The organism is Treponema primitia ZAS-1, assembly GCF_000297095.1.
Lineage (GTDB): Bacteria > Spirochaetota > Spirochaetia > Treponematales > Breznakiellaceae > Termitinema > Termitinema primitia_A.
In genome coordinates this window covers 57672-107709 of the sequence record NZ_AEEA01000025.1, presented here as the reverse complement: position 1 = coordinate 107709, position 50038 = coordinate 57672, and the positions used below count along the sequence as shown (strand labels likewise).

The following is a 50038-nucleotide window of genomic DNA, read 5'->3' as shown; positions in this document are numbered from 1 at the left end:
TCGTCGAAGGCCACCACGCCGTAAGCGGTGGGGTCCTTTACGTAGTACCCGAAGATGGCCCCGCCTTGGTGCGCTTCCACCTTCGATGCGGTATGTTCCAGGGTGGCGCTGAAACCCCGGCCGTAGAACACGTTGTCTCCCAGGACCAGGGCGCAGGCGTCATTGCCGATAAACGACGCGCCGACGATAAAGGCGTCCGCAAGGCCGCGGGGGCTTTCCTGGACTTGGTACTCGAAGCGCATCCCCAGCCAATCGCCGGCGCCGAACAGGTCCTTGAAGACCGGGAGGTCCCGGGGGGTGGAGATGATCAGTACCTCACGAATACCGGCAAGCATTAACACCGACAGGGGGTAGTAGATCATCGGCTTGTCGTAGAGGGGGAGGATCTGCTTGGATACCGCCCGGGTGATAGGATACAGCCGGGTTCCGGCGCCGCCGGCAAGGATTATGCCTTTCATGGGAGGTACTCTTTATGCATTTTTGGTATGGTATTGGTATCGTACTAAGGGAGTATAACTAGCGATAATATCTATTTCTGTCTACTCAAAAACCCGGGCTGCCGCTCGTATAAGACCTTGCCTACCCGCCGGATATGGTCCTTCAGGTTCTCGTTTTCCAGGGTACGGTAATTCGAAACATCCACCATATGGGGTAGGTCCGATTCATCAAAATCACCCTTAAGATCCAGCAGATCTTTATAGGTAAAGGCGTCATCCGTATGCAGGGTTATGTCGATATCGGAACCGTTTTTATAGTTGCCCTTGGCACGGCTTCCGTACAATACGGCAGACTGGATGCCCGGATATTTGGACAAGATATCTTTTACTGTTTTCAGGGCACGGTTGGATAGCCCATACTCAGCAGCCATCGGCGTTTCCGATATGCTGTTCGTAGTACCGGTCCATGGTTTTGGTCAGTTTTCTAAATTCGTCAATATAAGTGTTTAAAATTGCATTGACGACTTTATCTGCGGTTTCAACATTATAGGTATGGCTGGAATCATTCCGACTTTTTACCATGTCCATCCAGGCTTCGCCGTTCTCTATTAGTCCTTCCCGGAAAGCTATTCGAATAGTACTTATTGAGCCATGAAAGTCATTAAACCCCAGCGCTTCCAGATAATCTTTAAGCACATTCCAAGCGAGTTCAAAGGTGAATTCAAATCCTTGAACTAGCCCCTGTCGTTCAGCTTCGGATAAGGAACGTTCCACCGTAATGGAAGCGGTTCTCTCAAGTACCGCCAATGCTTTCTTATAATTATCAAACCGCTGTACCCAGCGGATATCCGGGTTCATACCGTACTACTCTGCTTCCTGAATATGTACCGGTCAGCTAGCAGCGCTGCGCCGGCTCCAAGAAAGGCGCCGATGGTGTCGGCTATCCAATCCCATACGTTGCAGTCACGGCCGGGTACAAAAAACTGGTGTACCTCGTCACTTACCCCGTAGAGGGAACTGATAAAAACAAGCAGGAACAGGGTCCGCAAACGGTGGAATTCACGCTGGGCGGGGGAAAACCAGAAAGACGCTGTTGCCGCAAGGACCAGATAGGCGATTAGATGCTGGAGTTTATCGAAACCCAGGATACCCTGTGGAGTGGGAAGGCTACTCTGGGAAGATAAGAACCAAATGCCCGCTACAACCAGCAGGGCGGGTATTTTAGGCAATATTTTCAGGATTGAAGTCATTCTTACCACCATCGGGCATCGTGTTGAAGGAATGGGCGTGCCAAAACTTCTGTCCAGGCATAATTTTGCCGACAGGCATACACACCACCACTTGGGAACCCAGCCGCCGCCGAAACAGGCTTGCCGGATTTGCAGCCGGTTTTCCCCAGCCACTGTCCTTTTCTAAGATATCATACTGTAAAAAAAAATACAATATTCTTTAAAAAAGTTGTTCAAAAAATGAACAAACTTTGCCCTGCCCAAAAGGGAATGTAACCTTGCATAGGGTTGATATTATCATTATGGTAAACTAATGAATATATTAGAAGCCATTGTTCTGGGCGCGATTCAGGGGCTTACGGAATTTCTTCCGGTAAGCAGCTCCGGACACCTGGTCCTTTTACAAAAAATTTTCGGCATTGCCGAGCCGATGTTGCTTTTTGATACCATGGTCCATGTGGGGACCTTAATTGCGGTTTTCATCGTATTGTGGAACGATATTTTGGCCATCCTGCGGCGGATTGTTCAGCCCCTTACGGGGTACCTCATCCTGGCAACCATACCTACGGTTATTGTGGCCCTCCTTTTTAAGGATCTTATTGAAGAAACTTTCCAGTCAGCAGCTTTTCTGGGATTTTCTTTCCTTTTTACTGCCCTGATCCTCCTGATATCGGAACAGATGTCCCGGTTTTCGGGGAGGATCAAGCCTCAGGCGGCTATGGACTGGTTTGATGCCCTGGTTATCGGTATTTGCCAGGCTGTCGCCATTATTCCCGGGGTTTCCCGGTCCGGACTGACCCTTTCGGGGGCCCTTTCCCGCAGGCTGAACCGGGATTTTGCCGCACGGTTCGCCTTCCTCCTCTCCATTCCGGCAATCCTGGGCGCCCTGGTTCTTCAGCTCAAGGATCTTGCGGAAAGCGGGTTTACCCTTACTATAGCTCCGGCGCCTTTGATAGCCGGAACGGCTGCCGCCGCGATAATCGGTTTTTTCTCAATAAAATTTATGCTGAAAATTGTCAAAACCCGGTCCCTTCGGGGCTTCGCCCTCTATGTGGCGATCCTGGGTCTCCTGGTCCTTGCGGATCAACATTTCTCCCATTTCTTCTTTTAACTACGGAGCAGCCCAGCCCTGGCTCCGGCCTATCGCCTTATGCCAGCCTGCAAGAAGGGTTTCCCGTTTTTCGCTGCCCATTGCCGGGGTAAAGCTCATGTCGCACTTCCACCGGGCGCTGAGCTCCTCCAGGTCTTTCCAGAAGCCCACGGCGATCCCCGCAAGATAGGCGGCTCCCAGGGCGGTGGTTTCCCGGATCTCCGGGCGGCGTATCAAGGCCCCGGAAATATCCGCCTGGAATTGCATGAGGAATTTATCCCGGCTTGCGCCGCCATCCACCCGGAGTTCCGTTATTTTTACCCCAATATCCTTTTCCATGGCCGAAAGCAGGTCGTAGCTTTGGTAGGCAATGGCTTCCTCCGCCGCCCGGATGATATGGTCCCGTTTGGTTCCCCGGGTAAGCCCGATAATGCAGCCCCGGGCGTACATATCCCAATAGGGAGCGCCCAAGCCGGTAAAGGCCGGTACCAGGTAGATCCCACCGGTATCCGGCACTTTGCTGGCATGATATTCACAGTCGCTGCTGTCGGTGATAAAACGCATTTCGTCCCGGAGCCACTGGATTAGGGCTCCCGCTACAAAAACACTGCCCTCCAGAACGTACTGGACTTTACCAGGAAGGGTTGCGGCAATGGTTGATAGCAGGCCGTTTTTGCTTTCACAGGGCTCGGCCCCGGTATTCATCAGGAGGAAGCACCCGGTACCGTAGGTATTTTTTGCGGCACCCTTTTCAAAACAACATTGGCCAAAGAGGGCAGCCTGCTGGTCCCCGGCGGAAGCGGCAATGGGAATCTCCGTTCCCTGGATGTTCACCTTTCCGTAAATTTCGCTGGAAGGACGAACCTTGGGCAGCATTTCCCGGGGTATATCCAACCACCGGAGGAGTTTTTCGTCCCAATCCAGGGTGTGGATATCGAAGATCATGGTACGACTGGCGTTGGTATAGTCGGTCACATGGGCTTCCCCGTTGGTCAGTTTCCAAATAAGCCAGGTATCTACGGTACCAAAGAGGATCTCCCCCTTCCGGGCACGTTCCCGGGCTCCCGGTACATGGTCCAAAATCCACTTGATCTTGGTACCCGAAAAATAAGCGTCCGGCACCAGACCGGTAGTTTTTCTGATATGATCCGACAGCCCGTCGGCCACCATGGCGTCCACAATCTCCGATGTCCGCCGGCACTGCCAGACTATGGCGTTGTAAATGGGCCGCCCGGTCTGCTTATCCCAAAGTATAGCGGTTTCCCGCTGGTTGGTGATGCCGATGGCGGCAATATCCTTGACGGATATATCGTTCTGAGTAATCAGCTCCATCATCACCGCATACTGGGAGGAATAAATTTCCAGGGGGTCATGTTCGACCCAACCGCCTTTGGGGTATATTTGGGCAAATTCCCTCTGGGCGGCGCCCACCATATTCTGCTCATGGTCAAAAAGAATAGCCCGGGAACTTGTGGTCCCCTGATCCAGTGCAAGAATATACTTTTCCATGGATGAAGTGTATTTTATCTTCATTTTTTTGTCCATAAAAGGATTTTTCTTGACCTTTATCTCCGGTATAAGTATTTTTATACAAAATGAAAGATATTGAAAAAACTCAATCAGAAGAAGTAGTTTTCGTTGAAGGCGAACCGGCAGCCCCGGCTCAGGGTGGATCCGAGCCGGATCTTTCTGCGGATGAGCTGTCATCTGACCCGGCGGCGGATGCTGGGGCAGATTCAGCAACAGCGGCAGCTGAACTTAGTCCGGAAGAGAAGATTGCCGACCTGGAAGAAAAGCTTAAGGAAGCCAACGATTTGTACCTGCGGAAGGCTGCAGATTTTGAAAATTTCCGCAAACGGATGAACCGAGAAAAGCAGGATGCCATAGACTTTGCTAACCAGAGCCTGCTTTTAGACCTTATCCTGATAATTGATGATTTTGATCGGGCTATCAAATCTGCGGAAAACATGGCTGCCGCTTCCAAAGAAGCGGCTTCGACATCAAAGGAATTTGACAGCTTTTACGAGGGTATCACCCTGATAGAAAAACGCCTTACCACCCAGCTGGAAAACAAATGGGGGCTTAAGCGTTTTGATTCCGCCGGGGAGGCCTTTGACCCGAACCGGCACGAGGCTATTATGATGGAAAAATCGCCGGAAATTACCGACCCGGTGGTTCAAGAGGACTTCCTTAAGGGCTATACTCTTAAAGACCGGGTTGTGAGAAGCGCTAAAGTAAAGGTTTTAATGCCCGAGGAAACCCCTCGGCAAGAAAATTAAGTATATTAAAGTAAAGGAGTCGATATATGGGCAAAATTATTGGTATTGACTTAGGGACCACCAACTCTTGCGTGGCTGTCCTTGAGGGCGGTGAACCGGTGGTTATCCAGAATTCAGAAGGGGGCCGAACGACCCCATCCATTGTTGGGTTTACCAGCAAGGGCGAACGGCCTGTGGGCCAGCCCGCGAAAAACCAGATAATCACCAACCCTGAAAACACGGTTTATTCTATAAAGAGGTTTATGGGACGCCGGTATTCCGAGGTTTCAAACGAGATGAGCCTGGTGTCTTATAAGGTAGTAGAACAGGGTGATGATGTCCGGGTGGACGTTGACGGGAAGAAATACTCTCCCCAGGAAATCTCCGCTTTCGTATTGCAGAAGATGAAGAAGACCGCCGAGGACTATCTGGGCGAGGCGGTTACCGAGGCGGTTATCACCGTTCCGGCCTACTTCAACGACGCCCAGCGTCAGGCCACCAAGGATGCGGGAAAAATCGCCGGCCTTGATGTTAAACGGATCATCAACGAACCAACCGCGGCCTCCCTGGCCTTCGGTTTCAATAAGGACCAGAAAAAAGAAAAGACCATCGCCGTCTACGACCTGGGGGGCGGTACCTTCGATGTTTCCATCCTGGAACTGGGGGAAGGGGTCTTTGAAGTAAAATCTACCAACGGCGATACCCACCTAGGGGGTGACGATTTTGACCGCCGCATCATGGAATGGCTTATCACCGAATTCAAACAGGATACGGGGATTGATCTTTCCAAGGATCGTATGGCCCTGCAGCGGCTTCGGGAATCTGCGGAAAAAGCTAAGATAGAGCTTTCCGCCATGCAGGGTACGGAAGTAAACCTTCCATTTATTACGGCGGATCAAACGGGACCCAAGCATCTCCAAAAGTCCCTCACCAGGGCAAAATTTGAACAGATGGTAGGGGACCTGCTGGAACGGTCCAAGGACCCTTGCAAAAAAGCCCTGAGCGATGCGGGACTCACTGCGGATCAGATTGACGAAGTAATTTTGGTTGGGGGCTCCACACGGATCCCCGCGGTACAGCAGATCGTAAAGGACCTGTTTAAAAAAGAACCGAATAAAGGGGTTAACCCCGACGAAGCGGTAGCTATTGGCGCCGCTATCCAGGGAGGTATCCTTGGTGGTGATGTGAAGGATGTACTCCTCCTGGACGTAACACCCCTTTCCCTGGGTATCGAAACCCTGGGCGGGGTTATGACCAAGCTCATCCCCCGGAATACCACCATCCCCACCCGGAAAAGTCAGATCTTCTCCACCGCTGCGGACGGTCAGAATGCGGTTTCCATCAACGTACTCCAGGGTGAACGGGAAATGGCCAACCAGAACCGTACCCTGGGCCGTTTCGACCTGGTGGGTATACCGCCGGCGCCTCGGGGAGTTCCCCAGGTTGAGGTCGCCTTCGATATCGACGCCAACGGCATAGTGCACGTATCCGCCAAGGACCTGGGTACCGGTAAGGAACAGAAGATCCGTATCGAAAGCTCCTCGGGCCTGAACGACCAGGACATTGAACGCATGGTTAAGGAAGCGGAACTCCACGCCGAAGAGGACAAGAGGGAACGGGAAAAGGCGGAGGTCCACAACGAAGCGGACACCATGATCTACAGTACCGAAAAGAACATCAAGGACCTGGGCGATAAAATAAGCGCCGAGGACAAGTCCAAGACCGAAGAAGCCATTGCGGATCTACGCCGGGCTCTTGAGGGTGGAGAGATCCAAACCATTAAGGACAAGACCGAAGCCCTGAAACAGGTTTCCTACAAAATCGCCGAAGAGCTCTACAAGCAGCAAGCTGCCCAACAGGGCCCTCAAGGCGGCGGCGCGGGACCGGATATGGGAATGGGCGGCATGGGCAGCGGCCCCTCTGCGGGTCCCGGCAGTGACGATTCCTCCGGCCCCGGTAACACCAAGAGTGCGGAAGATGCCGATTACGAAGTAGTAGACGACAAATAAATAGGGTGATGATGTGGCTAAGCGTGATTACTACGAAGTCTTAGGGGTCCAGAAAGACGCTTCCAAGGATGATATAAAGAAGGCTTATCGGAAGCTTGCCATACAATACCATCCGGATAAAAACCCGGGGAATAAAGAGGCGGAGGAGAAATTCAAGGAAGCCTGTGAGGCTTACGAAGTCCTCTCGGACGACCAGAAACGCCCGGCCTATGACCAATTCGGCCATGCCGGGGTTGAAGGTATGGGAGGCGGTCAGGATTTTTCCCAGGCCTTCCGGGGGTTCGAGGATATCTTTGGGGATTTTTCCGGGATCTTCGATTCCTTTTTCGGGAGCAGCGGGGGTACCCGCTTTCGCAGCGGCGGTTCCGGCGGCGGGCATAACGGCGTCAGACAGGGCGCCAATCTTCGTTACGATATTGAGATCCCCTTTAAGGATGCGGTTTTTGGCTCCAAGGTCGAGATTCAGTATTCCCGGAATGAAAGCTGCCCCTCCTGTAAGGGGTCCGGTGCTGCCAACGGGACCGGAAAAAAAGTCTGCCCTTCCTGCCAAGGCTCAGGCCAGATTCGTCATAGTCAGGGCTTTTTTTCGGTGGCCAGTACCTGTCCATCCTGCAACGGGGAAGGATATATTTTCGAACATCCCTGCAAGGATTGCGGTGGTACCGGAACCCAGAAAAAACGACAGAAGATTATGGTTACCATCCCACCGGGGGTGGAAAATGGCCGGCGGGTGGTAATCCCCCGGCAGGGAGACGCCGGCCCCGGAGGCGGTCCGCCCGGAGATCTCTACGTGTTTATCCGGGTCAAAGCCCACGAATATTTTGAACGACAGAACGAAGATCTTTACTGTGCGGTACCCATCTCCGTAACCCAGGCCAGTTTGGGGGCGGACATTCAAGTATCCACCCTGGATGGTAAAACCATAAAAGTTAAGATCCCCCCGGGAATCCAGAATGGCAAACTTCTGCGTATCCGGGATGAGGGCGTCCCCGCGGGCGGCCGACGGGGCAATCTCTACATCAAGGTCATAGTACAGATCCCCGCCAAGCTTTCTAAACGGGGTCGGGAACTCATGGAAGAGCTGGCCAAGGTCGAAGGCGAAGTGGATTCACCCAAACCTATCCCCCTTTCAGAACTCGCAGGACAGTAATAAAACCCAAGTATTAAACCAAATTCTCAAATAAAAAATATTTTATCTATAAAATTTTATTAATATATCTTGACGCCTGTTGAATTTGATAATATTATTCTGTATCCATAACATAGTTTGTAAGCGGTTTGTTTAGAGGAGAGGTCGCTAATGGCTGTAAGTACATTCAAGAGAGGTTTGCGCCTTCCAACCCGGAAGGACGCTACCGAGGGGAAGCCCGTAGAGCTTGCCCCCCTGCCCAAACAGGTAGTAATCCCCATTAATCAGCACTTCGGCGCACCAAATAAATGCCTGGTAAATGTGGGGGACCATGTTAAACGGGGACAGAAAATCGCCGATGCCGCAGCTCCGGGGCCTATGACCGTACCGGTCCACGCGTCTATTAACGGGGTGGTTAAGAAGATCGAGCCCCGGACCCAGTCCAACAATACCGAGGGAATCTGCGTACTCATCGAAGCGGAAGGCGCCGATTCCGGCGGGGAAGAATTCCTGCCGCCCCTGGACCCTTTTAGCTGTACCAAAGAGGAAGCCCTGGCCCGGATCCGGGAAGCGGGGATCATCGGCATGGGCGGTGCGGGGTTTCCCTGCCACATAAAGCTCAACCCGCCCCCGAATAAACCCATCGACACTATCATTGCCGACGGCGCCGAATGCGAACCCTACCTTACCACCGATGAGGCGGTACTCACCGAAAAACCCAACCTATTGATACTCGGCCTTACTATCGTGATGAAGATCACCGGGGTCAAAAAAGCCATCATCGGGATGGAGGATAACAAGGCTAAGCTTATCCCCATGATAGAGCGGGAAATCCGGCTGAATGAACAGGCCGCATCGGTAGGCGAAATTAGTATAGGGCTTTGCAGGACCCGCTACCCCCAGGGGGGGGAGAAGCTGCTCATCACCGCCCTGACCGGACGGGAAGTGCCTTCCGGCGGGCTGCCCATGGATGCGGGCTGCATAGTCCAAAACGTGGGTACCCTAGTGGCCATTGCCGAAGCCTTTAGTCTGGGTAAGCCCCTGGTTGACCGGGACCTTACGGTAAGCGGCGGGGCCTGCAAGACCCCAAAAAACATCCGGGCGCCCATCGGGACCTTGCTGCCGGATCTGCCGCCGGTGTTTATGGAGATTGCATACGACAAACTGAGTAAGATCCTCTACGGCGGCCCCATGATGGGGAACGCGGTTCCGAATCTGAACATACCGATACAGAAAAACACCTCGGGCATCATCCTTATGACCGCCGCAGAAACCGTGGCGGAGTTGGAAGGCCCCTGTATCCGCTGCGGCCGGTGTATCCGGAACTGTCCTATACGGCTTTCCCCGGTGATTATGAACATGGCCCTGGAAGCGGGAGACCTGGACGAAGCGGTTACCGCGGGGCTGATGGATTGTATAGAATGCGGCAGCTGCACCTTCATGTGCCCCGCCCGGATTAAACTGGTACAACGGTTCCGGGTTGGGAAAGGGCGCCTACGGATCCGGCAGCAGGCCCGGCAGGCGGCACAGGCGACGGCAAAGCCCGCTCCCGCAAAAACGTAAGGAGAATTTTAATGGCACAAACCGAATCTCTATCGCATGAGCTTTTCCTCTCCTCAAGCCCCCACATTGCGTCCAAGGTTCCCGCTACGGCGCTGATGCGTAATGTGCTGATTGCCCTGGCCCCGGTTACCATCTTTGGGGTCATTAGCTTCGGGCTTCCCGCCCTGCTGAATATCCTGGTTTCCATTGTATCGGCGGTGGCGGCGGAATCCTTGTTCCGGTATATAACTAAACAGGATATCCGGGCAAAGGACCAGTCCGCTATTGTAAGCGGGCTGCTCTTGGCGCTGGTACTTCCCCCTACTACCCCGCTCTGGATGACCGCCCTGGGGGCGATCTTCGCGGTTGTGGTGGCCAAGGAGTTCTTCGGTGGTCTGGGCGCCAATGTGTTTAACCCCGCTCTTATCGGCCGGGCTTTTCTCCTGATGAGCTTCCCTGCGGCGGTTACCACCTGGGCCCGGCCCCTGGGCTTTGGAACCGCCCTAAGCGATGCGGTAAGCGGCGCTACCCCGCTGGGGATCCTCAAGCTGGGCGACAGCGCGGCGGCGGGCATACAGGCGGTGGGCGCGGACTTTGCCGCAAATAAGCTGGCCTCTTCCGCCGACTACTGGGCCACCATGCGGACCCTCTTTATCGGTAACCATGGGGGCTGTACCGGGGAAACATCAATACTGCTTATCCTCGCCGGCGCAGTTTTCCTGCTGGTTAAAAAAACTATCGATTGGCGGGCGCCGGTAACCATGATCGGTTCGGCGTTTATCCTCTCCCTTGTATTGGGTATGGATCCCCTGTTCAGTGTCCTTTCGGGCGGGCTTATCTTCGGCGCGGTTTTCATGGCCACCGATTATGTATCCGCCCCCCTCACCGCCAAGGGGAAACTTATATTCGGCTGCGGCGCGGGGATCATCGCGGTGCTCATCAGAAAGTTCGGGAACTACCCCGAGGGGGTCTCCTACGCCATCCTGATAATGAACGCCGCCGCTCCATTTCTCAACCGTCTGCTGCCGAAAAAATACGGCACGGTTCCTAAAACTAAGGGGGCAGCGAAATGAAAGGAACAAATGTTCCCGGTATCTTAAAACTCGGCTTTACCCTGATGCTTTACGCCACCGTGGCTTGCGTGGGTCTTGCCTTTGTGTATTCCGCCACAAAAACGGTTATCGAACAGCGGTCACAGACGGATCTGGAAGCCGCCCTAAAGGAGCTGTTCCCCGAGGCGGACGGTTTCGGCAGCCTTGACGGCGCTATACAAAGCCCCGACCCGTCGGTGAGCTTCGGCGCCCAGTACGAAGTCCGCCAAGGGAGCAGCGTCATAGGCGCCGCCATCACCGCCACCGGGGCCAGCTACGGCGGGCCCGCAACGATCCTGATCGGTGTGGACACCGGTGGACGGATCAGCGGCATTAAAATCATGGACCTCTCCGATACCCCCGGGCTGGGGGCAAACGCCTCATCCCCCGGTTATTTTGTGGATAAAGCTAAGGGCGTAACTTTTTACGGACAGTTCTCCGGAAAATCCGTGAACGATCCCTTTGAGGTAAAGGGCGATGTGATCGCCATAACGGCCGCCACCATCAGCAGCCGCTCCATAACCCGGATCGTTAAGGCCGCCGGAACTGCGGGCAAAGCCTGGCTGGAGACTTCAAGAGGAGGCGTTAAATGAGCCGGTTCTTTAAAATATTCACCAACGGTCTGGTAAAGGAAAACCCCCTGCTGGTTTTGATGATAGGCCTCTGTTCGGCCCTGGCGGTTACCACCTCGGTGGTCAACGGCATTGGCATGGGCCTTTCCATGACCTTCGTACTCCTCATGTCAGAGGTAGTGATAAGCATCTTCCGGAAGCTCATCCCCGAATCCATCCGTATACCGATATTCATCATCGTTATCGCCGCCTTTACCACGGTGATAGATTATGTGCTCAAGGCCTACTTTCCGGATCTGTCCAAGGCCATGGGGGTATTCATCCCCCTTATCGTGGTGAACTGTATCATCATGGGCCGGGTGGAATCCTTTGCCTCCAAACAGCCCGTGGGGAACGTGATTTTTGACGCCCTGGGCATGGGCTTGGGCTACACTTGGGTGCTTGCGGGTATCTCCCTTGTGAGGGAACTTTTCGGGAACGGCAGTATCCTGGGTTTTCAGATCCTCCCCGACAGCTACACACCAATACTGTTCTTCATATTGCCTCCGGGAGGGTTCTTCATCTTCGCCCTGTTCATCAGCCTCAATAGTTTTCTTAAGTCCAAAAATAAGGAGGCCCGGATATGATCCTCTTTAAAATATTCATTTCCGCCTTTCTCATTGATAACATTGTTCTCATGCGGTTTATCGCCCTCTGCGCTTTCATTGGAATGAGTACCGATGAGGACAAATCCATCGGCATGGGCCTGGCGGTAACCTTTGTAACGGTCATGGCAACCTGCGTTACCTGGCCTATTTTCAGGTTTATCCTGGAACCCCTGGGGATGGTTTTCCTTAAGCTCCTGGTCTTCATCCTGGTTATCGCCGCCCTGGTACAGCTGGTGGAATTCTACCTGAAGAAATCCGCCCCGGCGCTCTACGCGTCCATGGGTATCTATCTGCCGTTGATCACCACGAACTGTGCCATCCTGGCGGTTACCCTGGATGTGATTGACAAATCCTGTGTCTTCACCGGACAACCCTACACCTTTGTGCAGTCCGTGATGTATGCCGTGGGGGTTGCCGCGGGTTTCCTCCTGGCAATGCTTCTCCTTTCCGGAGTCCGCAGGCGGATCAGAACCAGCCCGCTTCCTTCGTTCCTCAAGGGGACCCCCATACTCTTTGTAACGTCGGCTCTTCTGTCCATGGCCTTCATGGGTTTTTCCGGTTTAGTTAAGTAATAGGAGAGAGAGTGTATGAATATTGTTTTAATTACCGCCCTGTTTGCGGCGCTGTTGGCATTTGTGCTGGGTATTGCCTTGGGGGTTTTCAAAAATTTATTTGCCGTTGCCGAGGATCCGTTGATCGGCGAAGTGCGGGCCTGTCTTCCGGGGGCCAACTGCGGCGCCTGCGGTTTCCCCGGCTGCGACGGTTATGCCGCTGCGGTGGCCGCCAAATCCACCGAAACCAACCACTGTTCGGTCGGCGGGAAGGATGTGGCGGAAAAACTTGCCGCCATCATGGGGACCGATGCCGGCGCAGTAATACCGGTGGTAGCGGTACTTGCCTGTCAAGGTACGCTGGATAAGACGCCCAAAAAGGGAAATTATACGGGCCTGCAAACCTGCCGGGGAGCCAAGCTTTCCACCGGGGGAACCAAGCTCTGTATCTGGGGCTGCTTGGGTTACGGTGACTGTACCCTGGTCTGTCAGTTCGGCGCCATAAGCCTTGGCGAAAACGGCCTCCCAAAGATTGACCACACTAAATGTACCGGCTGTAAAATCTGTGTTGCCGAATGCCCCCAGGGTGTTCTGCGAGCCCTGCCCAAGGACAGCAAGGGTTCCCTGGTAATCTGTTCCAACAGAAACACGGTCAAGGCCAATGTAATGAAAAATTGTAAGGGCGGGTGCATCAAATGCGAACTCTGTGTCAAGAATTGTCCGGAAAACTGCATCACCCTGCAGAACGGTATCCCCGTGGTGGATTATGCCAAGTGTACTTCCTGTGGTACCTGTTCGGAAAAATGCCCTACAAAGGTATTTAAAAGCTTTGAACGAGATGTCCTTGCGGTTTAAATATTTCCTTTCCATTATGCTTTTCCTTGCCGCCGCCGTTACGGGCTCCTCCGCCAGCCTGGAGGAGCTTATCGGCGCCGGCCGGATAACTGAACTGTCCGCCGCTAACCCCATCACCGAGGTTCAGTTCCGGGACCCCCGGCCTCAGCTTATGCCTCGGGATGAGCGGCTTCGGCGTTTAATCAACGACGCCACGGAAGCCCTGGAGCCGACCCTGTTTGTGGAAAGCCTCTATCGGTATAAAAAACCTGCCGCCTCCCAGAAGACCTGGACCGAAGCAGAACGGAACGCCCTCTACAACGCAACCTTGGCCATCAGTTCCTTGCAGGGAATAGAGTATTTTTCCGTAAGCCGAAACCGTATGCATACTTTTTACGAAACTTCCACGGTAATTGACGGCCCGGACACCAAGCGTCCCCGCCCTGATCCTGTTTATACTACGCCCCCGAAAGAACTGCTTATCTATGCCCGTCAGAAGGACCTTACCTTTGGGGATAATATCTATCAGTATACCTACTATGCGTATCCGGATAGCCTGATCTTTATTCAGGAAAACCTCAGTTCCATGAGCGTGGGACCTATCGCAGTGGTGAGAAAGAACCGTTTACGTTCAGTGGTGGCAGTAATCGACGCCGGTGACTCCCTGTTGGTGTACGTGGCATCCATGGCCAAGGCCGCCTCTTTCCCGGGGATGAACGAGCGGGTAGGGAGATCCTTCTCCAACCGCGCGGAGGCGATTCTATCCTGGTTTTCCAAGCGGGCGGATAATGCCCTATCTATGTAAAAAATTATAATTGAATGTTCAAAAACGGGAAGAAATTTCACCAAATGGTATAGTATACTTTATTGGAAAAGAGGTGATATTTTGTTTTTTAAATATGGAAAAAAAGAGATCGACTATCTAAAAAGCAGGGATAAAATACTCGGCGATGCAATTGATAAAATAGGGCATATCAAAAGAACGGTAGATACGGATTTGTTTTCATCAATAATACATCATATTATAGGACAGCAGATTTCAACGGCCGCACAAAAAACAATATGGGAACGGATTAATAGTAAAATTGGAGAAATTACCGTAGATGCTATTACTGATCTAAGTATAGATGAAATACAAAAATTCGGGATGACCTTTAGGAAAGCTGAATATATTAAAGACTTTGCAAACAAAATTAAATCCGGGGAACTTATTTTAAACGATATAAACGATAAAAGTGACGATGAAATTATCACTTATTTGTCTGCACTTAAAGGAATCGGTGTGTGGACAGCTGAAATGTTAATGATATTTTGTCTGCAAAGACCGGATGTTCTTAGCTATACTGATCTGGCTATTCATAGGGGATTACGTATGCTGTATCACCATAGAAATATAGACAAAAAGAAATTTGAAAAATACAGGCGTAAGTTCAGCCCCTATGGCACGGTTGCAAGTCTCTATATCTGGACAGTCGCAGGGGGAACAATTGCCGGAATGAAAGATTACGCACCAAAGAAAAAAGCCGGCTCAAAATGACTGATGATCAAAAATGGAAAGCCGTATCGGAAAATGATAAAAACTATGACGGCATATTTTTTTATGGAGTAAATTCGACAAAAATATTCTGCCGCCCATCCTGTAAATCAAAATTGCCGCTTAAAAAAAATATAGTATATTTTGAATCCGGAGAAAAAGCAGAACAAGCTGACTACCGTCCCTGCAAACGCTGTCGCCCCGATCTTTTGGAATATCAGCCGATAAAGGACATTGCCGAAAAAGTAAAATTACTCCTTAATAAATACTTTACCGAACAACAAAAACTTATGAATGAATTTGGACAGCTTGGCATATCCCAACATCGCATGGTAACTATATTTAAGGAACGGTATGGCATGACTCCTAAGGAATATTATGACACCCTGAGGATTGAAGAAGCAAAAAAGAAATTAGCTGTTACGGATGATACAATTATGGATATTGCCTATGATGTTGGGTTTCAGAGCCTATCCGCATTTTATAAGTTGTTTAGGAAAAAAATGGATATATCACCATCAAAATACAGAAAGAAGGAGATAAAAAATGGAATACGTTTGTAAAATAAAATCGCCGGTTGGAATGCTTACGGTATCAAGCGACGGAGAGAATATTTTAGGGCTTTGGATTGAGGGGCAAAAATATTTTGCCCATACTTTGGACAAAGACTCTGTGGAAAAAAATATGCCGGTATTCGAAGGTGCTCGCAAGTGGCTTGATTGTTATTTTTCAGGTAAGGAACCTGATTTTATGCCGCCCCTTATGCCGAAGGGAAGCCCCTTCCAAAAATCAATATGGAATATTCTTTGCAAAATACCTTACGGGCAAACAATAACGTATGGAGAAATAGCAAAACAGTATGGGGTTCAACACAAAGAAAAACCTACGTCAGCACGGGCAGTCGGCGGCGCGGTAGGTCACAATCAAATTTCTATTATAATTCCTTGTCATCGCGTCGTTGGCGCTAATGGAAACCTTACAGGATACGCAGGCGGTATTAACAAAAAAATACAACTTTTACAACTTGAGGGTCTATTGAAAAAGTAAAAAGTACGTTATTCTCATATCCGGGATGGTTTAAGTGGGATATTTAAGCGGCTTTCATGCTATTGAAGAACGAATCAAGGCCTCACCTCCGGGACAGACCGGGCCGCTTCTGGTGGCCAAGGCGGGTCCCCGGGCGCGGGAAATTGTCGACCTGGCGGTGGAGCGGAAAATCCAGGTGAATCGGGTAGGTACCCACGAGTTGGACCGCCTGGCCCCGGATCACCGGGGTATAGCCCTCTACACCGAAGATACCGGCGCGGGTAACGAAGTTACCCTGGCAAGCTTCCTCGTTAGCCTGGAAGACCGGAAAGATGCGCTTGCGGTGATATTGGATGAAATCACGGACCCCCACAACTACGGCGCCATACTCCGCTCTTGCGACCAGTTCGGGGTGGACCTGGTAATAACCCGGAACCGGCGCATTGCCAAGTACGCCGAAATCGTCTCCAAAACCTCGGCTGGGGCAGATTCCTGGGTTCCGGTTGCAGAAACCGCCAACCTGCCCCGGGCGATGGAATCCCTCAAAGAAGCGGGCTTCTGGATCTACGGCGCCGACATGGGGGGAGACCCGGTCTGGAGCAAGGACCTCCGGGGCCGAACGGCCATCATCCTGGGGGGCGAAGGAACCGGTATAACCCGGCTCCTCAAGGAAAAATGCGACGCCGTGGTAGCCGTCCCCTCCCGGGGCCGCATAGATTCCCTCAATGTCTCGGTCGCAGCCGGGGTGCTGCTCTACGAAATAACTCGTCAACGCTTACAGGCCTAGTTTTTAGTTTCATTTCTAGATACTTTTTTTCATTAGTGGTATACTTACCTATATAGAGTTACCGGTATATCAGAGGTGTTTATGAAACGTTTAGTTCTATTTTCAGGTCTTTGCCTTTTAGGAATAGGCGCCCTAAGCGCCCAGTCGAAAACCATGTATGTCACCGCAAAAACCATTGAGGTAAAAAGTTCAACCGCATTTTTTTCGGACACCCTGGGAACCATGTCTTACGGCGATCCGGTTTCGGTTCTGCAGGAATACGGAAAGTGGGTTAAGATCAGCTCCTTGGAACCGCCTGCTATAAGCGGATGGGTTGCCGCTGCCAGCCTCACCACCAAACGCATCATAGTATCCGCCGGCACAACCTCCGCTTCCGCCAACGAAATTGCCCTGGCGGGAAAGGGTTTCAACCAGCAAGTTGAAGATGTCTATCGTCAAAACGGAACCCTGAATTATGACGCCATTGACGCCATGGAGGCGCTGCAAATACCAAACAGGCAGCTCTTTGCTTTTTTGCAGGAAGGCCGTCTGGCTCGGGGAGAGTAGGATGAAAATAATAAAACAAATCCTGCCCATCTGCATATTCTCAGTTTTTACTGCCCTGGTTCTTTCCTGCGCCGGTATGGCCCAAGCAATAGGAGATAGCGCCGATGACATGGGGGATTCCAAAGGAGCCAACGCTCTGTCTCGGTCTGCCCATTCAATTGGAAGGGCCCTGGAATATATCACTCCGGAGCAGGAATACTTTATAGGCCGCGCTGTAGGGGCGAACCTCCTTACAAACTATCAGCTCTATGACAAAGATCCGGATTTAACGCTGTATCTGAATCAGATTACTACCGCTATTGTAATTAATTCTTCAAAACCTGAAATTTATAACGGGTATCATACCGCTATTCTGGACAGCGATGAGATCAACGCCTTTGCTACCTCGGGGGGCCATATTTTTATTACCCGGGGACTTTTGAACTGTGCCAAATCAGAGGATGCCCTGGCGGCGGTTCTTGCCCATGAAATTGCCCATATCCAGTTGCAGCATAGTATTGAGGTTATTAGTTCCAATCGGGTGGTAAGTGCCATCGCCGAAACCAGCTCTTCCGTTGTCAGTATTGCCCTTTCGGAACTTGCAGAGGTCCTTGATGAAGCAGCTGAAGAAATTGTTACCGCCCTGTATGAAGGATATTCCCAGGAGCAGGAATTCAAGGCAGATATCCGGGCTTTAGAACTTTTAGAAGGCGCCTGGTATGAGCCTTCAAGTCTACTTACCATGCTCTTGGCTTTGGAGCAAAACCAGTCCCAGCATTCCGGCGGATTCAATCAAACTCATCCAACACCGGAGGAACGGATAGCTAACGTACAAAAACCCCTGCGGCAGTATAGAGATACGGTACGGGACACCCGAACCTACCGCGAAAAACGTTTCAGCATAGTTAAGTAGGCGGCGATTTCCCTTGATCCGAATATGAAACTTAGTATTAAGAGCATTATTAAAAAAATCGCAGTTCCTATCATAATAGTTTCCGTGTTTTTTGTATTGCTCTTTGTTAATTTCGCCGGGGTCTTTGATTTTCTTGAGATGAAAACCTATGACTTCCGGGTACGGCTTTTTGCCGATTCCTACCGTACTTCCGACGATGTTATTGTGGTGCTCCTGGATCAACCCAGTATTGACTGGGCTAACCAGGAGCGCGGATGGGGATGGCCCTGGCCGCGGCAGGCCTATGCCGAGTTGGTGGATTATATGAATACCGCTGGGGCAGCTGCGGTAGCCTTTGACGTTATCTTTTCTGAACCCTCAGTGTATGGCCCGGAGGATGATGAAGTTTTTATAAACGCGGATAGGAACTTTAAACGGAGCATACATACTGTTTTTTTCAGTTCCAGCTGGGGCAGCGTCTATTCATGGCCCCAGGAACTTAACACAAAGACCTTCGATCTTAGAGGTTTTGATCCGATTATTTTTCGGTACGATTTGCTGAATTTTGTAAATAATGCTGAAGAAAGACGGACCGGCGCACAGTTCCCCATCCCCGGCCTGATGAACACCGCAGGGGGTATCGGCAATATTACCAGCCTCATCGAATCCGATGGGATTGTACGCCGGGCCCGGCTTTTTAACCTTTTTGACGGGAAGGCGGTACCAGGGCTTTCCGCAGCTTCGCTTTTGGTTGCAGGAAGCGGTATGGAAATTGCCTATGACGAAAAAGCCCGGGCCATCCGTTGGGAAAACCACACCATACCTGTGGGTAAAAATGGCGGCAGCCTCCTTCGGTTCAAAGGCGGCAACCTGGACAAATACTGGCCCTATTCGGCAAAGGATATACTCCAAAGCGCCGATGCCTATGCCCGGGGAAAAGAACCCCTCCTGCCGCCTGAAGATTTTGCGGGTAAATATGTTTTCTTCGGTCTATACGCAGCGGGACTGTTCGATATCTGTACAACCCCCATGAGCTCAACCTATCCCGGTATGGGAATACACATCACCATGTTAGATAATATCCTTAATGATGATTTTATCCGGGAAAGCCCCTCCATCCTGGCGCCCCTGATGAGTCTTCTCGCTATAGGCATCATGGTCATCCTGGTTTTATATAGTTCACATATCACCATTACTGTTGCTGGTAGTATCGCTCTGATCACTACCATTACCGGCATAGGTTTCCTTACCTATTACTTGGGCTATTGGGTCCTCATAGTATTTCCCCTGTCGGGAGCGATCTTCGCTTTCCTGGCAGCCTCTATTTACAAGTACGCCACAGAGGGCAGCCAGAAGCGGTTTATAAAATCTGCCTTCTCCCGCTACCTTTCCCCCTCGGTGATCGAACAAATTATTGTCGACCCTTCGAAACTTAACCTGGGAGGTGAAAAACGGGAAATGACCGCCATCTTTACGGACATTCAGCGTTTCTCTTCAATTTCTGAAGCCCTCCAGAAAGAATACGCCGACGAAGGCCCCAAGGTACTGGTTGATCTCCTTAACCTCTACCTTACGGAGATGAGTGATATTGTCCTTAACAACGGAGGAACCATCGACAAATTCGAAGGGGACGCCATTATTGCCTTTTTCGGGGCTCCTATCTGGACCGATCAGCACGCCGTTCTGGCCTGCCGCAGCGCCATCAAGATGAAAAAGCGGGAACTGGAACTACGGACAGAGATCATGAAGAGCGATGGCGCCTTTTACACCCCCTTAAGCAAGCTAATAGACGATAAGGTGATCCGCTCCGAGCGGCCCCTTTACACCAGGATTGGGATCAACACCGGGGACATGGTGGTGGGCAACATGGGTACCCCCAACAAGATGGACTACACGATCATGGGAAACGCAGTAAATCTGGCCGCCCGGCTTGAGGGAGTTAACAAGCAATACGATACCAATGGTATTCTGATAAGTGAATATACCCGCACTAAAATCGGCGATGCCTTTGTGCTGCGGGGATTAAGCCGGGTGCGGGTGGTTGGGGTTAATACGCCCCTGCGGCTCTATGAAATGCTGGAGCTTCGGGAAGACGCCTCGCCGGCTATGCTGGATATGCTGGGCCTTTGGGAGAAAGCTTTTAACGCCTATGAAAACCAGGATTTCACCGGGGCGTTGGATATTTTCAAATCTATATACCGGGAAAACAACCAGGACCGGGTAGCAAAACTGTACCTGGACCGCTGTGAAAAATATGCCGCCACACCCCCAAGTCCGGAAAAATGGGATAATGGGGTTGATAACCTAACGGAGAAATAATTAAACCCCATTGAACAAATCGAGCTGGATTACCGGGTGTTTTTCTTCGTAGGTGCGCATATAGGTGAACAATTTTTCAACACCATAAACGATATTGTGCTGATTACAGACCGCAAAAAACTCCTTCATCAATTCATTGTTATTATCACAGGTAATCTGATAGCTATTTCCATATTTTTTCTGGTATTTCTGTTTTAGCCCGGGAAAATGTTCATCAAGTTTCTGGTAGTAATACTCCCGGTCTCCTTCCCGCAATGTCATGCCTATACCGAAGCAGATAATGCCGTACACCTTTGCCTCAACACAATACTGCAAGAGGCCGCGCAAATTTTCTGCGGTATCGTTTATAAAGGGGAGTATGGGGCTTATCCACACGATGGTTTTAATGCCCTTATCCCGCATGGTCTTTAACATTTCAAAACGTACCTTGGTTGTGCAGACATTGGGTTCCAGGATCTTACACAAGGCCTCATCGTAGGTGGTAAAGGTTGTTTCAACAACACACTTCGATTTTTCATTTATTTTTACTAAGAGGTCCAGGTCCTGGAGGATCAAATTGGATTTGGTTTGAATCGCCAAACCGCATCCGTACTTTTCGATGATTTCCAGGCAGGATCGAATATTGGCAAGGTTCTCCGGGATGGGGATATAGGGGTCGCTCATGGCGCCGGTGCCGACCATACATTTTTTCCGCTTACGGCTTAAAGCGTCTTCCAATAAAAGCGGGGCGTTTATCTTTATTTCCACGTCCTCAAAGTCGTGCTTCATGTCGTAGCATCTGCTTCGGGCATCACAGTAGATACAGCCGTGGAGGCAGCCCCGGCTGATGTTCATACCGTTAGCTGCGGACAGGATGCCTTTAACTTCTTTCAGATGCATGAATAAAAATAACCCTGGTTTGAGAAAAAAGAAGCCGTTCCGGCCTAAGCCGGAACGGCGCCTTCCCGGTACGTCTTCTGTGTTACATCTTTTGCCCGTGTCTGCCACCGCTTATGCGGCGACCGACGCCGGGTTAAAGCTATTGCAGAAGCTGGAGAACAGTCTGACCTTTCTGATTGGCCTGAGCCAGCATTGCGGTTCCAGCCTGGTTGAGGATCTGGTTCTTCGTAAAGTTGACCATCTCGTTCGCCATGTTGGTATCGCGGATGCGGGATTCCGAAGCTTGCATATTTTCAGCTCCGACATCCAATCCACGGACTGCGTGTTCCAAGCGGTTCTGGTAGGCGCCGAGATCAGCTCTTTGTTTGTTGATCTTCTTCAACGCCTCGTCGAGGGTTCCAATGGCACGGTTGGCGCTGTCCGGATCGGACAGCGAAAGAATAGAATCGTCACCGACATTGCGGACCCCAAGGCCCTTCGCAGTCATAGTGCCGATAAACACCTGTTCCCGCTGATCCATGTTGGCGCCGATATGGAACCACATAGAGGCGGTAACTACGTTCTCACCAATTAATCTCCCAAACCGTCCGGTAAGCAGATTCATACCGTTGAACTGCGCATGGGATGCAATCCGGTCAACTTCATCAATAAGCTGAGAAACTTCGACCTGAATGTACATCCGGTCTTCGTCGGTGTATACACCGTTCGAAGATTGCACCGCCAATTCGCGGATACGCTGCACAATGTCCTGGGTTTCCTGGAGGTAACCTTCCGTTGTTTGAATGAATGAAATACCATTCTGAGCGTTTGTGGACGCTTGATTCAAACCACGGATCTGGCTGCGCAACTTTTCGGAAACAGCGAGTCCAGAGGCATCATCACCGGCTCGGTTGATGCGCAATCCGCTCGACAGTTTCTCCATGTTCTTGTCCAGGGAAACCTGGGTGACCTTGAGGGACCGATCGGCAAACATTGCGCTTAAGTTGTGATTAATAATCATAAATTCACTCCCTTGGCATTTTCGGCGTACCATCGTCCCTTGACGATGATCAACGCCGCGGCATCCTTGCCGTTGCTTTAGTAAAACGTGCCTGAACCCTCGACCCACCCGTTCCCGGAAGGGTGAGGATCGGACTATTCCATGGAGGCCCGACGGGCACATGATTCAGTCCAGTTTCATTTAAAGTATCGGTTTTTGAAAAAATGCCTTTAGGGAAATTTGTCGAGAAGTGTTGGGATAATATTTTTGTACGGAATTTTCGGCAAATCGGGAGGAGGGAAGGGGTCGCCTGTCCTCACTAACTGGAGGATGCCACCTACGGAGCCTCTGCGAGTCTCCTCCGGCGGGGAATTTCCAGAAGCCGTTCGGACAGGCGACCCCTTCCCTCCTCCCGCCTTTATCGGCTATCCAAAAAAGTTTAGCCAACGCTGCCCTACGGGGACGCAGGAACTTGGTTTGTGCCGCACCGGGTTGCGCAGTAGGAGGAAAAAGCCCTTCCCTGATCTTTGTCGAACAGGCGCCGGTGAAGCCATGCGCCCACGAGGCACGGAAGCACACCGTCAAATAGTACGGAGTGGGGTGTCAGGAAGGAAAGGTCTGGAGGGACCCTCTGGGAGGCGCCATACGTTTCCTTCCTGACAGGCCCCCCCGACCAGTTGTGTGCTTCCGATAACCCAGTCTGCGCATGGCTTCACCGGCGGTTTTCGGGTTAGTTTAGACTAAGGGCTTTTTCCAACAGGGCCTTGGGGTTTTGCCTGGCTTTGGGGGGTTTTAGGGTTTTGACGGCGGCGATGAAATGGGGAAGATCTGATCCGGTGCGGGTGTAGAGGTCCTGGAAGTAGTGGTCCTCCTCGTAGTAGAGGCGGTAGAGTTCCAGGTAGGCGTTGTTTATGGGGAGTTCGGAAAGGCCGCGGTAGTTGTCGTTTTGGAAGAGGGTATCGTAATTTTCATCAAACCGGGTTTTAGCAGCCTGGATGATCTCGGCCTTTTTTTGGAGTTTTTCTTCCCGGGGGAGGTCGGCGGCGTAGAGGGGCTCCAACTCGGCTATGAGTTGCCGGATGAGGCCCAGGAAGACGGCGCTGTCGCCATCGGAACCGGTGATGGCCCGGTATTCATCGGAATCGGAGCCGAAGGTTTTTTCTATATAGAGGCGGGCGCCTTCGGAACCGACGAATTCGGCCAGTTCTTCGTTAAATTGAGCGTGGTTTTTTAGGTAGATTGTGGCGTGGAGGGATTCGTGGATGATAAGATCCGCCAGACGGTGGACCGGGTAATCCTTCATGTAAGAATAGAGGGGGTCGGAAAACCAGCCCAGGGTGCTAAAGGCATCAACACCCCGGATCCAAACATCCAGGCCCTTCTTTTCCAGCTTACCCCGTTCTTTCCGGGCATCAGCGGGGTTAAAAAAACCCTTATAGGGAACAGACCCGACAACGGGGAACCACCATTCGTGCCGGGTAAAGGAATCGCTTGCCGAGGCGGAAACTACCGCCGCCAAATAGTCCCGGTCTATATCGACATACTTGGTATAGTTGCTGGTCTCCCTCAGCCCCAGCTCTTCCAGAGCAAAATGCCGTATATCCATCACCCGCCGGGCAAATTCCGCATCTTCCGGGGAATCCCCGTCTAAGAGCCTTTTCACCGGTTCTGCCTGCCCTAAATACCCAAGCATAGCGCTCCCCTGCTTCAGCGTGTAACACCCTGAAAAAAGAGCGCAACAACCGAGAAGTATGGATACCGACGCCATAAAGGGAAAGAGGGAATATACAAATAGGGGATTTAAGGACTTCATCCTTCAAAGTGTACTATATTATGCACGGATAGATGAATATACCAACGCTATACGGCTTGACAAATCAATCAAATAAATATATATTTGATTTAGTTCTGTGATTAGGGAGAAGGGTATAGGTGGCGTATTCAACTGAATTTTCACGGGCAATCTCCATCGGCATTTTGATTAACATAAAAATGGAGGAGTTCGGATTTGAATACGTATCAACAAAGGTTCTTGCCAACCATTTGAAAATACCTGTTCCAACGGTTGTGAGAATACTGAAAAGCCTTAATGCGGCTGGAATCACAACGACGAAGGAAGGATCTAAAGGCGGCGTTCTTTTGGCAAAGCCGATTGCAAAGATTACCTTATTGGACATTTTTCTGGCGCTTGAACACGGACATTTATTTAAGACTGAAATGAATTTTATAGTTGAAGACCCTCGGAGCGAGCATTTCAAGGAGGTTTTAATGGGTTGTATGCAAGATGCGGAGGACGCAATGAAGCAATCATTAGCAAAAACAACGCTTGCGGATATTGCTAACGACATTGGTTAATTCCGCATAGAGTAATTATTTTATCCATAACTATATAAAATAGTTATCAATTTTATATAGATTTAATATATGGCTATCTTTTAAGGAGGATTTTACTATGCGTATTTTTGTGACAGGAGCAACGGGTTATATCGGTTCTTCGGTCGTGCGGGAACTCATCAATGCCGGACATAAAGTCATTGGACTAACCCGCTCAGATGAAGGTGTGGCAAAGCTAAAGGCAGCCGGTGCCGAAGCTCACCGGGGATCACTTGATGACTTAGACAGTCTTCGCGGTGGCGCCGAACTTGCGGAGGGTGTTATTCATTTGGCGTTTAAGCACGATTTCTCGAACTTTGCCGCTTCACTCGCAACGGATTTGCAAGCGATACAGACGATAGGAGAAGCGCTTGCAGGTTCCGGCAAGCCGTTTATAACGACTGCCCATGCAAATGGAACGGCTTCCGATGATGCGGTGATGGCATTGGCAAAGCGTGAGGTAAGGGCATCGATCGTGTCGCTTGCGCCTTCCGTACATGGCGATGGTGATAAGGGTTTTATTCCGGTAATAATCAAAACCGCCCGTGAAAAGGGTTTATCCGCCTATATCGGCGACGGGGCAAATCGCTGGCCGGCTGTCCATCGTCTTGATGCGGCGCGCCTTTTCCGCTTGGCAGTGGAATCCGCCCCGGCAGGTTCAAGACTGGACGGAGTTGGAGATGAGGGCATACCGTTCCGCAACATCGCCGAGGTAATAGGCCGCCGTCTGAACCTGCCCATAGTCAGTATTTCACAAGAAGATGCAAACGCCCACTTCGGCTTTCTCGGTGCCCTGGCAGTGCGTGACTTCCCAAGGTCGAGTATAGGGACCCAAGAACTGTTGAACTGGAAACCGACGCATCCCGGCTTACTGGCTGATCTCGAACAAGGAGACTACTTTGGCAATTGATCTGCAAGCTATGTGTGACAGGACCCCAAACGTAGTCTATGTGCGTTCCCGGTAACCTAATCGGGGTCCATAGGGGGGATTAGCGCCGGGGCCCCGGCAGTGGCTGCACCCCAACACATGGACATGGGAACGGCCGGGCTTATCAAACAACCGGGCAATAAGATTTTCATCGAGGGTGAGGACCGCCCCACAAACAGGACAGACTCGGGGCCTATCCCCTTCCAGGCAATAGAAGCATCCGGAAATGTACATGAGCCGATCGGCCTTCCCCATACCGGGAAAGGCGGAGGATTTGACCCGTTCACCCTGTTTGAGCCGGATGGAACAAACAGGGCAGGTCCTGGGGGATCCGGCCTCCCCTTCCAGATCATCATCATCCTTATTTTTTTTATCCGATCCGGATAAATGTCCCTTACCGAAGCCGAAAAAGAGACTATACCCAAAATAGAGGAGAACCACCCCGATAATCACAAGACCTAAAATCTGGAGATACATTTTTTTAACCTAACATTAAGGGCTTCTAGGCGGCCAAGACCGTACCGGCTATACTGAATTTGTGTCAACCTTGTATATTATCGGTACGCCCATAGGGAACTTGGGGGATATTAGTTTCCGGGCAGTGGAAATCCTTAAAACAGTTGACCTCGTAGCCTGTGAGGATACCCGCCGTACCCTCAAATTGTTGAGCCACCTGGGGCTGCGTATCCCCCTGCTCTCCTGCCGTGCTCAAAATGAAGGATTTGCCGCTGAAAAGGTTATCGCTTCCCTAAAGGAAGGCAAAAACGTGGCCTACGCCAGCGACGCCGGGACTCCGGGGATAAGCGATCCCGGCGCGGTTCTGACGCGGCTTGCCGCAGAGGCTGGGTATGAGGTTATCCCCATCCCAGGGCCTTCAGCCTTCGCCTCCCTGGTAAGCGTTGCCGGTGGTATGGATAAAACCGTGGTTTTTGAAGGGTTCTTATCGCCAAAAGCCGGCCGGCGCCGTTCCCGATTGAAGGAACTCCTGGCTATGGAAACTGCCTTTGTTCTGTATGAATCCCCCTTCAGGGTTCTTAAGCTTTTGGAGGATCTAGCCGATCTTGATAATGAGCGGTACATATGTGTGGGTAGGGAAATGACCAAGGTACACGAAGAATATCTCCGGGGTTCTGTAACGGAGATTCTGCTTATTTTGCAAGAAAAAAATAAGCAAATTGGTGAATTTTCGGTTTATGTGTCTGGAAAGAAAACCAATAATCGTGTAAACTATTAACAGATATATGCCGATAATTGGGGTAGGTAGGATATGAGTATGACGGTCGACAGGATAGGTTCTTTAGATCCCATTCAGCCCGGTAAAAAATCCGGACGGAGCGGTCAGGTAAGCCAGAACGAAAAAACTGACTCGATTTCCCTCTCTTCGGAAGCTCTAGAAAAGGGTGAATTGTATCAGGCAAAGGAACTCATATTTTCCGCCGCCGATGTCAGGGCGGAGCGTATCCAGGAAATGAAGAGCAAGATCAACGATCCTTCTTATATCAACGAAACCATCCTGAAGGCTACGGCTGACAAAATCATGGATGCCTGGGGATTATAAGCTACATAACGTAATTTCAGAGCGGAACCTTAGGGTTCCGCTTTTTTTTGCCCTTCCAACAAAAAATTCATGGCATTGACCGTAATAATCCCCCGGTCATTGCCGCCTAACACCGGATCCATGGTGATAATGTACTTCCCATAGTTATCCCGGATTTTTTCCAGGGGTCTCATTTCCCGCGCCCGGGTCTCTTCGTCCATAAGCGTAAGGGCAACTTGATAGTATTCGGGGATCCCTGTCTTAAAGGCAATAAAATCAATTTCCAAGTCCCCCATTCTTCCAACATGGACCTTGTATCCCCGGCGCCGTAGTTCCAGGTACACGATATTTTCCAGTATCGCCCCATGGTCCTTCATCTTATCGCCCAACAGATAGTAGCGCATACCGATATCGGCCACATAGTATTTGTCATTGGCTTTGAGGTACTCCCGGCCGTTCACATCCAGACGCCCCACCTTATGGATGATAAAACTATCCTCCAGGGCGGAAAGGTAATTTTCCACCGTCTGTACCGATATATTGAAACCGAAGGACTTCATGGTATCCGAGATTTTCTTGGTAGAGGTGATGAAACCGATATTATTGAAAATAAACTTCATAAGCCGTTCCAGGGCAGCCACGGCGCTGATCTGTTTCCGCTGTACCACATCCTTCAAAACGATGGTGTCGATAATGGCGGCCAGGTATTGATGAACCTTTTCGATGTCATTATCCAAGGCCAGGGTATAGGGAAAGGAACTATACCGCAGATACTGTTCATATAATTGCCGGGGACTATCCCTTCCGGGATTATCCGAATCCATGGCGGTGCAATATTCACTGAATGAGAGGGGGGTCATTTCAATAGACACATACCTACCGGCCAGCAAAGTCGCCAGATCGCCGGATAAAAAGTAGGCATTTGAACCGGTAATATACAGATCGATATTTTCCCGCAGACGGAGACTGTTGGCCGCTTTTTCAAAATCCTTAACCAGCTGGATTTCGTCAAGAAAAATATAGTTCATTCCATCGGGGGCAAGGTGGCTTAATATATGAGTATGCAGGACCTTGGGATCCGTAAGGTTCGCATTGTTAAAGTCCTCAAAATTGATAAACTGGATTCGGCTATCTTCCACACCGATGGACCGTAAATAGTCGGTGTACAATTTCAGCAGCGTGGATTTCCCACACCGCCGTATACCTACAATAACCTTTATGAGGTCCTTGTCTTTAAAACCGATGAGTCGCTTAAGATATTCCGGCCTTTGTAATGTCATATTTCAAGTATATATTAAATTATCTGGATAATCAATATAAATTTAACATGCATATTAAATTAATGTTTATTGTTTAAAGAATTACATATTGACTTGAATTTATCCACCAATTTCACTAGGGTACTGATATCTATGATTCCTCTGCACAAACTTGGACAACTTCCTCGCTCTCAACGCTTACGGAAAATCGGCAAAATTTTCGCCGAGGCTGAATACCGTATGAGCCTGGGAGAACTTCCTTCTACCGATGGGCTGTCCTATTTGGGGAAACTGGCGGAATTGCTCAGCCAGGATGAAGCCCTTTCTCCGGCTGTTATCTCCGCTCTCCGGGCACTTAAGATCGATCCCGAAGCTGAAGAAAAAGAACTTCGCCGTGGGCTCAATACCGTCCGTCACATACTCCTGGCCGAAACGGGTAAACAAACTGCGGACTGGGACTTCATCGACCATGAAGGCCGCCTGGACCCCGCAAAACGACAGCCCTTTCCGGGGATGCGGATCTACCTGGAGGATATCCGCTCTCCCTTCAATGTAGGAGCCATGTTCCGTACCGCCGAATCGTTCGGTGCTGAACGGATCTACCTATCACCGCTCTGCGCCGATCCTACCCACCCCCGGGCGGAGCGAACTGCCATGGGTTGTACGGACATCCTTCCCTGGGAACGGCTTTCCGAGGCCGCCGGCCTGGAAGACCTAGAAGGACCGTTTTTTACCCTGGAAACCGGAGGGACGGAGCTTGGCTCCTTTCATTTCCCCCAACGAGCTATCATGATTGTCGGATCCGAAGAACTAGGGGTGAGCCCTCAAAGTCTGGCCAGGGCGGACAATTCCCTGGGCAGGGTGTCTATTCCCGTCTACGGCGCTAAGGGTTCCCTCAACGTGTCCGTAGCCTTTGGTATAGCCCTTCAAGCCTGGGCTTCCGCTTTAGTATTGCACGAAACATTTTAAATACGTATTCTTAAGCCTATGGATAATAATGCTACTAAAACAAAAAGCAGGCAATTTGCAGTAAAGATTATTCAGCTTTACAAGCACCTCTCAAATAATAAAAAAGAATATGTCCTGTCCGAACAACTCTTACGTTCCGGTACCGGTATCGGGGCGAACCTTGTGGAAGCCGAATGTGCAACCAACAAAAATGAATTTCTAGCAAAAATCCAGGAAGCGCTTCAAAAATGCGCAGAAACCAGGTATTGGCTGGAAATTCTCAGTGAATCCGGTTTTATAACAGAATTTGAATTTAAAAATTGCATTGAGGGTTGTGATGAACTGCGGAAAATCCTGTTCTATACGATAAAGAACCTGAAAGCCGCCCCGGTGTCCCCGGCAAAAAATGTTTCACGTGAAACACAAAAACCTGGCCTATAAATAAATGTTTCACGTGAAACATTTATTCGCTGGCGGATTCTTCGCTAATGGGCTTACAGACATCCACCCATTCTTTGTTTTGGGAATATTCATTAAGTTCGTCCATGGTAAGCTCAATGGCGGAGTTGCTGCTTCCGCAGGCGGGGAATACGGTGGCAAATCTTTTCATAGAAACATCCAAGTAAACCCCTACCCCGGCAGGAAGGCCAAAGGGACAAACCCCTCCAACGGCATGACCAGTAAACTGTAGGGCTTCCTCGGGAGAGAGCATTTTAGCCTTTATACCAAAATGATCTTTGTATTTGCGGTTATCCAGCTTCACATCCCCGGCAACGACAATTACCGTGGCGGCATCCCCCTGTTTAAGGGAAATACTCTTGGCGATCCGGGCAGGAATAACCCCCAGGGCATTGGCCGCCTCTAAAACCGTGGCCGTAGAGGCCTCCATCTCAATAATGTCCTTATCCCTATCCCAGCGCTTTAAATATCCGCGTACCTTCTCAATCGCCATCGGTTTTATCCTCTTTTTTATGATTAGTCGACAGAAAAAATTAAAACCGCTTTCTTACCATCCGGACTTACGGAATAGAGTTCAAGCTTGTTCTGGCTGAACTCCCAACGGTCTATCTTTTCAAGGAAGGTAAAATATTCGGCTTCCCGGAGGCGCTCCGGGGCTATGACCCGGTCACTATGGGTGATATTCACTTGCTTAAGGGAAAGGGATTGGCCTGTGCCCCGTTCATAAGAGGCGGTATAGGTATCCGGCGCCGCCCTGCCGCTTACTTCGGCGCTCGTACTAAAGGTCAGGATAAAAATATCATCCATCCCTTCGGATTTTAGCTTCATACGATCAAAATTAATTGGATCCCGGGAAGATTCCGGAGAATCGATCCTTAATTCCACCAGTTTCCATTCCTTCCCCTGGATTGTATTAAACGAGGCTCCACCAGCACAGGAACCAAGGTAAAAAGCCGCAGCGAATAATAGAGGAACGAACCATCGTTTTTTCATACTAATATATAGAATAATATGTTTATTTATTAAGATCAACGAACATAACGGATGAACGTTATATTTCTTTAGAGGTAAAAACCAAGATTATCGGATCCCCTTCGGGGGTTTCGGAATACAGTTCAAGTTTATCCCGGGTTAATAGCCATTGGTTTACCTGTTCCAGATAGCCATAGTACTCCCGTTCCTGAAGGCCCTCGGGTTCCACAATACTCATCATAAGCGTTCCGGCGATGGGACTTATGGAGATCTCCTGATCATCCCCCAATGTATAGGGGGAAAAGTACCGGTTAGGCGCCCCTTTCCCACTTATCCGTTCTTCATCGATTACCAGAGTAAAGACATCCCCCATTCCGTCAAGTTCCAATTTCTGCCGGTTAATTACGGTTTTACCGGATTCGCTTACAAGCTCGTCCAGTACCCATACTTTTCCTTGTACTTCATCAAAGGAAAGGGAACTTATTTCCAATTTCTCGGCTATCACACCGCTTTTGGTGGCGCAGGCGCTAAAAACCAAAGCTACTACTAAACCCAGGGTTGAGATTCTGAAATAGTCTTTCACCGTACACTCCTTCTTATAGTGTACGAAAAAAATTTGTCAAAGGCAATTATTCCTCTACCGGCGGTTCCTGGTCCTGGGTTTCCGCTTCGTTCGGGACCGGAACATCGGCATCAATAGTAGTACCTTCCTCTTCGGCGTCGTCTTCCTTAACAATCCGGTCTACCCCGACGACAAAGTCGGGTTTGTCGATGCTGAGGATCCGCACACCCTGGGCGCCACGGCCCATCACCCGGATGGAAGCCACTTTCAGCTTGATGGACTTACCCTGGCTGGTGATGCACATAATTTCCTCGTTATCCAGGACATTGACACAACCCACCAGTTCGCCGGTTTTATCGCTGACCGTATAGATACGCTGGCCCCGGGTACCCCTGCCATGGGAAGAGAACTCGCTGAAGTCCACCCGCTTACCATAACCGTATTCCGAAAGGAGGAGCATGGTTTCATCCGCAACTACCCGGAGCAGACCGGTCAGTTCGTCATCGTTGTCCAGCTTCATACCGGAAACTCCCCGGGAGGAGCGACCCATGGCCCGGACAGCATCCTCGTGGGTACGGAGGGCCTGGCCTTTCCGGGAGATGAGGACCACCTCGTCGGCGCCGCCGGTAAGGAGGGCGCTGACCAGTTTATCCCCCTCGTCCAGTCTGATGGCGATAATACCCCGGGTCTTGGCATTGGAGAACTCGCTGGTCTTAACCTTTTTAACTACACCCCGGGCGGTACCCATAAACAGGTACTGCTCGTCGGTGAAGTCCTTAAGGGATACTATGGCGGTAATCTCTTCGTTGGGGGAAACCGTGAGGAGGCTCTTGATGTGGGCGCCCTTACTGGTACGGCTGCCTTCGGGGATCTCGTGGACCTTCATCCAATAGGCTTTCCCGGCGCTGGTGATAAAGGTGATGTATTCATGGGTGGAGGCGACGAAGATCTGCTCCAAAAAGTCGTCTTCGTTAAGCTTGGCGCTGATCATACCCTTTCCGCCCCGTCCCTGGTTCTTATACGCCGTAACGGGAACCCGTTTGACGTACCCAAGGTTGGAAATGAGGATCATCATCTCCTCTTTCTTGATCAGGTCCTCAATGTTGATATTCTCCACTTCCCCGTGGACAATTTCTGTACGCCGCTTATCACCATAGCGTTCGGATATGCTCCGGGTTTCGTCCTTGATTACCCCCCGGAGCTTGGTTGAATCTTCCAGGAGGGATTTGAAGTAGGCAATCTGGACTTTAAGTTCCGCCAGTTCCTGCTCGAGCTTTTCAATTTCCAGGCTGGTGAGCCGCCCAAGACGCATATCCACGATGGCCTGGGATTGGACCTCGGAGAGTGAAAAACGTTCCTGCAGTTTGGCCTTGGCGGTATTAATATCCCGGGAAGCCTTGATAATGGCCACCACTTCGTCGATGTTCGCCAGGGCGATAACCAGGCCGGCCAGGATATGGGCCCGTTCCTCCGCTTTACGCAGATCGTACTGGGTCCGGCGGGTAACCACATCCACCCGGTGTTCTACAAAGTAGTGGATAAGTTCCTTGAGGTTGAGACAGAGGGGCTTCCCATTAACCAGGGCCAGGTTGATGATCCCAAAGGTGGTCTGGAGCTGGGTATTGGAAAAGAGCTGGTTTAACACAACCTTGAGGATCGCCCCTTTCTTGAGCTCAATCACCACCCGGATACCGTCCCGGTCCGATTCATCATTAAATGAGGAGATCCCGTCGATAACCTTGTCCCGGACGAGGATGCCGATACGCTCCAGCAATACTTTTTTATTTACCGTGTAAGGAACTTCGTTGAATATGATCTGCTCTTTACCGTTCTTGGTGGTCTCCACGGCAAAGCGGCCCCGGACCAGGATCTTACCCCGGCCGGTCTTGTAGGCCTCCCTGATGCCCCGGCGGCCAAAGATGATACCCCCGGTAGGGAAATCCGGCCCGGTGACGTACTTCATCAGCTCTTCTATGGTGATTTCCGGGTTATCGATATAGGCGCAGACCGCATCGCAGACTTCCACCAGGTTGTGGGGGGCCATGTTGGTGGCCATACCGACGGCGATACCGCTGGACCCGTTGATCAGCAGGTTCGGAACTGCGGCGGGAAGTACCAGCGGCTCGGTGAGGGACTCATCGTAGTTGGGACCAAAGTCTACGGTTTCCTTGTGCAGGTCCTGGAGCATCTCGTCGCCGATACGGGAAAGCTTGGCCTCGGTGTACCGGGAGGCTGCCGCAGGGTCGCCGTCCATGGAGCCGAAGTTACCCTGACCATGGACCACGGGGTAGCGCAGGGAAAAGTCCTGGGCCATACGGACCATGGCGTCGTAGAGGGAAGCATCCCCGTGGGGGTGATACTTTCCCATAGCATCCCCGACGATACGGGCGCTCTTTTTGGTAGCAGACCCTGGTCGCAGCCCCAGTTCGTCCATGGCGTAGAGCAGCCGGCGGTGTACCGGTTTAAGGCCGTCCCGCACATCAGGCAAGGCCCGGGCTACAATAACCGACATGGCATACGTAAGGTAGTCGGTTTTAACTTCGTCTTCTATCGCAACGGGGATTATTCTCCCGGTTACCACCGGACTTTTATCATCTTGGGAAGCCATCTATATTCCTTCTGCTAACGGATATTCAATTAAATTTACTTAATTATATACTTTTTTGAGAAAAAGGTCACTATGAAGAAGCGGCGGCCCGGGGAAAAAGCCTTTAGTCCAGCATACCTTCCCGCATCCGGCGTTTCCGCTCGTACATGGCCCGGTCTGCGTCAAGGATTATCATTTCCATATCCGTAAGCTGCAGATTGTCCACCCGAAAACCGGCGGCAAAACTGATGCGTTCCAGTTTGCTTTCCTGCTTTTGATTGTATTCGGCGACAATGGCGTCCAACCGCGCAAGATAATCCACCGCCTGGGCATTATCGGTATTGTCAAAAACTGCCAAAAATTCGTCGCCGCCGTAACGGCCCGCGAAACCTTTTTTTTCCTCTGCCCAGGTTTTTAAGGATTCTCCAAACCCTCTAATGATCCGGTCTCCCGCCTGGTGCCCCAGCTTATCGTTAACCACCTTAAGATTGTTCATGTCGAACATAAATACCGTAAGGTTTTCCACCGGTTTGTTCCGGTCATGTTCCAGGCATACCTGTTCACAGCGGGTCCGGTTAGGAAGCCCGGTGAGCGTATCGAGATAGGCAATACGACTGACCGCAGACATACGGATAACATAGATAAGCCCTACCCCCAGAATAATTATAAAAAATAGGGTAAACCCTACAAGGATATTCCGGGATCTATTTACCTGGGTTTCGGAATAGCTTTCGGCTTTAAAAACCGTATCGTTGGCAAGATCAAAATAAAGCTGGCTCTGATCGTACAATTCCTGATCATCCCCGCCGTTGCGGACGATCTGAATCTGCTCCTTTAAAAGGTTCCAGCTTTTCCGTACCTCCGCCATGTTGTTTTGAAAATCCTCGCCGGGTATACGGACCAGGTTGTTTACCGGCCCTCCGGTGATCAGCTCGTCCACAATGGTATCCAGTCGCTTCTGCAATTTATCATCGCTCTCACGCCGCAGTTCTTCCTTAACCAGCCGCTGGGTGGCGCCCCGGACTATGCCGACATAATTCACTACCCGGGCGTTTCCCGCCTGCTGTTGGATAGATCGCAGGGACATAAGACTTACCGCGGAAAACATAAGCACCGCAAATAGGATAAACCAAAATTCTATTTTTATCGCCCTCTTTTTCACCGTATTCTCCCTTAAAAATAGTAATGGTGGATCACTTTGCTTTTACTAAGAAGTCATAAAGCAGTTTTTTAATGGCGTCGATATCAATAGGTTTCGCCGTATGTCCGTTCATTCCGGCGGCAAGAGCCTTGTCTATATCCTCCCGGTAGGCGTTTGCCGATAAGGCTATAATGGGAATAGCCGCCGCATCGTTCCGGTCCATGGTACGAATTATCCGGGTTGCTTCATATCCATCCATAACCGGCATGTGGATGTCCATAAAGATAAGGTCAAAAAACCCGCTTTGGGCGGCAGAAAAAATATCTACCGCTATTTTTCCATTTTCCGCTTCGGTAAATTCCACATGGGTCTCGGAAAGAAGTTCCATCAGGACGATGCGGTTTATTTCCACATCCTCCGCAAGGAGTATATGTTTACCCGTCAAATCCAGTTCAGTGATTTCCATGTCCGTATCCGGTTCCGCCTGCTTTGTTTCCGCCTTTTCCAGGGTAAGGGAAAAGCGGAAGGTAGTTCCCTCGTCCACCTTGCTTTCCACGGAGATTTGTCCGCCCATCAGGTTCACCAGGTTCTGGCTGATAGCAAGGCCCAGGCCGGTTCCGCCGAAACGCCCGGCAATGCTGCTGTCCGCCTGCTGAAAGGCGTTAAAGAGCTTATTCTGCTGTTCCGGTGTCATACCGATGCCGTCATCGGACACGGAAAATTCCAGGGTGATGGACGAGTCGGTTTCCAGCTTTCGGGAAATAAACAGGCTAATCCGGCCCTCCTTGGGGGTAAATTTTACGGCGTTGCCCAACAGGTTGATGAGGATCTGCTTAATCCGCAGTTTATCTCCCCACACATTGAGGGTCTCAAAATCTTCGGCGTTAACTTTAAAATGAATCTGTTTTTCTTTGCAGCGCGGGTCATTTATAATGTAAATTTCTTCCAGGGCTTCCTTAATGTTAAAGGGCTCGGAGGCGACTTCAAATTTGCCGCTTTCAATCTTGGAGATATCCAGAATATTGTTAATCAGATCCAAAAGGTGAGCGGAAGCGGCGCTGACCTGATCGATGGAAGCCGCAGCTTTTACCGGATTTTCTATGGATTTCCGTGCAATTTTAGTCATGCCGATGATGGCGTTCAGGGGAGTGCGGATTTCGTGGCTCATCCGGGAAAGGAAATCGCTTTTTGCCTTAGACGCTTCCTGGGCATCCAGCTCGGCGGCCCGGCGGGCGGTAATATCCCGGGCGATACTCAGCACCGCCCCGGTTTCTCCCCGGTATATTACCGGGGTCTTGATGGTCTCGAACAGGCGCCTTGTTTTGTAATAGGGGGAATACAGTTCCTCCTCAATGCTGATAGTTTCTTTAGAAACAAGTACCTCGTTTTCTTTTTCCCGGTATTTTAAAAAATTATCCAAATCCTTGACAAATAGTTCGGTGTCCAGCGCCCCTTCCACCTCATCATGGGCCAAATTCAGAAACCGTTCAAAACTTTTATTTGAAAGGGTGATCCGCCCTTCAGGGTTCTTAATACAAATCAAATCGGGAATCACCGAAAAGACGGCATCCGAGGCCAGGACTTTCTGTTCCAGCTCTTTGATCCGTTCTTTAAACAATTTATCCAGATTTTTGCTTAGACGAATTTTCTTTTGTAACAGAATAAACAAAATTATTACTGCCGTAAAAAGGAGAATACAAAGAACCAACAGTAGGACTAACAAAGCATAAACCTCCAAGGCAAAATGCGGAGTATTTTGTCAAACGTCCAGATTCGCTACCAGCAGCGCGTTCTCCTCAATAAATTCCCGGCGGGGCTGCACCACTTCACCCATGAGGGTGGTGAAAATCCGTTCCGCTTCTACGGCATCGTCCAGGTGGATCTGGATGATGTTACGCTGGGCGGGGTCCATGGTGGTATCCCAGAGCTGATCGGGGTTCATTTCACCTAAGCCCTTGTAGCGCTGGATGGCGACCTTTTCCGGGTCCCGTCCGGATTCCGCCAGAAGCCGGTCTTTCTCTTCATCGTCGTAGGCGTAAAAAGTCTTTTTCTCGTAATTAACCTTATAGAGAGGCGGCATGGCCAGGTATACATGACCCCGTTCAATAAGCGCGGTCATGTAGCGGTAAAAGAACGTAAGCAGCAGGGTACGGATATGGGAACCGTCCACGTCGGCATCGGCCATGATGACAATTTTATGATACCGTATTTTGGCGATATCGAATTCAACGCCGCAGCCCGCGCCTATGCTGGCGATAATGGGCTGGAGCTTTTCGTTGGTCACCACCTTTTCGATCCGGGTTTTCTCTACGTTGAGCATCTTGCCGAACAGGGAAAGTATGGCTTGGAACTGACGGTTTCGGCCCATCTTCGCGGAGCCTCCGGCAGAATCGCCCTCTACAATGAAAAGCTCGCAAAGGGATGGGTCCTTTTCGGAACAGTCCGCCAGCTTTCCCGGAAGGCCGGCGCTGTCCATGGCGTTTTTCCGGCGGGTCGCATCCCGGGCCTGCCGGGCGGCGATCCGGGCTTTGGCGGCAAGGATCGATTTTTCCAGAATATTCCCAATTACATCGGGATGCTGGTCCAGGTACAACTCCAGCTGCTCGTTCACCAGGGATTCCACAATGCCCTTAACCTCGGAATTTCCCAATTTTCCCTTGGTCTGTCCCTCAAATTGGGGATTGGGTACCTTGGTGGAAAGTACTGCGGTAAGTCCTTCCCGGACATCGTCCCCGGAAAGGGATTCTTCCAGTTTTTTGGCATGTTTAGATTTTTTCAGATATTCGTTCAAGGTTCGGGTTAAGGCGGATTTAAAACCCACCAGATGGGTTCCCCCTTCCCGGGTGTTGATGTCGTTTACGAAGGAGAACATGATTTCGTTATACCCATCGTTATACTGGATGGCGCATTCCACCTCGACCCCATCCCGGCTGCCCTCAATAAAGATCGGCTCCCGGTAAAGAACGTTCTTGTTTTCGTTAAGGTAATCCACAAAGCTCTTAACCCCACCATCAAACTTGAATTCGTGGTCCTTGGGGGTGGAGAGGCGTTCATCCCGGATGGTTATCTTTAAGCCCTTGTTGAGGAAGGCCAGTTCCCGCAGCCGGTTGGAGAGGGCGTCGAAGTTATAGGTGGTGGTCTCGAAAATAGAGGTGTCCGCTTTGAAACGGACCACCGTACCGCGCCGGTCCGTGGTTCCCGCCTCGTGGGTAGGCGCATCGGGCACACCGATCTGATAGCGCTGGGTATGGATCTTACCGTCTATGTGCACAAAGGCTTCACACCATTCGGACAGGGCATTTACCACGGAAACACCGACCCCATGGAGGCCGCCGGAAACTTTATAGGAGTTTTTGTCGAACTTGCCCCCCGCATGGAGCCGGGTCATAACCAGTTCCAGGGCGCTGACTCCTTCCCCGGGGTGGATGTCCACCGGGATACCCCGGCCATTGTCCTCCACCCGGACCACATCGTTGCCCTCAAGGACCACTAAAATATCGTCGCAGAAACCCTTACCGGTTTCCGGATTTATGGCCATGGCCTCGTCAATCGAATTATCTACTACCTCGAACACGAGATGATGAAGACCGTCAATGCCGGTGGTCCCGATATACATGCCGGGCCGCTTCCGCACTGCCTCAAGGCCCTTTAACACCTGAATATTTTGGGCCGAATATGTTGAACTCATACCATAGTATATTTCATCTTGAACAAAAAAGTAAAGATAAGGTAAAATGACCCTCGCTGTGAATAACTTGTGCATGAATTGCTCATAATGTATGGAAATTTGAATGAAAAAAAGAAGTATTTTTCAGTTTTTCTGTAAGTAGTATTTTTATTTTGGTTAATTATTTATAATACAATGAATTATGTCTATTTTACTATTCATGTATTAAGGTAATCATTACTGTTTTTATTTGTATATCTTTTTTTAGGTTTTGGATATATAATCAGCCATTGTTGATAATGTGTTGATAATTTTTATAAAAGGTGAACCATGGCTGCCGGGGATTACGATATAATCTGGAAAGAAACAATGAATCAGATCCGGGAAGAGCTGGGGGAACAGGAATTTACCATGTGGTTCAACCTGGAATACCTGGATGCCTCGGAAAATGAACTGACCATCGGAGTTCCCTCTACATTCTATCAGGATCAGGTACGGCAGCGCTATCAACTCTACATTGAGGGTAAAATACGTGACCTTATCGGTAAAAATTTAACGATTAATTTTATTGTAAATGCCCGGCCAAAGGAAGAAAGTCCCGCCATGCCAATCGGCGGAGAAAAACGTACCGCAGTCAGTTCTGCAAAGCCGGTCCCAGGTACGGAAACTAAAAAACGCCACTCCCAGCTTAGGGAAGACTATACATTTGATACCTATATAATAGGGGATAACAACCACTTTGCCGCAAATGCCGCCCAGGCTGTTGCCCTGAATCCCGGAACCACATCCTATAATCCCCTGCTTATATACGGCGGCGTAGGATTAGGAAAAACCCACCTGATGCAGGCCATTGGGAATGAAATCCATAAGGGGTCTGAGAGTAAGATCATTTATATAACCGCAGAGACCTTTACCAATGAGTTTATCCAGGCCGTTAGGGAGAATAAAACAGCGAGTTTCAAAAACAAGTATCGGTTTGTGGATGTTCTATTAATTGACGATATTCATTTTCTTCAGAAAAAAATAGAAACCCAGGAAGAACTTTTTCATACCTTCAATGCCCTGTACGATGCAAATAAACAGATAGTATTTACCTGTGACCGGCCGGTCACGGAGCTTAAAGATTTTAGTGACCGGCTCCAAAGCCGGGTAGGACGGGGTCTTAACGTGGACCTTCAGCCCCCGAAATACGAGACCCGGTTTGCCATTTTAAAGAAAAAAATAGAAACCCATAAAATCACTATTCCCGATGAGGTTATCGAGCTGATAAGCCGGAACGTTTCAACCAACATCCGGGATCTGGAATCCGCCATGAATAAGCTTGTGGCTTATACGGACATTATAAAAAAACCGGTTACCCTGGAAATTGCCCAGGAACAGCTGCGGGATAATTTTACGTCCCCAAAACAGTCCAATTTATCTATTGAAATAATTCAACGGGAAGTGGCGGATTACTACCGATTGTCCCTTATCGATCTTAAGGGTAAAAAACGAACCCAAAGCATTGTTTTCCCCCGGCAGCTTGCCATGTATATAGCCAGGAAGCTTACCGACTATTCTACCATCGAGATAGGACAGTCCTTTGGCGGTCGGGATCATGCCACGGTAATTCATTCATGCGACAAAATAGAGGGAATGATCCGGGCGGATCCTAAGGTGGATTCGGAAATACAAAATATTATGCGGTCCATAAAAACCCATGGCGTAAAGAACTAATAAGATGTTATTATATGGAGTATAGGATGTGAATTATTATGGCAGCAGTGGAAACTGTGGATAAAAGGGATACCTTATTAAGAAAATATGGTGGTTTTAATTCTTTATATTATAAAGAATTATCTATGTTTTCAACATAAAAGCATCCCCTACTACCACTACTACTATTATATATACATATATAGGAGATAGAGATATATGAAGTTTACCTGTGAAAAAAGTGTACTTCTCAAAGAAATTACCATAGCCCAGGAAATTATATCATCCAAGAATGCAATTTCCATTCTTTCAAATATTTACCTGGAAGCAGAAAATGATTCCCTTATTATTAAGGCTACGGATATAAAGGTTAATTTTGAAACCAGGGTTCCGGTGACGGTTTTGGAAGAGGGATCTACCACGGTATTTGGGGATAAATTTCTTGGAATTATCAATTCCATACCCGATGGGGAATTGGAATTTGATCAGAGCGATACGAAGATAATTATCAAACCAACCCTTAAAAAGGCAAGATTCCAGCTAAAAAGTATTGCATCGGATAAATTCCCCGAATTTCCCGTACCAAGTACTAATGACCTTTTTGAATTGCCGGTAAAAGAATTTAAAGAAATGATTTTACAGACCGTTTTTGCGGTTTCCGATGATGAAACCCGTTATTTTATGAACGGGGTGTTTTTTGAAAAGCAGGGCGAAAAGCTTATCATGGTGGCTACCGATGGCAGGCGGCTTGCGTATATCGATAAAGCGGTAGGGGCGAATATAAAGGATTTTGCCGGTATCATAGTGCCTCCGAAAATTCTCAATATCATTATGAAAAGGGCCGGGGATGAGGGGCTTGTGGCAATATCCATAACGGACAAAATTATTTTTATCAAATTTGGTTCCTACCAGCTCTCTTCGGTGTTGATTGAAGGGCAGTTTCCAAATTATCACCGGGTTATTCCGGAAAGTCAGAGTCATTCCTTTTCTATGAACCGGTTTGAAGTGTTGGATGCCCTTAGGCGTGTATCCCTTCTGGTAGAACAGAAGTCCCGGCGTGTATACCTTGGTGTTGCACCCGGGGTTATAACTATTTCTTCTGAAGAAAGTGATATAGGTACCGCGAAGGAAGAGATACCCTGCAAGTACGATGGAGAGGAGATTTCCATCGCCCTTAATTACCGGTACATCGAAGAACCGCTGAAGGTTATGTCCGAGGATGAAATCAGTATCCACTTTACGGAGCCGAATAAGGTAATAACCATAAAGCCGGTACCGGAAAAGGATTATTTCCATATCCTTATGCCCATGCAGCTCGATTAATCTTGGCTTTTAAAACCCTAAGAACCGCTTCTTTCCGGAACCTTTCGGATACGGAAGTTGATATCCGGGCAAAGGATATCTTCTTAGTTGGGGAAAACGGCCAGGGCAAAACAAATTTTCTTGAAGCCCTTTATTTTTGTTCCTACGCCGCTTCTTTCCGAGGGGTTCGGGACGGAGAGGTAACTCGTAACGGAGAAAAGGACTTTTCCGCAGAGGTAAAACTTTCCGATTCCCTCTATGAAAATATTTTAGTCAAGTTTGAGAAGGGAAAAAAAATCGTACTTATTGATGGAAAACAGGCGGAAGACCGGAAAGAACTTTTGGAAATAAGTCCCTGTATTGTATTTTGCCATGAGGATATGGAATTTGTCGCCGGAACCCCGGAACGGCGGCGTTGGTTTTTTGACCAAAATCAAAGTCTCTACGATCCGGTTTACCTGGACGATCTCCGGCGCTACCGGAAGGTACTAAAAAGTCGTAATGCCGTACTGAGGGATGGTCAGGATACATCTATACTGGATGCCCTGGATCCCCAGCTTGCGACCTATGGATTAAGGCTTATGGAAAAACGGGAAGAATCCGCCCGGCGCTTTTCTGAAACCTTTGGACCCCTCTATGAAACCGTGGCCGGTATAGGGGGCATAGCCGTCCGGTATACCCCTTCCTGGAAAGCTTCGACCCCGGGGGCCGCTATGGCCTTCCTGGAAGAGCGCAGGGAGGCGGACCTTTCCGCAGGAATCTCCCTTTCCGGCCCCCACCGGGACCGGTACAGTTTTACCCGTACCGGCGCCGACTTTTCCGCCAAGGCATCCACGGGTCAGCGGCGGCTTCTGGCCTTGCTCCTACGTATAGCCCAGGCCTGCCGTTTTTCCGAGATGACCGGCCGCAACCCGGTACTGCTCCTGGACGATGTGCTCCTGGAGCTGGACCCGGAAAAGCGGCGGCGGCTCCTGGAAGTGATGCCCGGGTATGATCAGGCCTTTTACACCTTTCTCCCCGAAGAGCCCTACGAGCGGTACCGTAAATCCGATACCCTGGTATATACTGTACAGGGTGGGCAAGTATTTGCCCAAAACGCGGACCGGGGGGACCCATGAAAAAAGCAGGGGATTTGCTTTCAGCATTTCTTGATGAACGGGTGCTTAATACTGCCCGGGGATATTCGGAATTGTTTTCATCCTGGCAATCCATTGCGGGGGACAAGCTTGCCGCCCATTCCCGGATCCGGGAGCTGGAACATTCCGTTCTTTTAATAGAGGCGGATCATCCCGGATGGATACAGATCCTGCAAACCAGGGAAAAGGATCTTCTGGATGCCCTGCGCCGCCGTTTTCCGGACCAGAATATTACGGGTATTTCCTTCAGGCTAAGCCGGGATCCGCCGGTACTTCCAGCGCAGCTTCCTGTAGTGTCTCAGCCGCTTAGTAACGCTGTGTCGGAACCGCCTAGTACCGATAAAGAAGCTCCGGCGGAACCGAATATTGCCAGCGGAGATCCCTACGAAAAAATAAGCGATGAGCATTTTAGGGAGACCCTTAAACGGCTGGAAGAGAGTATTGCTGCAAAAAACGAAGGCTATAAAAAGAACGGGAAGTAAAATTAGCATGGGCAACAGAATAACCGGTTACCTTGGTACATATAGCGAAGAAATATACGCCTTTACCCTGGATATGGAAGAGGGCAGGATTGAAGATATCCGCATCGCTGCGGAAAGTCCTAAGCCGTCATTTCTAACCGTGGCGCCGTCGAAAAAATATCTCTATGCGATAAACGAGTTGGGTAAAGATGAGGGCGGCGGCATGGTGAGCGCCTTTAAGCGGGATCCCCTGTCCGGGAAACTGGCGCGGTTAAATCAGGTTCCCAGTGAAGGTTTTTTCCCCTGCCATGTGGTGATAAATGACCGGGAAACCCATGCGGTGGTTTCCAATTATGCCAGCGGTACCCTCGCGGTACTGCCCCTGGGACCGGATGGCGTCCTGGGCAAGGCGGTCCAGGTTATCACGCTTTCCGGCGCCGGCCCTAATACGGAACGGCAGGAAGGGCCCCACGCGCATTCTTTTTTGTTTGATCGAAGCTTTACTAGGGGCTTTGCCTTTGACCTGGGTACCGATCGGCTCATGGCCTATTCCTTTGATCCTTTTGCAGATCTGCCCTTAACCGCGGCGGCAATTCCCTGGTTCAACGTCAACCCCGGCGCCGGCCCCCGGCACGGGATTTTTGATCCCACCGGGACCCATGGTTATAGTATAAACGAATTGGCTTCCACCGTGGATGTACTAAAATATAACCAATCAACGGGAATTTTCGAAGAACTGCAAAATATATCGGCCCTGCCTGAGGGGATCGCCGGATTAAACAGTATCGCTGCGGCAATAAAAATCAGTCCCGATGGAAATTTTGTTTATACCTCCAACCGGGGTCATGATAGTATTGCTGTTTTTAAGCGGGATGCCGCATCCGGCGCCCTAACCCTTACGGGCTGTATTCCTTCGGGGGGCAAAACTCCCCGGGATTTTTCCATCGATCCATCGGGAAATTTTCTTTTAGTCTGTAATCAGGATTCAAATACCATGGCGGTGTTCCGTATTAACCGGGCTACCGGGGATCTTGTAAAATTATTTGCGTACCCGGTTCCCACTCCGGTGTGTGTTATTTTTTCTTAGAGGATAGTTTCCAGTTCCCGCTCAACCTCGTCCAGGCGTTTGGTCAGGGAATTGATGGTTCGCTCTAGCCGGAGCTTTTCCTTTTCCAGCCTATCCCGGGGATCCTCTTCCTGGGGCTTTTTCATGGTCTCCCGTTTTACAGCGTCCGGGCTTTTTCCTCCAAGAAGCGATTTTTCCGCAGCCGCCCGGTTATCGTCATTTTTGATTCCCGCAAGAAAGCGCATATTATCGGAACCCAGGGATGGGTCAAGGTCATACTCAAACATTTTCATGGACATCTTGGCCGCCAAGCGGGGGATGCAGAGAACCCGGTCTATATAATCCTCGAACCGGGCGCCGATACTGTCGCAGAGCTCGCCGGCCTTGAGGAGCAGCATACCTAATTCCTTAACCAGGCTGCCGTTTTGCAAAAGGTACTTTTTCCGAATGGTTTCGGTCAGTTCCGCCAGTTCCGGTGATTCGGTAAACACATTTTTGTAAACACCCTTGGCCTCGGCCTTTTCCAGGAGATCGTGGAGTATGCCCCAAAATTCCGTGGTATGGGAGCGGGAGGGAAGTTTGCCGCCCAGGGAACAGGCGTGGAGATGGTGGGCGTATTCATGGATGGCGGTATACAGGAGCAGATTATCATCCTCAAAATTGTGGTTATGGATGATGATCTCCCGGGTATCCGGTTTGTAAAGGCCGTTTACCTTTTTACTTTTTTTACCGGAAAAGATGAGGGTAAACTCCATGGGGGCGTCTTCTATCGAAAGAAGGATAGTCCTAACCTGATCTTGATTCATAAAATTATTTTACCGAAGTTCTCCGGTTTTTTCCATAGCCAGTACTGCCGCAGCCACACAGGCGGTTTCAGTACGCAGAGCCCGCTTTCCCAGGGAGAGCCGGGCAAAACCGGCGGTCTCCAGAAGGTCCCGCTCCCGGTCGGACCAGCCACGCTCCGGACCGATGGCTAAAACCACGGGACACTGACGGATAGGCAGGTTCGCCATGGCCCCCACGGGCCGCACATTGTCCGGCGCTATGAGGAAAGTATCGCCGGGCGTCTTTTTCCAGGGCTGTTCCTCCAGCCAGGCTTCCAGGTTTGGGTAGGTGGATAAGGATGGGATGGTGGTATCCCGGGCCTGGACCGCCCCTTCAATAAGGGCTGCCCGGGCGCCGCCGTCGGTAAGCAGCTTGGTGTCCCGGTAGCTTTTTTCGCCCAGGTCGGTCCCCATAAGGTCCACCGCTAAGAGGCCCAGGTTGGAAAGGTCCCGCAGGAGCCGGCGGAGCTGTATAGGACGGGGAAAGCCCACAGCGATTCGTATGGGCAGCCGGGGAGGAGGGTCCATCGGTAAATCCAGGGAATAGGTCAGGGCTCCATCGGAACTGATCGACTCGATCCTGCCGGTACCCAGATGGCCCCCCAGGATACCCGCGTCAAAGGAATCGCCGGGCTTTTTATGCAGCACCTTGAGCAGATGGACAGTCCGTTCATCCCGTTTAGGGAGACTTTTCCCCGCCTCGTGGGGTTCAAAGAGGATGATATTCACCATTGCTCCAAATTATAAATATCCTATCTGTTTCCGGTACGCAGCAATATAGGGCGCCAGCCGTTCCCGTTTTTCTCCGGGATAGGTTTCGTAAAAAACACCTCCCACGGTAAAACAGGCGAAGCCCCCGGCGGCGGTCCCAAGGATACAGGCTTCCCGGAGATCGATTTTATTTTTTGGCGCCAGGGCTAACTGTTCCGCAATACCGGCGATAATGCCCCCGGCAAAGTTATCCCCGCAGCCGGTGGTATCCCCCTTTCGCTCGGGGAAACTAGCCAGCTCCCGGTTGACTTCTTCGCAGACCGGCAGGGTTTGTGTTTCCAGGGGACTGCATATCCCCTTTCCCGCAGCAATCCTGATAGACCTCGCCCCTTCGGTAATCAGTACCGCCCCGGTTCCCCGGGAAAGAAACCAAGCCGCCGCATCCTCCGATGTGGAACAGCCGGATGTTTTCAAGGCTTCGTCCCGGTCGGCAATGAGCACATCAATAAAGGGATAGGCGTCGTCCCCGGTCCCGAGTTTCCACTTCCGGCCCGGGGCGTTGATTTCACTGCGGTAATCATAAACCAGATTCACCACCGTTACTGCGTCATTTTCCCGGGCCCGCTTGAGGAGCCCCGTAAGACCGTCATGAATGGACGGCGTCAGAGCGGTTCCGCCAAAGGCAATTATATTCGCATCGAAGAAAGCATCTTCCAAATAATCGGGATCAAAATTACAGGCTGCCCCTAAAAGGTTGATAAAGGTCCGCTCTCCGTGGCCGTTATCGTAATGGGGGTCCGAAAGCACATCTGTCCGGGGGGTGGCGCCCGGTTTTGTTACCAGCCGGTACTTCCGGAAGGGCAGCCGGGAAAGGGCGGCTTCCACAAGGTTCCCCGTATCGTCATTGCCCCGGCACCCGAAAAAAAACACATCGGCGCCTTCGCCCAGGACCTGGGCGGCGTGGGTTAGGGATACCACCGAAGGCCCCCCAAGGTTATAGGAAGCATGGGTAATGCCGTTGCTTATATCCATCAGGGCGCTTTCGTAGGGCTTTCCCATGAACCGTTCAAAGTCTTCGGCAAAAACCAGGTGTCCCGGATGAAGTCCGCCGTCCCCATCCTGCCGGGAAAGGGCCTGATGAAAAGCGGGGGCGGAAAAATCAATCGAAGGGTATAAAAAATCCATTAGGCAGCAGCCGGTTCCATGAATAATCATTCTATCCTTCCATTTTTCAACAGATCTATTACTTTTTTATCAATAACAGTATTACTGTCTAATCCGGATACATTCTGTAGTATTTCTGCAAACTGAACGGTTCCTGTATCTCCGGAAATAAATTCCGATCGGAACTGGGCATCTGCGGGAAAGGGGAGACCCTTTTCATCCGCCGCAGCAAAGTTCAGCGCCGCCTTATACACCGCCGCAATTGCGCCAAAGGGAACATTGTGTTTAGCGCAGAGCAGCATGGCCCCTACCAGGCGATCCTCCCGGCTTAGCTTTCGGCGCAGATCCCGGCCCACCCGGTGTACCGTATCCCCCAAGGCGGAGTTCTTAAACCGGGAAAGGAGATCCTCAATATGATCCCGGAGATCCTGCCGGCTGTAGGATTTGGGATATTCTAAAACCAGGGCATCGGCCGCCTCGTTCATGGCCGCCCTGACCCCTTGTTCAACCCCTTCCAACTTTAATGCTCCGGAAATAAACGGTTCCCTGGGGTCCTTTTGATATCCCAGATAGGCCGTTGCGGCATGGCCCAAATTATGGACAAAAAGCTTTCTATCCACGTATGCTTCTATGGGTTCCACCGGACACAGACCCGCTATTTCCGGCAGGGGACCCTTAAAGCCCTTCTTATCCAGGATCAGGGTTTCGTATTCCTCCGCAAAAAGCCGGAGCGAATCCTCCGCCAGATCTTCCTTCCGCATGAGGGGTACCATTTTTCCAATGCTGGTCTCCACCAGGCCCACCAGGCGCGAAAAGGGATACTCCGGACCCAGTTCCCGGGTAAGGATATTCCGGAAGAGCTCCGGGGCAGACCGGTCATTTTCAGCGATAATAATATCCAGAGGCCGTTCCGGATCCTTTTTAAAGCGCTTTTCAAGGCCCCGGGCCAGAACCGGCAGCACCTTGGGAAGGGCGTTCTTGCCTACGCTGGTGGCGGCTATATCCGCATCAGCGATCTCCGTGCTGACAAGCTCAATATCCCGGCCGTCAACCGCCCGCACCGGCCCAATGCTTCGGCTTTCATCGGCCTTTCCATCCCGCTTGATTACCACCGTATAATATCGTTCCTGATTGAGTCGGGAAACCAGGACGGGATCCACATCGACAAAGACCACTTCCCAGGCAGCACGGGAAAACAAGGCTCCGATAAAAGAACGGCCGATATTGCCTCCGCCAAATTGCACAAATTTCATAATACGCCCTTTCCGTAGAAATAATTACTATTCTAACCCCGGTTACCCGGTAAATCAATGCTGCTTTTTGTCCCCTTGCCCATGTGTATTATGGAGAGTAAACTATGAATATAGAGGATGTCCATGCAGTTTAGGTCTACCCGGTCAAATGATCCCCTGGTTTCTTTTAAAGATGCAATTCTTCAATGTCTCCCCATGGACGGCGGGCTGTATGTTCCCGCTTCAGTATTAGATATGCGGCAGTATGTTCTCTATATGGATACCGAGACCAGCTATCCGGAATTGGTCGCCACGGTGGCGCCAGCCCTGCTGCAGGGGGAGCTAAACCCCTTGTCTGCGGCCCGGGTAGCGGAAAGCGCCTTTGATTTTGAACCGGAGCTAAAGCAACTGGACGATAATTTTTCCGTTTTAACCCTTTGTAACGGACCTACCGGCGTCTTTAAAGATTATGGCATTGCTTTTTTAGCGGCGGTTATGGAGGAGCTCCTTAAAAACGACCAGCGGGCCATGATACTCTCTGCGGCCAGACAGGATACGGGGGTCAGCATAGCCCATGCCTTTTCCCAACGTAAGGGTATGATTTCGGTTATACTCTATCCTTCCGGTCCGGTCCGGGGTTTGGACCCCAAGTCCTATATCACCAATGGCGGTAATGTCATTCCCATTCAGATTAAGGGTACCTTTGACGACTGCCAGCGTCTTATTCTTGAGGCTATAAACGACCGGCCTTTTGCGGAACGGTATGGGATTACCTGCGCAAATGCGATTAATCCGGGTCGTCTTCTTCCTCAGGTTTTCTACTATTTTTATGCCTTTATCAAACTGAAAAAAATCCTTAAGGGAGAGCTGATATTCAGTGTACCCACGGGGAATTTTGGCAATTTGATCGCCGGGCTCTATGCCTGGAAAATGGGAATGCCCGTGAACGGCTTCATCGCCGCCATGAATGCTAATAATGCTTTTGGGGACTATATCAAGGGTAAGGACTTTAAGCCGGGGAAACTGATTCAGACCAATTCACCGGCCCTGGATGTAAGCGTCCCCTCAAACTATGAAAGGCTGGCATCTTTTTATAAGGAAGCTCCGGCGGTAATGCGGAATATGGTATTTCCCGATGCCATTGATGACCGGACAACCTTAGCCGCTATGGAAAAGGCCTGGAAGGACTATCATATCCTGCTGGATCCCCACGGTGCGGTAGCCTTTGCCGCCGCCCGGCGTTTATCCCAAACCGCTGGGTTTAACGGCCATGTGGTGGTCCTGGCCACGGGGCATCCGGCAAAACATGCCGATTTGGTTTTGCAGGCCACGGGCCAACAACTTGATATACCGGAAAAATTTTCCAATCTCTGGAAAAAAACTGATCCCATGGCAACTATTTCACCCCAACTTGATGCTCTTGAAGGCGCCATAGCCAGTTGCTGTTAATTTTCTAAAGGGGGCTGCTATGAAGATTCGAAACTATATATTTGGTTTATGTATAACACTGATAGTTTTACTGCTTCCCTTCAACGCAGCGGCTGAGGAATCTTCTGCCGAGGCTGCAGATTCCCCCCCGGAAGCAGTCGCGGACGGCGAGGCCGCTCTCAAAGATGCGGCGGCCGTGGGGATAATTCTGGATCAAACGATACCTGAGGCATCGGCAGGAACTGCCGTTCCGGAT

The 50038-nt window shown here is 50.5% G+C and carries 52 protein-coding genes (1 of these 52 running past the window's edge); 31 read left to right on the top strand and 21 right to left on the bottom strand.

Annotated features, from left to right (window positions below):
* The 4 genes from TPRIMZ1_RS0103735 to TPRIMZ1_RS0103720 form a co-directional block, all read right to left on the bottom strand.
* A partial coding sequence (locus TPRIMZ1_RS0103735; protein ID WP_010254827.1) for a sugar nucleotidyltransferase occupies positions 1-458 on the bottom strand: 458 nt, incomplete at its 3' end.
* A 71-nt stretch (positions 459-529) separates the two neighbouring features.
* A complete protein-coding gene (locus TPRIMZ1_RS0103730; RefSeq protein ID WP_010254825.1) occupies positions 530-868 on the bottom strand; it encodes a nucleotidyltransferase domain-containing protein in 339 nt (112 codons plus the stop codon).
* The gene (locus tag TPRIMZ1_RS0103725) at positions 858-1295 is read right to left on the bottom strand and encodes a nucleotidyltransferase substrate binding protein (protein WP_010254824.1); all 438 of its coding nucleotides are present in this window, start codon (positions 1293-1295) and stop codon (positions 858-860) included. Before TPRIMZ1_RS0103725 ends, TPRIMZ1_RS0103730 begins: the two co-directional genes overlap by 11 nt.
* On the bottom strand, positions 1292-1840 hold the full coding sequence (locus TPRIMZ1_RS0103720) for a VanZ family protein (RefSeq protein WP_232616732.1): 549 nt from the start codon (positions 1838-1840) through the stop codon (positions 1292-1294). The genes TPRIMZ1_RS0103725 and TPRIMZ1_RS0103720 overlap by 4 nt, the downstream gene beginning before the upstream one ends.
* A gap of 139 nt (positions 1841-1979) precedes the next feature.
* Here TPRIMZ1_RS0103720 and TPRIMZ1_RS0103710 point away from each other — a divergent pair, with 139 nt between their 5' ends.
* Positions 1980-2777: an undecaprenyl-diphosphate phosphatase gene (locus tag TPRIMZ1_RS0103710; protein WP_010254817.1), complete on the top strand. Its 798-nt coding sequence runs from the start codon at positions 1980-1982 to the stop codon at positions 2775-2777.
* Here TPRIMZ1_RS0103710 and glpK read toward each other — a convergent pair whose 3' ends face one another.
* Positions 2778-4265, bottom strand: coding sequence for a glycerol kinase GlpK (glpK, locus tag TPRIMZ1_RS0103705; protein WP_010254816.1), 1488 nt, complete (start codon positions 4263-4265; stop codon positions 2778-2780). It lies immediately after the preceding gene.
* Positions 4266-4351: 86 nt separating this feature from the next.
* Here glpK and TPRIMZ1_RS0103700 point away from each other — a divergent pair, with 86 nt between their 5' ends.
* The 17 genes from TPRIMZ1_RS0103700 (at position 4352) to TPRIMZ1_RS0103620 (ending at position 20472) form a co-directional block, all read left to right on the top strand.
* Positions 4352-5035, top strand: coding sequence for a nucleotide exchange factor GrpE (locus TPRIMZ1_RS0103700; protein ID WP_010254815.1), 684 nt, complete (start codon positions 4352-4354; stop codon positions 5033-5035).
* A gap of 26 nt (positions 5036-5061) precedes the next feature.
* Positions 5062-7023, top strand: coding sequence for a molecular chaperone DnaK (gene dnaK, locus TPRIMZ1_RS0103695; RefSeq protein WP_010254813.1), 1962 nt, complete (start codon positions 5062-5064; stop codon positions 7021-7023).
* A 13-nt stretch (positions 7024-7036) separates the two neighbouring features.
* Entirely contained in the window at positions 7037-8173 is a 1137-nt protein-coding gene (dnaJ, locus tag TPRIMZ1_RS0103690; protein ID WP_010254812.1) for a molecular chaperone DnaJ, read from the top strand.
* Between the two features lie 150 nt (positions 8174-8323).
* Positions 8324-9715 (top strand): electron transport complex subunit RsxC, encoded by a 1392-nt coding sequence (gene rsxC / locus TPRIMZ1_RS0103685; protein WP_010254811.1) that lies wholly within the window; start codon positions 8324-8326, stop codon positions 9713-9715.
* An 11-nt stretch (positions 9716-9726) separates the two neighbouring features.
* Positions 9727-10767: an RnfABCDGE type electron transport complex subunit D gene (locus tag TPRIMZ1_RS0103680; protein WP_010254810.1), complete on the top strand. Its 1041-nt coding sequence runs from the start codon at positions 9727-9729 to the stop codon at positions 10765-10767.
* Positions 10764-11378, top strand: a complete 615-nt coding sequence (locus tag TPRIMZ1_RS0103675) for an FMN-binding protein (RefSeq protein WP_010254809.1) — start codon at positions 10764-10766, stop codon at positions 11376-11378. The genes TPRIMZ1_RS0103680 and TPRIMZ1_RS0103675 overlap by 4 nt, the downstream gene beginning before the upstream one ends.
* Positions 11375-11983, top strand: a complete 609-nt coding sequence (rsxE, locus tag TPRIMZ1_RS0103670; protein ID WP_010254808.1) for an electron transport complex subunit RsxE — start codon at positions 11375-11377, stop codon at positions 11981-11983. The genes TPRIMZ1_RS0103675 and rsxE overlap by 4 nt, the downstream gene beginning before the upstream one ends.
* The gene (locus tag TPRIMZ1_RS0103665) at positions 11980-12576 is read left to right on the top strand and encodes an electron transport complex protein RnfA (protein WP_010254807.1); all 597 of its coding nucleotides are present in this window, start codon (positions 11980-11982) and stop codon (positions 12574-12576) included. The genes rsxE and TPRIMZ1_RS0103665 overlap by 4 nt, the downstream gene beginning before the upstream one ends.
* A 15-nt stretch (positions 12577-12591) precedes the next feature.
* Positions 12592-13410 (top strand): RnfABCDGE type electron transport complex subunit B, encoded by an 819-nt coding sequence (locus TPRIMZ1_RS0103660; protein WP_010254805.1) that lies wholly within the window; start codon positions 12592-12594, stop codon positions 13408-13410.
* The gene (locus tag TPRIMZ1_RS0103655; RefSeq protein WP_010254803.1) at positions 13394-14194 is read left to right on the top strand and encodes a DUF6675 family protein; all 801 of its coding nucleotides are present in this window, start codon (positions 13394-13396) and stop codon (positions 14192-14194) included. The genes TPRIMZ1_RS0103660 and TPRIMZ1_RS0103655 overlap by 17 nt, the downstream gene beginning before the upstream one ends.
* Positions 14195-14275: 81 nt before the next feature.
* On the top strand, positions 14276-14926 hold the full coding sequence (locus TPRIMZ1_RS0103650; protein ID WP_010254800.1) for a DNA-3-methyladenine glycosylase family protein: 651 nt from the start codon (positions 14276-14278) through the stop codon (positions 14924-14926).
* Positions 14923-15486: a bifunctional transcriptional activator/DNA repair enzyme AdaA gene (locus TPRIMZ1_RS0103645; protein WP_010254797.1), complete on the top strand. Its 564-nt coding sequence runs from the start codon at positions 14923-14925 to the stop codon at positions 15484-15486. The genes TPRIMZ1_RS0103650 and TPRIMZ1_RS0103645 overlap by 4 nt, the downstream gene beginning before the upstream one ends.
* Positions 15470-15970 (top strand): methylated-DNA--[protein]-cysteine S-methyltransferase, encoded by a 501-nt coding sequence (locus TPRIMZ1_RS0103640; protein WP_010254795.1) that lies wholly within the window; start codon positions 15470-15472, stop codon positions 15968-15970. Before TPRIMZ1_RS0103645 ends, TPRIMZ1_RS0103640 begins: the two co-directional genes overlap by 17 nt.
* A gap of 34 nt (positions 15971-16004) precedes the next feature.
* The gene (rlmB, locus tag TPRIMZ1_RS0103635; RefSeq protein WP_010254793.1) at positions 16005-16736 is read left to right on the top strand and encodes a 23S rRNA (guanosine(2251)-2'-O)-methyltransferase RlmB; all 732 of its coding nucleotides are present in this window, start codon (positions 16005-16007) and stop codon (positions 16734-16736) included.
* Positions 16737-16817: 81 nt separating this feature from the next.
* Positions 16818-17282 (top strand): SH3 domain-containing protein, encoded by a 465-nt coding sequence (locus TPRIMZ1_RS0103630; RefSeq protein ID WP_010254790.1) that lies wholly within the window; start codon positions 16818-16820, stop codon positions 17280-17282.
* Between the two features lies 1 nt (position 17283).
* Positions 17284-18174, top strand: coding sequence for a M48 family metalloprotease (locus tag TPRIMZ1_RS0103625; RefSeq protein ID WP_010254786.1), 891 nt, complete (start codon positions 17284-17286; stop codon positions 18172-18174).
* A gap of 24 nt (positions 18175-18198) precedes the next feature.
* Positions 18199-20472 (top strand): CHASE2 domain-containing protein, encoded by a 2274-nt coding sequence (locus TPRIMZ1_RS0103620; protein WP_010254784.1) that lies wholly within the window; start codon positions 18199-18201, stop codon positions 20470-20472.
* On the opposite strand, the gene TPRIMZ1_RS0103615 is transcribed toward TPRIMZ1_RS0103620, so the two are convergent.
* The 3 genes from TPRIMZ1_RS0103615 to TPRIMZ1_RS0103605 all read right to left on the bottom strand — a co-directional run bounded on the left by TPRIMZ1_RS0103615 (position 20473) and on the right by TPRIMZ1_RS0103605 (position 24098).
* Positions 20473-21351, bottom strand: coding sequence for an SPL family radical SAM protein (locus tag TPRIMZ1_RS0103615; RefSeq protein WP_010254781.1), 879 nt, complete (start codon positions 21349-21351; stop codon positions 20473-20475). It abuts the gene before it with no gap.
* 139 nt (positions 21352-21490) lie between these two features.
* On the bottom strand, positions 21491-22351 hold the full coding sequence (locus TPRIMZ1_RS0103610) for a flagellin (RefSeq protein ID WP_010254780.1): 861 nt from the start codon (positions 22349-22351) through the stop codon (positions 21491-21493).
* A 709-nt stretch (positions 22352-23060) separates the two neighbouring features.
* Positions 23061-24098, bottom strand: a complete 1038-nt coding sequence (locus TPRIMZ1_RS0103605; RefSeq protein WP_269775809.1) for an aminopeptidase — start codon at positions 24096-24098, stop codon at positions 23061-23063.
* Between the two features lie 164 nt (positions 24099-24262).
* Between TPRIMZ1_RS0103605 and TPRIMZ1_RS0103600 the strand changes: the two genes are divergently transcribed.
* A complete protein-coding gene (locus TPRIMZ1_RS0103600; protein ID WP_010254776.1) occupies positions 24263-24685 on the top strand; it encodes an RrF2 family transcriptional regulator in 423 nt (140 codons plus the stop codon).
* 97 nt (positions 24686-24782) lie between these two features.
* Positions 24783-25613, top strand: coding sequence for an SDR family oxidoreductase (locus tag TPRIMZ1_RS0103595; protein ID WP_010254773.1), 831 nt, complete (start codon positions 24783-24785; stop codon positions 25611-25613).
* Positions 25614-25649: 36 nt separating this feature from the next.
* On the opposite strand, the gene TPRIMZ1_RS0103590 is transcribed toward TPRIMZ1_RS0103595, so the two are convergent.
* Positions 25650-26108 carry a hypothetical protein gene (locus TPRIMZ1_RS0103590; RefSeq protein ID WP_010254771.1) on the bottom strand — a complete coding sequence of 153 codons (459 nt, stop codon included), beginning with the start codon at positions 26106-26108 and terminating at the stop codon, positions 25650-25652.
* A 61-nt stretch (positions 26109-26169) separates the two neighbouring features.
* On the opposite strand from TPRIMZ1_RS0103590, the gene rsmI reads away from it, so the two are divergent.
* On the top strand, positions 26170-26865 hold the full coding sequence (rsmI, locus tag TPRIMZ1_RS0103585; protein WP_026043494.1) for a 16S rRNA (cytidine(1402)-2'-O)-methyltransferase: 696 nt from the start codon (positions 26170-26172) through the stop codon (positions 26863-26865).
* 33 nt (positions 26866-26898) lie between these two features.
* The gene (locus TPRIMZ1_RS0103580) at positions 26899-27189 is read left to right on the top strand and encodes a flagellar biosynthesis anti-sigma factor FlgM (protein WP_232616731.1); all 291 of its coding nucleotides are present in this window, start codon (positions 26899-26901) and stop codon (positions 27187-27189) included.
* Between the two features lie 29 nt (positions 27190-27218).
* On the opposite strand, the gene TPRIMZ1_RS0103575 is transcribed toward TPRIMZ1_RS0103580, so the two are convergent.
* Positions 27219-28448: an ATP-binding protein gene (locus TPRIMZ1_RS0103575; RefSeq protein ID WP_010254766.1), complete on the bottom strand. Its 1230-nt coding sequence runs from the start codon at positions 28446-28448 to the stop codon at positions 27219-27221.
* 219 nt (positions 28449-28667) lie between these two features.
* On the opposite strand from TPRIMZ1_RS0103575, the gene TPRIMZ1_RS0103570 reads away from it, so the two are divergent.
* Complete coding sequence (locus TPRIMZ1_RS0103570) at positions 28668-29396, top strand: TrmH family RNA methyltransferase (RefSeq protein WP_010254764.1); 729 nt, start codon at positions 28668-28670, stop codon at positions 29394-29396.
* 18 nt (positions 29397-29414) lie between these two features.
* Positions 29415-29816 carry a four helix bundle protein gene (locus TPRIMZ1_RS0103565; RefSeq protein ID WP_010254763.1) on the top strand — a complete coding sequence of 134 codons (402 nt, stop codon included), beginning with the start codon at positions 29415-29417 and terminating at the stop codon, positions 29814-29816.
* Between the two features lie 22 nt (positions 29817-29838).
* On the opposite strand, the gene TPRIMZ1_RS0103560 is transcribed toward TPRIMZ1_RS0103565, so the two are convergent.
* The 7 genes from TPRIMZ1_RS0103560 to gyrB form a co-directional block, all read right to left on the bottom strand.
* Positions 29839-30327 (bottom strand): YbaK/EbsC family protein, encoded by a 489-nt coding sequence (locus TPRIMZ1_RS0103560; protein ID WP_010254761.1) that lies wholly within the window; start codon positions 30325-30327, stop codon positions 29839-29841.
* Between the two features lie 23 nt (positions 30328-30350).
* The gene (locus TPRIMZ1_RS18370) at positions 30351-30827 is read right to left on the bottom strand and encodes an META domain-containing protein (protein WP_026043492.1); all 477 of its coding nucleotides are present in this window, start codon (positions 30825-30827) and stop codon (positions 30351-30353) included.
* 58 nt (positions 30828-30885) lie between these two features.
* Positions 30886-31389: an META domain-containing protein gene (locus tag TPRIMZ1_RS0103550; RefSeq protein ID WP_010254759.1), complete on the bottom strand. Its 504-nt coding sequence runs from the start codon at positions 31387-31389 to the stop codon at positions 30886-30888.
* Positions 31390-31435: 46 nt separating this feature from the next.
* Positions 31436-33976 carry a DNA topoisomerase (ATP-hydrolyzing) subunit A gene (gyrA, locus tag TPRIMZ1_RS0103545; protein WP_010254758.1) on the bottom strand — a complete coding sequence of 847 codons (2541 nt, stop codon included), beginning with the start codon at positions 33974-33976 and terminating at the stop codon, positions 31436-31438.
* 103 nt (positions 33977-34079) lie between these two features.
* Positions 34080-35117 carry a GGDEF domain-containing protein gene (locus TPRIMZ1_RS0103540; RefSeq protein ID WP_010254757.1) on the bottom strand — a complete coding sequence of 346 codons (1038 nt, stop codon included), beginning with the start codon at positions 35115-35117 and terminating at the stop codon, positions 34080-34082.
* Between the two features lie 31 nt (positions 35118-35148).
* Entirely contained in the window at positions 35149-36765 is a 1617-nt protein-coding gene (locus tag TPRIMZ1_RS0103535) for an ATP-binding protein (RefSeq protein WP_232616730.1), read from the bottom strand.
* Positions 36766-36855: 90 nt separating this feature from the next.
* Positions 36856-38784 carry a DNA topoisomerase (ATP-hydrolyzing) subunit B gene (gyrB, locus tag TPRIMZ1_RS0103530; RefSeq protein WP_010254755.1) on the bottom strand — a complete coding sequence of 643 codons (1929 nt, stop codon included), beginning with the start codon at positions 38782-38784 and terminating at the stop codon, positions 36856-36858.
* Between the two features lie 309 nt (positions 38785-39093).
* On the opposite strand from gyrB, the gene dnaA reads away from it, so the two are divergent.
* The 5 genes from dnaA (at position 39094) to TPRIMZ1_RS0103505 (ending at position 44444) form a co-directional block, all read left to right on the top strand.
* Positions 39094-40479: a chromosomal replication initiator protein DnaA gene (gene dnaA / locus TPRIMZ1_RS0103525; RefSeq protein ID WP_010254753.1), complete on the top strand. Its 1386-nt coding sequence runs from the start codon at positions 39094-39096 to the stop codon at positions 40477-40479.
* A 198-nt stretch (positions 40480-40677) separates the two neighbouring features.
* Entirely contained in the window at positions 40678-41781 is a 1104-nt protein-coding gene (gene dnaN / locus TPRIMZ1_RS0103520) for a DNA polymerase III subunit beta (protein ID WP_010254751.1), read from the top strand.
* 2 nt (positions 41782-41783) lie between these two features.
* Positions 41784-42878 (top strand): DNA replication/repair protein RecF, encoded by a 1095-nt coding sequence (recF, locus tag TPRIMZ1_RS0103515; protein ID WP_010254748.1) that lies wholly within the window; start codon positions 41784-41786, stop codon positions 42876-42878.
* Positions 42875-43378: a DUF721 domain-containing protein gene (locus tag TPRIMZ1_RS0103510; protein WP_010254746.1), complete on the top strand. Its 504-nt coding sequence runs from the start codon at positions 42875-42877 to the stop codon at positions 43376-43378. The genes recF and TPRIMZ1_RS0103510 overlap by 4 nt, the downstream gene beginning before the upstream one ends.
* Positions 43379-43385: 7 nt before the next feature.
* Entirely contained in the window at positions 43386-44444 is a 1059-nt protein-coding gene (locus TPRIMZ1_RS0103505; RefSeq protein ID WP_010254745.1) for a lactonase family protein, read from the top strand.
* On the opposite strand, the gene TPRIMZ1_RS0103500 is transcribed toward TPRIMZ1_RS0103505, so the two are convergent.
* The 4 genes from TPRIMZ1_RS0103500 to TPRIMZ1_RS0103485 are packed head-to-tail and all read right to left on the bottom strand — an operon-like array spanning position 44441 to position 48375.
* Positions 44441-45229 (bottom strand): hypothetical protein, encoded by a 789-nt coding sequence (locus TPRIMZ1_RS0103500; RefSeq protein ID WP_010254742.1) that lies wholly within the window; start codon positions 45227-45229, stop codon positions 44441-44443. The genes TPRIMZ1_RS0103505 and TPRIMZ1_RS0103500 overlap by 4 nt on opposite strands.
* Positions 45230-45238: 9 nt before the next feature.
* The gene (locus TPRIMZ1_RS0103495; protein ID WP_010254739.1) at positions 45239-45979 is read right to left on the bottom strand and encodes a 16S rRNA (uracil(1498)-N(3))-methyltransferase; all 741 of its coding nucleotides are present in this window, start codon (positions 45977-45979) and stop codon (positions 45239-45241) included.
* Positions 45980-45988: 9 nt separating this feature from the next.
* Entirely contained in the window at positions 45989-47173 is a 1185-nt protein-coding gene (locus TPRIMZ1_RS0103490; protein WP_010254736.1) for a carbohydrate kinase family protein, read from the bottom strand.
* Positions 47170-48375, bottom strand: a complete 1206-nt coding sequence (locus tag TPRIMZ1_RS0103485) for a mannitol-1-phosphate 5-dehydrogenase (protein WP_010254734.1) — start codon at positions 48373-48375, stop codon at positions 47170-47172. Before TPRIMZ1_RS0103485 ends, TPRIMZ1_RS0103490 begins: the two co-directional genes overlap by 4 nt.
* A 123-nt stretch (positions 48376-48498) precedes the next feature.
* Between TPRIMZ1_RS0103485 and thrC the strand changes: the two genes are divergently transcribed.
* Positions 48499-49803, top strand: a complete 1305-nt coding sequence (gene thrC / locus TPRIMZ1_RS0103480; protein ID WP_038077771.1) for a threonine synthase — start codon at positions 48499-48501, stop codon at positions 49801-49803.
* 19 nt (positions 49804-49822) lie between these two features.
* On the top strand, positions 49823-50038 hold the 5' end (the start) of the coding sequence (locus TPRIMZ1_RS18365) for a mechanosensitive ion channel family protein (RefSeq protein ID WP_010254730.1). Its footprint extends 1302 nt past the window's final position; only the first 216 of its 1518 coding nucleotides appear in the window; its start codon is at positions 49823-49825; its stop codon lies beyond the right edge, outside the window.

Bases quoted from the DNA above. Each gene is read 5' to 3' on its own strand.
- TPRIMZ1_RS18370 (WP_026043492.1), bottom strand. From the start codon at position 30,827: ATGAAAAAACGATGGTTCGTTCCTCTATTATTCGCTGCGGCTTTTTAC.
- TPRIMZ1_RS0103495 (WP_010254739.1), bottom strand. From the start codon at position 45,979: ATGGTGAATATCATCCTCTTTGAACCCCACGAGGCGGGGAAAAGTCTC.
- TPRIMZ1_RS0103630 (WP_010254790.1), top strand. From the start codon at position 16,818: ATGAAACGTTTAGTTCTATTTTCAGGTCTTTGCCTTTTAGGAATAGGC.
- dnaK (WP_010254813.1), top strand. From the start codon at position 5,062: ATGGGCAAAATTATTGGTATTGACTTAGGGACCACCAACTCTTGCGTG.
- TPRIMZ1_RS0103675 (WP_010254809.1), top strand. From the start codon at position 10,764: ATGAAAGGAACAAATGTTCCCGGTATCTTAAAACTCGGCTTTACCCTG.
- thrC (WP_038077771.1), top strand. From the start codon at position 48,499: ATGCAGTTTAGGTCTACCCGGTCAAATGATCCCCTGGTTTCTTTTAAA.
- TPRIMZ1_RS0103610 (WP_010254780.1), bottom strand. From the start codon at position 22,351: ATGATTATTAATCACAACTTAAGCGCAATGTTTGCCGATCGGTCCCTC.
- TPRIMZ1_RS0103485 (WP_010254734.1), bottom strand. From the start codon at position 48,375: ATGAAATTTGTGCAATTTGGCGGAGGCAATATCGGCCGTTCTTTTATC.
- glpK (WP_010254816.1), bottom strand. From the start codon at position 4,265: ATGGAAAAGTATATTCTTGCACTGGATCAGGGGACCACAAGTTCCCGG.
- TPRIMZ1_RS0103730 (WP_010254825.1), bottom strand. From the start codon at position 868: ATGGCTGCTGAGTATGGGCTATCCAACCGTGCCCTGAAAACAGTAAAA.
- TPRIMZ1_RS0103505 (WP_010254745.1), top strand. From the start codon at position 43,386: ATGGGCAACAGAATAACCGGTTACCTTGGTACATATAGCGAAGAAATA.
- TPRIMZ1_RS0103615 (WP_010254781.1), bottom strand. From the start codon at position 21,351: ATGCATCTGAAAGAAGTTAAAGGCATCCTGTCCGCAGCTAACGGTATG.
- gyrB (WP_010254755.1), bottom strand. From the start codon at position 38,784: ATGAGTTCAACATATTCGGCCCAAAATATTCAGGTGTTAAAGGGCCTT.
- TPRIMZ1_RS0103640 (WP_010254795.1), top strand. From the start codon at position 15,470: ATGGAATACGTTTGTAAAATAAAATCGCCGGTTGGAATGCTTACGGTA.
- TPRIMZ1_RS0103490 (WP_010254736.1), bottom strand. From the start codon at position 47,173: ATGATTATTCATGGAACCGGCTGCTGCCTAATGGATTTTTTATACCCT.
- TPRIMZ1_RS0103510 (WP_010254746.1), top strand. From the start codon at position 42,875: ATGAAAAAAGCAGGGGATTTGCTTTCAGCATTTCTTGATGAACGGGTG.
- dnaA (WP_010254753.1), top strand. From the start codon at position 39,094: ATGGCTGCCGGGGATTACGATATAATCTGGAAAGAAACAATGAATCAG.
- TPRIMZ1_RS0103645 (WP_010254797.1), top strand. From the start codon at position 14,923: ATGACTGATGATCAAAAATGGAAAGCCGTATCGGAAAATGATAAAAAC.
- TPRIMZ1_RS0103625 (WP_010254786.1), top strand. From the start codon at position 17,284: ATGAAAATAATAAAACAAATCCTGCCCATCTGCATATTCTCAGTTTTT.
- gyrA (WP_010254758.1), bottom strand. From the start codon at position 33,976: ATGGCTTCCCAAGATGATAAAAGTCCGGTGGTAACCGGGAGAATAATC.
- TPRIMZ1_RS0103660 (WP_010254805.1), top strand. From the start codon at position 12,592: ATGAATATTGTTTTAATTACCGCCCTGTTTGCGGCGCTGTTGGCATTT.
- TPRIMZ1_RS0103605 (WP_269775809.1), bottom strand. From the start codon at position 24,098: ATGGCGTCGGTATCCATACTTCTCGGTTGTTGCGCTCTTTTTTCAGGG.
- TPRIMZ1_RS0103575 (WP_010254766.1), bottom strand. From the start codon at position 28,448: ATGACATTACAAAGGCCGGAATATCTTAAGCGACTCATCGGTTTTAAA.
- rsxC (WP_010254811.1), top strand. From the start codon at position 8,324: ATGGCTGTAAGTACATTCAAGAGAGGTTTGCGCCTTCCAACCCGGAAG.
- TPRIMZ1_RS0103710 (WP_010254817.1), top strand. From the start codon at position 1,980: ATGAATATATTAGAAGCCATTGTTCTGGGCGCGATTCAGGGGCTTACG.
- TPRIMZ1_RS0103665 (WP_010254807.1), top strand. From the start codon at position 11,980: ATGATCCTCTTTAAAATATTCATTTCCGCCTTTCTCATTGATAACATT.
- TPRIMZ1_RS0103655 (WP_010254803.1), top strand. From the start codon at position 13,394: ATGTCCTTGCGGTTTAAATATTTCCTTTCCATTATGCTTTTCCTTGCC.
- rsxE (WP_010254808.1), top strand. From the start codon at position 11,375: ATGAGCCGGTTCTTTAAAATATTCACCAACGGTCTGGTAAAGGAAAAC.
- TPRIMZ1_RS0103700 (WP_010254815.1), top strand. From the start codon at position 4,352: ATGAAAGATATTGAAAAAACTCAATCAGAAGAAGTAGTTTTCGTTGAA.
- TPRIMZ1_RS0103595 (WP_010254773.1), top strand. From the start codon at position 24,783: ATGCGTATTTTTGTGACAGGAGCAACGGGTTATATCGGTTCTTCGGTC.
- TPRIMZ1_RS0103590 (WP_010254771.1), bottom strand. From the start codon at position 26,108: ATGTATCTCCAGATTTTAGGTCTTGTGATTATCGGGGTGGTTCTCCTC.
- TPRIMZ1_RS0103680 (WP_010254810.1), top strand. From the start codon at position 9,727: ATGGCACAAACCGAATCTCTATCGCATGAGCTTTTCCTCTCCTCAAGC.
- dnaN (WP_010254751.1), top strand. From the start codon at position 40,678: ATGAAGTTTACCTGTGAAAAAAGTGTACTTCTCAAAGAAATTACCATA.
- TPRIMZ1_RS0103620 (WP_010254784.1), top strand. From the start codon at position 18,199: ATGAAACTTAGTATTAAGAGCATTATTAAAAAAATCGCAGTTCCTATC.
- TPRIMZ1_RS0103570 (WP_010254764.1), top strand. From the start codon at position 28,668: ATGAGCCTGGGAGAACTTCCTTCTACCGATGGGCTGTCCTATTTGGGG.
- TPRIMZ1_RS0103560 (WP_010254761.1), bottom strand. From the start codon at position 30,327: ATGGCGATTGAGAAGGTACGCGGATATTTAAAGCGCTGGGATAGGGAT.
- TPRIMZ1_RS0103500 (WP_010254742.1), bottom strand. From the start codon at position 45,229: ATGAATCAAGATCAGGTTAGGACTATCCTTCTTTCGATAGAAGACGCC.
- TPRIMZ1_RS0103725 (WP_010254824.1), bottom strand. From the start codon at position 1,295: ATGAACCCGGATATCCGCTGGGTACAGCGGTTTGATAATTATAAGAAA.
- TPRIMZ1_RS0103565 (WP_010254763.1), top strand. From the start codon at position 29,415: ATGGATAATAATGCTACTAAAACAAAAAGCAGGCAATTTGCAGTAAAG.
- TPRIMZ1_RS0103580 (WP_232616731.1), top strand. From the start codon at position 26,899: ATGAGTATGACGGTCGACAGGATAGGTTCTTTAGATCCCATTCAGCCC.